The sequence below is a fragment of the Methylacidiphilum infernorum V4 genome, assembly GCF_000019665.1.
GTDB lineage: Bacteria > Verrucomicrobiota > Verrucomicrobiia > Methylacidiphilales > Methylacidiphilaceae > Methylacidiphilum > Methylacidiphilum infernorum.
Genome location: NC_010794.1, coordinates 1,146,643 through 1,203,979 on the forward strand (window position 1 = coordinate 1,146,643; position 57,337 = coordinate 1,203,979).

At 43.0% G+C, this 57,337-nt stretch carries 58 protein-coding genes and 1 riboswitch (2 of these 59 running past the window's edge); of the genes, 22 read left to right on the forward strand and 36 right to left on the reverse strand.

Translation table 11 applies throughout. The features are described from left to right. Positions 1-1,892, forward strand: the 3' portion of a protein-coding gene (locus MINF_RS05455; protein WP_012463561.1) for an MMPL family transporter. 913 nt of this gene lie to the left of the window's left edge; 1,892 of the gene's 2,805 nt are visible here — the last part of the coding sequence; the start codon falls outside the window, past its left edge; the stop codon is at positions 1,890-1,892. A gap of 172 nt (positions 1,893-2,064) precedes the next feature. Here MINF_RS05455 and MINF_RS05460 read toward each other — a convergent pair whose 3' ends face one another. The 7 genes from MINF_RS05460 to MINF_RS05500 all read right to left on the reverse strand — a co-directional run bounded on the left by MINF_RS05460 (position 2,065) and on the right by MINF_RS05500 (position 10,475). Next, entirely contained in the window at positions 2,065-2,715 is a 651-nt protein-coding gene (locus tag MINF_RS05460; protein ID WP_048810182.1) for a L,D-transpeptidase, read from the reverse strand. 607 nt (positions 2,716-3,322) lie between these two features. Further along, a complete protein-coding gene (locus MINF_RS05475; RefSeq protein ID WP_012463563.1) occupies positions 3,323-3,904 on the reverse strand; it encodes a DNA-3-methyladenine glycosylase in 582 nt (193 codons plus the stop codon). Between the two features lie 70 nt (positions 3,905-3,974). Beyond that, positions 3,975-4,172: a formate dehydrogenase subunit delta gene (locus tag MINF_RS05480; protein ID WP_148205154.1), complete on the reverse strand. Its 198-nt coding sequence runs from the start codon at positions 4,170-4,172 to the stop codon at positions 3,975-3,977. A 74-nt stretch (positions 4,173-4,246) separates the two neighbouring features. Beyond that, positions 4,247-7,150 carry a formate dehydrogenase subunit alpha gene (gene fdhF, locus MINF_RS05485; RefSeq protein ID WP_012463565.1) on the reverse strand — a complete coding sequence of 968 codons (2,904 nt, stop codon included), beginning with the start codon at positions 7,148-7,150 and terminating at the stop codon, positions 4,247-4,249. A gap of 59 nt (positions 7,151-7,209) precedes the next feature. Further along, complete coding sequence (locus tag MINF_RS05490) at positions 7,210-8,778, reverse strand: formate dehydrogenase beta subunit (RefSeq protein ID WP_012463566.1); 1,569 nt, start codon at positions 8,776-8,778, stop codon at positions 7,210-7,212. Positions 8,779-8,782: 4 nt separating this feature from the next. Beyond that, entirely contained in the window at positions 8,783-9,244 is a 462-nt protein-coding gene (locus tag MINF_RS05495) for an NAD(P)H-dependent oxidoreductase subunit E (RefSeq protein ID WP_048810187.1), read from the reverse strand. A gap of 175 nt (positions 9,245-9,419) precedes the next feature. Then, positions 9,420-10,475 (reverse strand): beta-propeller fold lactonase family protein, encoded by a 1,056-nt coding sequence (locus MINF_RS05500; protein ID WP_012463568.1) that lies wholly within the window; start codon positions 10,473-10,475, stop codon positions 9,420-9,422. A gap of 134 nt (positions 10,476-10,609) precedes the next feature. Here MINF_RS05500 and pqqA point away from each other — a divergent pair, with 134 nt between their 5' ends. The 5 genes from pqqA (at position 10,610) to pqqE (ending at position 13,853) form a co-directional block, all read left to right on the forward strand. After that, entirely contained in the window at positions 10,610-10,690 is an 81-nt protein-coding gene (gene pqqA, locus MINF_RS11970; protein ID WP_012463569.1) for a pyrroloquinoline quinone precursor peptide PqqA, read from the forward strand. 70 nt (positions 10,691-10,760) lie between these two features. Beyond that, positions 10,761-11,657 (forward strand): pyrroloquinoline quinone biosynthesis protein PqqB, encoded by an 897-nt coding sequence (gene pqqB / locus MINF_RS05505; protein WP_012463570.1) that lies wholly within the window; start codon positions 10,761-10,763, stop codon positions 11,655-11,657. 10 nt (positions 11,658-11,667) lie between these two features. Further along, positions 11,668-12,459: a pyrroloquinoline-quinone synthase PqqC gene (pqqC, locus tag MINF_RS05510; protein ID WP_012463571.1), complete on the forward strand. Its 792-nt coding sequence runs from the start codon at positions 11,668-11,670 to the stop codon at positions 12,457-12,459. Then, positions 12,449-12,721, forward strand: a complete 273-nt coding sequence (gene pqqD / locus MINF_RS05515) for a pyrroloquinoline quinone biosynthesis peptide chaperone PqqD (protein ID WP_048810188.1) — start codon at positions 12,449-12,451, stop codon at positions 12,719-12,721. The genes pqqC and pqqD overlap by 11 nt, the downstream gene beginning before the upstream one ends. Before the next feature lie 10 nt (positions 12,722-12,731). Beyond that, on the forward strand, positions 12,732-13,853 hold the full coding sequence (gene pqqE / locus MINF_RS05520; RefSeq protein ID WP_048810189.1) for a pyrroloquinoline quinone biosynthesis protein PqqE: 1,122 nt from the start codon (positions 12,732-12,734) through the stop codon (positions 13,851-13,853). A gap of 59 nt (positions 13,854-13,912) precedes the next feature. On the opposite strand, the gene MINF_RS05525 is transcribed toward pqqE, so the two are convergent. Continuing rightward, positions 13,913-14,119 (reverse strand): hypothetical protein, encoded by a 207-nt coding sequence (locus MINF_RS05525; RefSeq protein WP_012463574.1) that lies wholly within the window; start codon positions 14,117-14,119, stop codon positions 13,913-13,915. A 253-nt stretch (positions 14,120-14,372) separates the two neighbouring features. Here MINF_RS05525 and MINF_RS05530 point away from each other — a divergent pair, with 253 nt between their 5' ends. Further along, positions 14,373-17,942: a DUF6537 domain-containing protein gene (locus MINF_RS05530; protein ID WP_048810477.1), complete on the forward strand. Its 3,570-nt coding sequence runs from the start codon at positions 14,373-14,375 to the stop codon at positions 17,940-17,942. A gap of 80 nt (positions 17,943-18,022) precedes the next feature. Here the strand turns inward: MINF_RS05530 and MINF_RS05535 are convergent, their stop codons facing one another. Beyond that, positions 18,023-19,396 carry a glycine--tRNA ligase gene (locus MINF_RS05535; RefSeq protein ID WP_012463576.1) on the reverse strand — a complete coding sequence of 458 codons (1,374 nt, stop codon included), beginning with the start codon at positions 19,394-19,396 and terminating at the stop codon, positions 18,023-18,025. Between the two features lie 35 nt (positions 19,397-19,431). Between MINF_RS05535 and MINF_RS05540 the strand changes: the two genes are divergently transcribed. The 3 genes from MINF_RS05540 to MINF_RS05550 are packed head-to-tail and all read left to right on the forward strand — an operon-like array spanning position 19,432 to position 23,169. Beyond that, positions 19,432-21,864 (forward strand): AsmA-like C-terminal region-containing protein, encoded by a 2,433-nt coding sequence (locus MINF_RS05540; protein WP_238523437.1) that lies wholly within the window; start codon positions 19,432-19,434, stop codon positions 21,862-21,864. A gap of 1 nt (position 21,865) precedes the next feature. After that, the gene (locus MINF_RS05545) at positions 21,866-22,780 is read left to right on the forward strand and encodes a deoxyribonuclease IV (RefSeq protein WP_238523438.1); all 915 of its coding nucleotides are present in this window, start codon (positions 21,866-21,868) and stop codon (positions 22,778-22,780) included. Between the two features lie 44 nt (positions 22,781-22,824). Beyond that, the gene (locus MINF_RS05550) at positions 22,825-23,169 is read left to right on the forward strand and encodes a glutaredoxin family protein (RefSeq protein WP_048810190.1); all 345 of its coding nucleotides are present in this window, start codon (positions 22,825-22,827) and stop codon (positions 23,167-23,169) included. Here MINF_RS05550 and MINF_RS05555 read toward each other — a convergent pair. Both MINF_RS05555 and MINF_RS05560 read right to left on the reverse strand, forming a co-directional pair. Next, entirely contained in the window at positions 23,166-23,876 is a 711-nt protein-coding gene (locus MINF_RS05555) for a uracil-DNA glycosylase (protein WP_012463580.1), read from the reverse strand. The genes MINF_RS05550 and MINF_RS05555 overlap by 4 nt on opposite strands. 14 nt (positions 23,877-23,890) lie before the next feature. Further along, on the reverse strand, positions 23,891-24,331 hold the full coding sequence (locus tag MINF_RS05560; protein ID WP_012463581.1) for a nucleoside deaminase: 441 nt from the start codon (positions 24,329-24,331) through the stop codon (positions 23,891-23,893). A 237-nt stretch (positions 24,332-24,568) separates the two neighbouring features. Next, positions 24,569-24,683: riboswitch (SAM riboswitch) on the forward strand. An 80-nt stretch (positions 24,684-24,763) separates the two neighbouring features. On the opposite strand from MINF_RS05560, the gene thrC reads away from it, so the two are divergent. From thrC to MINF_RS05580, 3 genes are read left to right on the forward strand one after another with little or no spacing between them, the layout of a single operon-like run. Beyond that, positions 24,764-25,996 (forward strand): threonine synthase, encoded by a 1,233-nt coding sequence (thrC, locus tag MINF_RS05570; RefSeq protein WP_048810192.1) that lies wholly within the window; start codon positions 24,764-24,766, stop codon positions 25,994-25,996. Between the two features lie 32 nt (positions 25,997-26,028). Further along, positions 26,029-26,319, forward strand: coding sequence for a MoaD/ThiS family protein (locus MINF_RS05575; protein ID WP_012463585.1), 291 nt, complete (start codon positions 26,029-26,031; stop codon positions 26,317-26,319). Position 26,320: 1 nt separating this feature from the next. Further along, positions 26,321-26,563, forward strand: a complete 243-nt coding sequence (locus MINF_RS05580; protein WP_012463586.1) for an NIL domain-containing protein — start codon at positions 26,321-26,323, stop codon at positions 26,561-26,563. Positions 26,564-26,621: 58 nt separating this feature from the next. Here MINF_RS05580 and MINF_RS05585 read toward each other — a convergent pair whose 3' ends face one another. From MINF_RS05585 to MINF_RS05595, 3 genes are all read right to left on the reverse strand, one after another. After that, complete coding sequence (locus MINF_RS05585; protein WP_012463587.1) at positions 26,622-26,930, reverse strand: FmdB family zinc ribbon protein; 309 nt, start codon at positions 26,928-26,930, stop codon at positions 26,622-26,624. A gap of 43 nt (positions 26,931-26,973) precedes the next feature. Then, entirely contained in the window at positions 26,974-28,818 is a 1,845-nt protein-coding gene (locus MINF_RS05590; protein ID WP_012463588.1) for a GreA/GreB family elongation factor, read from the reverse strand. 96 nt (positions 28,819-28,914) lie between these two features. After that, the gene (locus MINF_RS05595; protein WP_012463589.1) at positions 28,915-29,565 is read right to left on the reverse strand and encodes a helix-turn-helix transcriptional regulator; all 651 of its coding nucleotides are present in this window, start codon (positions 29,563-29,565) and stop codon (positions 28,915-28,917) included. 203 nt (positions 29,566-29,768) lie between these two features. Between MINF_RS05595 and serA the strand changes: the two genes are divergently transcribed. From serA to MINF_RS05610, 3 genes are read left to right on the forward strand one after another with little or no spacing between them, the layout of a single operon-like run. Further along, positions 29,769-31,364, forward strand: coding sequence for a phosphoglycerate dehydrogenase (gene serA / locus MINF_RS05600; protein WP_012463591.1), 1,596 nt, complete (start codon positions 29,769-29,771; stop codon positions 31,362-31,364). Positions 31,365-31,405: 41 nt separating this feature from the next. After that, positions 31,406-31,792, forward strand: coding sequence for a hypothetical protein (locus MINF_RS05605; protein WP_012463592.1), 387 nt, complete (start codon positions 31,406-31,408; stop codon positions 31,790-31,792). Next, entirely contained in the window at positions 31,786-32,154 is a 369-nt protein-coding gene (locus MINF_RS05610; RefSeq protein WP_012463593.1) for a DUF488 domain-containing protein, read from the forward strand. Before MINF_RS05605 ends, MINF_RS05610 begins: the two co-directional genes overlap by 7 nt. Here the strand turns inward: MINF_RS05610 and MINF_RS05615 are convergent. From MINF_RS05615 to MINF_RS05650, 8 genes are all read right to left on the reverse strand, one after another. Beyond that, complete coding sequence (locus MINF_RS05615) at positions 32,151-32,858, reverse strand: HAD hydrolase-like protein (protein WP_048810193.1); 708 nt, start codon at positions 32,856-32,858, stop codon at positions 32,151-32,153. The two genes, MINF_RS05610 and MINF_RS05615, sit on opposite strands and share 4 nt — an antisense overlap. 62 nt (positions 32,859-32,920) lie before the next feature. Further along, positions 32,921-33,526 carry a histidine phosphatase family protein gene (locus MINF_RS05620; RefSeq protein WP_048810478.1) on the reverse strand — a complete coding sequence of 202 codons (606 nt, stop codon included), beginning with the start codon at positions 33,524-33,526 and terminating at the stop codon, positions 32,921-32,923. Between the two features lie 29 nt (positions 33,527-33,555). Beyond that, entirely contained in the window at positions 33,556-35,604 is a 2,049-nt protein-coding gene (gene tkt / locus MINF_RS05625) for a transketolase (RefSeq protein WP_012463596.1), read from the reverse strand. Then, positions 35,597-36,619: a phosphoribulokinase gene (locus MINF_RS05630; protein ID WP_012463597.1), complete on the reverse strand. Its 1,023-nt coding sequence runs from the start codon at positions 36,617-36,619 to the stop codon at positions 35,597-35,599. Before MINF_RS05630 ends, tkt begins: the two co-directional genes overlap by 8 nt. Positions 36,620-36,637: 18 nt before the next feature. After that, positions 36,638-37,579, reverse strand: a complete 942-nt coding sequence (cbbX, locus tag MINF_RS05635; protein ID WP_012463598.1) for a CbbX protein — start codon at positions 37,577-37,579, stop codon at positions 36,638-36,640. Between the two features lie 37 nt (positions 37,580-37,616). Then, on the reverse strand, positions 37,617-38,039 hold the full coding sequence (locus tag MINF_RS05640) for a ribulose bisphosphate carboxylase small subunit (RefSeq protein WP_012463599.1): 423 nt from the start codon (positions 38,037-38,039) through the stop codon (positions 37,617-37,619). A 40-nt stretch (positions 38,040-38,079) separates the two neighbouring features. Beyond that, positions 38,080-39,540 carry a form I ribulose bisphosphate carboxylase large subunit gene (locus MINF_RS05645; protein WP_012463600.1) on the reverse strand — a complete coding sequence of 487 codons (1,461 nt, stop codon included), beginning with the start codon at positions 39,538-39,540 and terminating at the stop codon, positions 38,080-38,082. 72 nt (positions 39,541-39,612) lie between these two features. Next, positions 39,613-40,953, reverse strand: a complete 1,341-nt coding sequence (locus MINF_RS05650; protein ID WP_238523439.1) for a transaldolase family protein — start codon at positions 40,951-40,953, stop codon at positions 39,613-39,615. A 217-nt stretch (positions 40,954-41,170) separates the two neighbouring features. Here MINF_RS05650 and rplU point away from each other — a divergent pair, with 217 nt between their 5' ends. Genes rplU through MINF_RS05670 form a run of 4 tightly spaced genes read left to right on the forward strand, consistent with a single transcriptional unit; the run spans position 41,171 to position 43,314 of the window. Continuing rightward, positions 41,171-41,497: a 50S ribosomal protein L21 gene (gene rplU / locus MINF_RS05655; protein ID WP_148205157.1), complete on the forward strand. Its 327-nt coding sequence runs from the start codon at positions 41,171-41,173 to the stop codon at positions 41,495-41,497. Between the two features lie 45 nt (positions 41,498-41,542). Beyond that, positions 41,543-41,797 carry a 50S ribosomal protein L27 gene (rpmA, locus tag MINF_RS05660; RefSeq protein WP_012463603.1) on the forward strand — a complete coding sequence of 85 codons (255 nt, stop codon included), beginning with the start codon at positions 41,543-41,545 and terminating at the stop codon, positions 41,795-41,797. 57 nt (positions 41,798-41,854) lie between these two features. Next, complete coding sequence (gene obgE / locus MINF_RS05665) at positions 41,855-42,952, forward strand: GTPase ObgE (RefSeq protein WP_048810194.1); 1,098 nt, start codon at positions 41,855-41,857, stop codon at positions 42,950-42,952. A gap of 17 nt (positions 42,953-42,969) precedes the next feature. Continuing rightward, a complete protein-coding gene (locus MINF_RS05670) occupies positions 42,970-43,314 on the forward strand; it encodes a TMEM14 family protein (protein WP_012463605.1) in 345 nt (114 codons plus the stop codon). Positions 43,315-43,823: 509 nt separating this feature from the next. Here the strand turns inward: MINF_RS05670 and MINF_RS05675 are convergent. From MINF_RS05675 to pyrF, 14 genes are all read right to left on the reverse strand, one after another. Next, the gene (locus MINF_RS05675; RefSeq protein WP_048810195.1) at positions 43,824-44,255 is read right to left on the reverse strand and encodes a YraN family protein; all 432 of its coding nucleotides are present in this window, start codon (positions 44,253-44,255) and stop codon (positions 43,824-43,826) included. Then, on the reverse strand, positions 44,206-44,886 hold the full coding sequence (locus tag MINF_RS05680; RefSeq protein ID WP_012463608.1) for a ribonuclease HII: 681 nt from the start codon (positions 44,884-44,886) through the stop codon (positions 44,206-44,208). Before MINF_RS05680 ends, MINF_RS05675 begins: the two co-directional genes overlap by 50 nt. Before the next feature lie 52 nt (positions 44,887-44,938). Further along, positions 44,939-45,280 (reverse strand): 50S ribosomal protein L19, encoded by a 342-nt coding sequence (rplS, locus tag MINF_RS05685; RefSeq protein ID WP_048810196.1) that lies wholly within the window; start codon positions 45,278-45,280, stop codon positions 44,939-44,941. Next, positions 45,280-45,978, reverse strand: coding sequence for a tRNA (guanosine(37)-N1)-methyltransferase TrmD (trmD, locus tag MINF_RS05690; RefSeq protein WP_012463610.1), 699 nt, complete (start codon positions 45,976-45,978; stop codon positions 45,280-45,282). The genes rplS and trmD overlap by 1 nt, the downstream gene beginning before the upstream one ends. A gap of 59 nt (positions 45,979-46,037) precedes the next feature. Then, complete coding sequence (locus MINF_RS11175; protein WP_148205158.1) at positions 46,038-46,223, reverse strand: hypothetical protein; 186 nt, start codon at positions 46,221-46,223, stop codon at positions 46,038-46,040. Positions 46,224-46,304: 81 nt separating this feature from the next. Then, the gene (rpsP, locus tag MINF_RS05695; RefSeq protein ID WP_012463612.1) at positions 46,305-46,565 is read right to left on the reverse strand and encodes a 30S ribosomal protein S16; all 261 of its coding nucleotides are present in this window, start codon (positions 46,563-46,565) and stop codon (positions 46,305-46,307) included. Between the two features lie 118 nt (positions 46,566-46,683). After that, positions 46,684-47,994 carry a signal recognition particle protein gene (gene ffh / locus MINF_RS05700; protein WP_048810197.1) on the reverse strand — a complete coding sequence of 437 codons (1,311 nt, stop codon included), beginning with the start codon at positions 47,992-47,994 and terminating at the stop codon, positions 46,684-46,686. 5 nt (positions 47,995-47,999) lie between these two features. Next, positions 48,000-49,391 carry a proteasome accessory factor PafA2 family protein gene (locus MINF_RS05705; protein ID WP_048810480.1) on the reverse strand — a complete coding sequence of 464 codons (1,392 nt, stop codon included), beginning with the start codon at positions 49,389-49,391 and terminating at the stop codon, positions 48,000-48,002. A 55-nt stretch (positions 49,392-49,446) separates the two neighbouring features. Further along, positions 49,447-50,211, reverse strand: a complete 765-nt coding sequence (locus MINF_RS05710) for a 20S proteasome subunit alpha (RefSeq protein WP_012463615.1) — start codon at positions 50,209-50,211, stop codon at positions 49,447-49,449. Between the two features lie 299 nt (positions 50,212-50,510). Further along, a complete protein-coding gene (locus MINF_RS05715; protein ID WP_012463617.1) occupies positions 50,511-51,344 on the reverse strand; it encodes a 20S proteasome subunit alpha in 834 nt (277 codons plus the stop codon). Continuing rightward, the gene (locus MINF_RS05720; RefSeq protein ID WP_048810198.1) at positions 51,341-51,526 is read right to left on the reverse strand and encodes a ubiquitin-like protein UBact; all 186 of its coding nucleotides are present in this window, start codon (positions 51,524-51,526) and stop codon (positions 51,341-51,343) included. The genes MINF_RS05715 and MINF_RS05720 overlap by 4 nt, the downstream gene beginning before the upstream one ends. Before the next feature lie 31 nt (positions 51,527-51,557). After that, the gene (locus MINF_RS05725; protein WP_012463619.1) at positions 51,558-53,105 is read right to left on the reverse strand and encodes a proteasome accessory factor PafA2 family protein; all 1,548 of its coding nucleotides are present in this window, start codon (positions 53,103-53,105) and stop codon (positions 51,558-51,560) included. 31 nt (positions 53,106-53,136) lie between these two features. Next, on the reverse strand, positions 53,137-54,783 hold the full coding sequence (locus tag MINF_RS05730; RefSeq protein ID WP_238523440.1) for an AAA family ATPase: 1,647 nt from the start codon (positions 54,781-54,783) through the stop codon (positions 53,137-53,139). Between the two features lie 111 nt (positions 54,784-54,894). Then, positions 54,895-55,587 carry an orotidine-5'-phosphate decarboxylase gene (pyrF, locus tag MINF_RS05735; RefSeq protein WP_012463621.1) on the reverse strand — a complete coding sequence of 231 codons (693 nt, stop codon included), beginning with the start codon at positions 55,585-55,587 and terminating at the stop codon, positions 54,895-54,897. Here pyrF and ispE point away from each other — a divergent pair. Beyond that, a complete protein-coding gene (gene ispE, locus MINF_RS05740) occupies positions 55,586-56,449 on the forward strand; it encodes a 4-(cytidine 5'-diphospho)-2-C-methyl-D-erythritol kinase (RefSeq protein WP_012463622.1) in 864 nt (287 codons plus the stop codon). The genes pyrF and ispE overlap by 2 nt on opposite strands. 60 nt (positions 56,450-56,509) lie before the next feature. Continuing rightward, positions 56,510-57,337: the 5' portion of an NAD(P)/FAD-dependent oxidoreductase gene (locus MINF_RS05745; RefSeq protein ID WP_012463623.1), read on the forward strand. The gene runs 354 nt beyond the window's last position; 828 of the gene's 1,182 nt are visible here — the first part of the coding sequence; the start codon lies at positions 56,510-56,512; its stop codon lies beyond the right edge, outside the window.

Here is a 57,337-nt window from a genome sequence, read left to right on the forward strand (position 1 = left end):
TAAATTCGGCTCTGCTTGCTTTTAGCCTTGTCAGTATTCTTTTTTTTATCAGCTATCGTGAAATCCTTCGCCCTGCCATTGGATTGCTTGTGTTAGCGATGTCTTTATGTTGGGCATTGGCTTTTCCCATGGTTACTATCGGACATCTCAATATTATCTCTGAAGCTTTCGTAGCCATGGTCATTGGGATGGGAATCGATTTTGGCATCCAGTTCATGAGTAGATATGAAGAGGAAATTTCTAGCGGAAAAATCATTCTCGAATCCCTGCAAACTACGGCCAGCCATACGGGAGCTGCAATTTTTACCGGAGGATGTACAACAGCGATCGCTTTCTTTACGATGTGTTTTAATGATTTTATCGGATTGCAGGAATTTGGTGTCGTGGCGGGATTCGGTATTCTTTTCTGTCTTATAAGCAGCTTAACTCTGCTTCCCGCCATGTATTTTTGGGTTGATTCAAAAATTGGATTGGACAGGATCAAACAATCCACGATCAAAACAACTTGGACGACTCCCCAGTGGTTTAACACCGTTTTATTTTTCTCTCCCCGGGGAATGCTGACCTTGGCAACATTGGCTACCGTTTTCTTTGCTTTTATGATTCCCAAGGTGAAATTTGATTACAATCTTTTGAACTTGCAAAATCAAAATCTCGATTGTGTTCAATGGGAGCTTGAGCTCCTCAATTCACCTTCTCGAGGAATGATCGCTGCGCTCTCTGTTGCCGATAATGCCGAAGAGGCAAAAAAGAGGGCAAAAGCTTTTGAAGCCCTTCCCACGGTGGCTGAAGTCAGAACAATCACGACTATTTTACCTGAACATCAAGAAGAAAAACTGCAGGTTGTCAGGCAAATCGTAGATAAGCTTAAAGAAGTTCCTCTAGACTCTTCAAAAAAGGAAGTTAATGCTGAAAGACTGAAAACTGATATTGACAGCCTTCTTCAGAAGTCTGAAGAGGGATACAAGACCGCGCAAAAATTTGTAGCTATTTCTCCCCAAGCTAAAGAAGCCGTGGATATTTTTTCAAAGCTTATTCCTGCTTTATCCCGTATCCAAAAGCAGATGAACAAACTGCCGAAGCCCGAATTGAATAAAAGGTTAAGCAGGGCACAGTTCGAAATTTTTGGCACGATGGAAAGTGGACTACTCTGGTTGAGATCCCAGGATACCTCCAGGGGAGTTGCCCTGGAAGACTTGCCTAAAGAGGTTTTAGAAAGGTTCCTTTCTCCTCATGGAAAAATCCTTTTAGAGATCGTTCCCAAAGAGAACGTTTGGGAAAGGAAAGCTGATGTGCAATTTGTTCAGGATATCCGCAAAATTGATCCAAAGGTGACCGGCACCCCGGTGCAAAACTACGAGTATATCGAGCTTTTAAGAAAAAGTTATACAGAGGCTGCCCAATGGGCTTTTCTAGCTATCGTTATTCTAATCGTTTTGAGATTTCAGAACCTGCTTCATTCTCTACTCGCTCTATTTCCCCTTCTTCTTGCAGCCGTATGGACTTTAGGATGGATGGGGTACTTCAACATCCCTTTTAATCCAGCCAATATTATCACCTTGCCACTGGCGATTGGAGCGGGGGTAGCCTATGGGATTTACACTGTGGATCGATTCAGTGAAGATGGAAACGCCCAGCTCTTTTCTACGAGCACGGGAAAAGCGATTCTCGTTTCAGGGCTGACAGCTGTGATCGGTTTCGGTTCTTTATTAATAAGCTCCTATCAAGGATTATATAGCCTGGGATTGGTCATGACCATCGCCATTAGTTTTTGTTTAACAACAAGCCTGATCATCTTACCTCAAATATTTTACCTCTTAAATACGAGAAAAAAAAAGACTAAGGGATTATCCGTTACCATTCCTGTTGAAGAAACATTGGCCAACAAATAGATTTTTTCTGTTTGAAAAGGCTCTTTTTAGCCGTTCACTTCTAGAACGTGATGGTGGGCTACTCCTTCCAGGCAGCCTTTAGCCTTTTAAAATGCCTTCAAGAACTTGGACGGACCACAGGTCCTTTCCCCTTTATACTATGAAATCTTCTTCTTGGAGTTTTGGGAAAAGTTCAATAAGGGTTAAAGGCTCTTTCGGAAGCCAATAGAGAGGGAGAAGGATCAGGCTCTTTATAACTCTTGGGTTGCTTAAGTCTTCTCCCAATCTTATTGTCTTCGGGTTGGGTTTGTTGAATCGAGACGGGAGTGCCGATTGCGACCAATTTATAAAATTTTTCTGCTTCTTTCCACTCAAGTCGAATGCAACCATGGCTTCTTGGAATCGGCCAAACATAGCCTTGATGAATATAATAACCGGGAAGAAACTCGACCGCATAGGGCATAGGATAGCCTACGTATTTCCAACCTTCACCTGGACATCCCGAAATATCAGAAGAAACATAGCGATCGGCTTTGACCCAGAATCCATAGCTTGCAGACCTTTTTTTCATTTGTTTGTCTAATACCTTAAAATGCCCCGTTGGGGTCGAATTCCTTTTTCCCGTACAGACATGTGTGGCCAGAACAACTTTCTTTCCTTCTAAAACATAAAGAGCCTGGTTGTTCAACGAAACCTTAACCGAAATTGGTCCTTTATTATGATTTTTATCCGGATTGTTTTTACCAAAAAGATCAAGAAAATCATCCAATGAAATAGCCTTCAGGGAATGACTGGAACACAACGTAACACTAAAAAAGAGAAATACTTGAAACCATTTTGTCATGTCCAAAGGACAGAATAATCGCCCTTTTAATGGAAAATACCATAAGGGTAATCTTCAATCTTTATAAAATTAATCAGCGCTAAAAATACAATAAAAAAACCAACCTTCTTTAAGTATCTAATTTTGTGACACTCCTCATCCGCTGAAGCGGATGGACTCCTAGTTGAGTGTCGCGGTTCATGGACTGTTCCCGGAGAGAACTCGCGGTAGAGTTGGGAAAAATGCTGCTTTCCCGATTTCAACTAAGCCTATAAGGCTAGGGATTAAACAAGGCTTCAGCTACAAACCTAAACTCCGACTTGTGATTCATCCTCAAGCCATCTGTGGCAACCTCAAGGAACTATTTTTAGCTTTGGAACCGTTAGAGACTGAACTCACTAGGAAGAAGCAACTCCTCTCATTCCTATTCCTTAAGAGATGAAGCAAATATTTGATCTGAAAAAACGCGTCGCAACCCTCTTTCTTCTGGAAGAGGGTAAGGTGCGTCATTCAATTACGGAATGGATGGATCTGCTCCCCTCGTTCCCATTAGCCAGGAGCTTAAGTAACCTCTTTGGTATGAATACTGATCTTGAATCCTATCTTTTCTTCTGCAAAAGCGAGCTTGTTATTTCTTTTCCCATACGAAACGTAAAGGCTTTTTAGCCCATTCTCCGGCATAGTCGACACCAATTCGAGCCGTATTCTTTATTTCAGTCTCAGGGATGACAATCCCCGAATATTCCACCCAGATGCGATCACCGATAAGAGATACTCCATTATCCGAGTCATTAATGCCAAAGGACCGGGTGACTTTTCCCGGCCCGTCTGCCCAATGTTTTTCGGGTATGCCTTTTCTTCTCTCCCTTACCCTTTCCTTTCCTTCGGTAATCCATACTCCACGAATGAGAACCGCCATGGGAATACCTTCGGGCCCCAAGACAAAATTCAATAGATAGTGCATTCCATAGCAGAAATAAACGTAAGCAATCCCTCCACGCTGAAATATGGTCTTATTTCTCGGGGTAACCCGGTTACCGTAACCATGGCAAGCCCTATCTTCTGCACCTCCGTAGGCTTCAGTCTCGAAGATAATCCCTGAAACTACTCCTTTATCATCCTTAACCGATAGTTTCTTTCCAAGAAAGAAAAGAGCGCCTTCTATGGGGTTATTCGTTAAATAGGCATCCAGACTAATCTTTTCTCCCATTTTGGCAGGTTGTTAAAAGGAGCAGCTTTAAAGGCATAGAGATCGGAAAGAAAGCCTGGGCAGGTCTTCGTTAGCTGCAGCGTTTAAGCTTTACGATCGCTTCTCTTACAAGGGGAGAAAGATCGCTTCCGCCGTTTTCTTCTACATAGCTGATGATTCTTTGGCGCATAACCGGAGACCAAAATTTCTGAAGATGGTTTGTAATCCCCTCTATAGCTTCCTCTTTTGTGGGGTAATTTTTATAAAAATCCCCAATCTGGTTAGCCATAAATACAAGATCCTTATACATTGTTTTCATACCCTTTAAGCCCATTCAACGGAGGTGCAATAGCCAAAAGGTTCTTAACATTGCTGAAACGAACAGGCAACCACTTTACGAGCAATTTCTCTAGCAAGAGCGCTCACTTGCACTGCGGTTACCTTGTATTCAGGACAATTTGTCGCCCAGTCGGATATTTCCGTTGTTACTATGTTTGCTCGACTTTCGGGGAAATGAAAAGTCGCATATACCGTTCCGGGCTGCACCCTGTCAGTGATTTTACATCTGAAAATACCGCTTCCTTTTCTACTTGTTACTTCTACGAGATCTCCTTCCTTTATTCCTCTTTCTTCAGCGTCTGAAGGATGGATTTCCAGTATATCCTCTTTTGACCATAGGATATTCTGCGTCCTTCGCGTTTGTGTCCCCACGTTGTAATGATGCAAGATTCTCCCTGTTGTCAAGATAAGGGGGAATTGTCTCGTAGGTCTTTCGGGTGTAGGAACATAACCGGTAATATGAAATTCTCCTAGTCCTTTGAAGAATTTTTCCCGGTGCATGATGGGTGTTCCTTCGGCCGCTTCTTCTTCGTTACATGGCCATTGGATACTGCCCAACCTGTCTAGTTTTTCATAACTTACGCCACGGAAAGTGGGAGTAAGCCTTGCGATTTCATCCATAATTTCAGAAGGATGATTATAATGCATGGGATAACCCATGGCTTGAGCAATTTCTTGGATTACTTCCCATTCCTGTTTGCCGCACAAAGGAGGCATCACCTGTCTCACCCTTTGAATTCTCCTTTCAGCATTTGTAAAAGTGCCATCTTTCTCTAGGAAAGAACAACCGGGCAAAAAAACATGACAGTACTGAGACATCTCATTAAGGAAAATATCGTGGAGGACGACAAGTTCCATCGACTTTAAAGCTTCGACAACATGATGACTATCGGGATCAGATTGAGTGAGGTCTTCTCCATGGACATATATTCCCTTAAAATTCCCATACACAGCTTCGGTCAACATGTTAGTGATCCTAAAACCGGGTTCTGGATCTAGGGGAACATTCCAGGCCTCTTCAAAAAGGTTTCTTGTTTGATAATCCGAAACATGCCGATAGCCTGAAAATTCATGAGGAAATGATCCCATATCACAGGATCCTTGAACGTTGTTTTGCCCTCGAAGGGGATTGACCCCGGCCCCATCCTTACCCACATTCCCCGTGAGCATAGCCAGGTTAGCAATAGCCAGTACCGCGGTTGTCCCTTGGGAATGTTCTGTTACTCCTAATCCATAATAGATTGCCGCATTGCCTCCAGTGGCATAAAGCCTTGCTGCTCCCCTGATAAGCTCCGCGGGAACTCCCGTTATTTCTTGAGCTCTTTCCGGGGAATTCTCCTCTTTTCGGATAAACTGCAACCATTTTTTGAATGATTCTTGATTACATCTTTGCTCTATAAAAGCTCGATTTTCCAATCCCTCCTCAAGTATTGTGTAGGCAATAGCATTAAGCAGGGCTACATTTGTCCCCGGCCTAAGTTGTAAATGGTAATCCGCTTTAATGTGAGGAGACCGGACAAGATCGATTTTTCTTGGATCGGCAACAATGAGCCGTGCCCCTTCCCTTAGCCTGCGTTTCAACTGTGAGCCAAAAACAGGATGTCCATCCGTGGGATTAGCGCCAATGACGAAAATGACATCAGAAAACCGGACAGAGTCAAAAGGATTTGTGCCCGCTGAAGTTCCATAGGCTGCCTTAAGTCCATAACCGGTTGGAGAATGACAGACCCGAGCACAAGTATCGATGTTATTATTACGAAAAACAGCTCTAACCAGTTTTTGGACAACAAAATCTTCTTCATTTGTGCAACGGGATGAACTGACTGCACCTATAGAATACCTACCGTATTTGTCCGCTATGCGTTTGAATTCAGAAGCTACATAAGCTATCGCTTCTTCCCAGCTTACTTCCTTCCAAGGATCTTCAATACTTTTACGCATCATGGGCTTTGTCACTCTTTCTGGACTTAATGCATAAGTCCAAGCAAACCTTCCCTTTACACAGGAATGCCCATGATTGGCATGGCCATTGTTGTAGGGAACAAGTCTTACGATTTCATATCCCTGGGTTTGAACTTCAAAAGAACAACCCACTCCACAATAGGCACAAGTGGTAATCGTTGATTTTAGGGGAAGCCCCTTTTCGATTACCGTATTCTCGATCAGGGCAGCTGTTGGACAAGCTTTCACGCAAGCTCCACAAGATACACACTCGGAGGAAAAAAATTCATGCGTCGGTCCTGGTGTTATGACCGAATCAAAACCTCTACGCCGAGCAGTCAAGGCTAATGTTCCTTGGATTTCATCGCAAGCTCTTACACATCGAAAACAGACGATACATTTTGCAGGATCAAAGCTAAAATAGGGATTCGTTCTATCTTTTTCACTTTTGAGATGATTTTTCCCCGAAAATCCATAGCGAACATCTCTCAAACCTACGGCTCCAGCCATATCCTGAAGTTCACAATCGCCGTCAACAGGACACATCAGGCAATCCAGGGGATGATCCGATATATAGAGCTCCATGACATTGCGGCGAAGCTTGGCCAACTTTTGAGAAAAGGTCTTCACTTTCATCCCCTGCTCAACCAATGTGGTACAGGAGGCCGGATAGCCTCTCTTCCCTTCTATTTCCACAAGGCAAAGCCTACAGGACCCAAAAGGCTCAAGACTTTCCGTTGCGCAGAGCTTTGGAATCATGATCCCGTTCAAAGCGGCAGCCCTCAATAAAGATGTGCCTTCAGGCACAGTGACTTCAATTCCGTCAATAGTTAAGGTGACGGTTTTGGACTTTAAAGCAGGGTTGAAATCAACTCGACTATATTCAGTCTGCGTCCGACATCCATTATTTTTGCCATTTTTGTAATACCGAGCCCATTCTCCTGGGCTTGCTGGAGTTCCTAGATCGATGCGTTTATCGGTCAGCATAACCTTTTCTCCTTTCTTTATATTAGAAGCTTCTATTTCTTGGTTTTTCCTTCTTGCTTTTAGCCGGCTGTGGCAAAGGCCAAAACCTCCGCTTTGCTATAGCCAAAATCTTCTGGAAAATATCGTAAAGCACTTAACACGGGAAAGGGAGTCATCCCTCCTAGACCGCACAACGAAGCGTTCAGCATCGTGTCGCACAGGTCGAAAAGAAGCTCCAACTCCCTCCGCGAACCTTTGCCCATGATTATTTTTTCTATAAGCTCCATCCCCCTTGTTGAACCGATTCGGCAAGGAGTACACTTCCCGCAGGATTCTTCTGCACAAAATTCCATGGCGTAATGAGCCATATGGGCTAAGTTGGCTGAATCATCAAAGGCAACGATTCCTCCATGCCCTACAATACCCTTGATCTTGCTTAATTCTTCATAATCCAAAGGAATATCCAAAAGGGAATCCGGCAAATAAGGACCTAGAGGACCTCCAATTTGAATGGCTTTTAAAGGCCTACCCGACCGGGTTCCCCCTCCAAAGCCGTAAATGAGCTCCTTAAGGCTAATGCCAAAGGGAATTTCTACAAGCCCTGGATATTGGAGATTTCCAGAGAGTTGAACAGGCAAGGTTCCTTTCGACCGATTCACACCTAGACTTGCATAAGCCTCGGCTCCATGGGATAAAATCCAAGGCACGGAGGAAAGCGTGATCACGTTGTTGATCACGGTGGGCTTTCCCCACAGTCCCTTTACGGCAGGTAAAGGAGGTCTTGGCCTAACCATGCCTCTCTTTCCTTCAAGGCTATCTAAAAGGGCCGTTTCCTCTCCGCATACATAGGCACCCGCTCCAAGAAAAACTTCAAGATCAAAAGAAAAAGAAGAACCAAAAATTCTCTTACCCAAGAGCCCTGCCGATTTACAAATAAAAATGGCCTCGTTCAATATTTCATAGGCGAGTGGATACTCAGACCTAAGATAGATATACCCTTTATCGGCTCCAACGGCAAATCCGGCGATCATCATTCCTTCGATCAGAAGAAAAGGATCGCCTTCCATAACCATCCGATCGGAAAAAGTTCCAGAATCCCCTTCATCAGCATTGCAAACGATAAACTTCTGTGAAGAAGTTGCCTGCCAAGTCGTTTTCCATTTTATCCCCGTAGGGAAAGCCGCTCCTCCCCTCCCTCTTAGCCCCGATTTATAAACTTCATCGATAACTTTACTCTGTCCCCATTCTATGGCTTTTCTAAGACCGATAAAGCCTCCGCACTCGACATAAGAATCTAAAGAAAGAGGATCATTACGACCTATTCGTTCAAAAATAAGTCTTTTTTGGTTTTTCAAATAAGGATGCTCTTGAATATTTCCCAAGTATAAAGGATGGTCCAACCCTTCAAGGAAGCCGGAATCAAACAAAGACTGTACCTGCTCCACCTCCACGGGTCCATAAGCAACTCTTTTATTGCCCCCTAGCTCTACTTCAACGACAGGCTCAAGCCAATACAGCCCATAGGAACCTGTGCGTACAATCTTTAAAGGAATATTTCTGGAAGAAGCCTCCTTTTCAACGGCTTTAGCTACGTCATTCGACCCAACGGCCAATGAAGAATAATCTCTTGAAATATAAACAGTATGCATCGCCCTATAAAATTGAAGCTAAAAGTTTTTCCATTTTTTGGGTATTGACCCGGCCATAAAGCCTTCCGTTGAGAGAAACCGACGGACCATTAGCACAATTGCCAAAGCAATAAGTCGGCAGTAGGGTCAGCTTCCCATCGGCCGTAGTTTGTCCAAAGTCGATATCCAAGACCTCTTTTGCTTTTGTTATGATCTTATGGCAACCGTTAGCTTGGCAGGCTTCCGCCCTGCAAATCTTAAGTATATTCTTACCGGTAGGCTCTGTTCTAAAATCGGCATAAAAAGTAAGAACTCCATAAGCTTCGGCTTGAGAAAGATTAAAAGAAGAAGCTATCTGGGGTATGAATTCTTTAGGGATATATCCCAGCTCTTCTTGTAACTTATGATAGAAGGGGATTAGCCCATTTGGCTTTGTAGAAAAGAAAGCCAACATATCCAATAGTTTTTGATCCATCTGTTTTGTCATTCTTTTATAAAATCCCAAATCTATTAAAAAATTTTGATAGAACTCTTTGCTTTATTTCTTGATTATAAATACCCTCATTAAATTACTTATTTAAGTAGCCGATTTTCCCTGAGTAATCAATATGCAAAAATAAAAATTATTAAAATAATTTTATTGTATAATATATTAAAATATTTTATGGATTATCTAAACTCCCCTCGCTTGGGGGAAAGGTTACAATTCCCCAAGGGTTTTTTATGCCTTCGATGATTGCCCGCTTAGTATAATTATCCGCATCTAGAACAATAATTTTATCGGATCGCCCGCTGGCCACGAGTATTTTTTTCCCATCCGGGCTAAAAGTAAAATGCCAACAACGATCCCCCGCTATTGAAGCCTCGGCGATGAGCTTGAGAGTCGGCACTTCAAAGACTTGCAATTTACGATCCCGGAAAGCCAGGACAAACAATTTTTTGGATGAGGGATCAAAGCTGACTCCATAGGGACCAGAAGCCGTGGAAGTTTCTTTGAGAAGTACAAAATCTTTGTCAAAGAGGGCTACTTTGTTGCTGTTTTCAAAAGTCACGGCATAAATTTCCCCTGTAGGAGCTCTTTTTAAGCCTCGGGGCCTTAAGCCTATTTGCTGAACGTCTACTTTCTTTATTTCCTTCCCCGAAGAGATATCATAAATTCCGATGGAACTATCCCCTTCATTAGCCACAAGGAGTTTTGTGCCATCTTGGGAAAATTCTAAAGCTTCGGTTTCCATCCCGGCAGAAAACTCTTTTTCAACTTTTTCTCCGGCGATATCGATTTCAGCAATTTTGGCCGTTCCATCTCCAGTAGCTTCTTTAACACTTTGCGGTTCATATGATACAAAAAGCATTTTTCTTTGGGGATGGATTCTAAGAAATTCAGGGTTCTGGCCTACCGGAATCGATTTTTCTATAGCAGCCTTGTCGACATCGATAACGAAAACAGAGCCGGTTATTTTATCAACAGAAAAAAGGGTTTTCCCATCTCTACTCATACCGAGGCCGCGAAGGAAGCTGCCAGGCAAAGCTATTTCTTTAAGCTTTTGATCGCTATCTATATCAATGACGGTTATACCGCCTTCATGGCTTACGAAAGCTAAGTCATGTTCTTTGCCAAAGAGATTGTTTATGATAATAAAGAAAGATAACAAAGAGATCCGAAGAAAACGAACAAGAGAAGGAATGCCAGGGTTGTTGATATCTAAAATGGTTTGCAAAATAAGCGACTTTTCAACCTAAATATGAAATATTCAATCAAAAAAAAATAAAAAATTGAAATTGCAATTTAAAAAAAATAGGATTTGAATTGCATCAAAAAAAATCATAAGTTTTTAACTAAATAGGAGGATACATGAATTGGGAAAAACCGGTATTCGAAGAGCTGAATCTCTGCATGGAAGTTACAGCTTACGCATTTATTGCCGAGAATTAATCTTCGGATGTCTTCAAAAGCTTGCAACAAAGGGCAAAGGGAAAAAAACCTTTGCCCTTGTTGCTAAATTATGGAAGTTTTAGTTCTTGGTTCGGGAGCAGGAGGAGGGATTCCCCAGTGGAATTGTCTTTGCCCAAACTGTGTCCGAGCTCGGTTAGAAATCAAAGAAAGGAAAGAAAGCTTTATCTTTAGAAGAACTCAATCTTCTATCGCCGTTAGGGAAACAGGCGAAAAATGGGTTCTTTTGAACGCTTCGATCGATCTGCCGGCGCAAATTTCTCGAGAATCTGAACTTTCTCCTCCTGGAGTAGAAATTCGTTCTTCACCCTTTTCGGCGGTCATTTTAACGGACGCTCAGATCGATCACGCCTCCGGTCTTCTTTCTTTGAGAGAAGGTAAAGAAATTGAACTTGTTTGTACCCAGCAAACATGGGATGTTCTTTCCGACTCCTATCCTTTGATCCGGGTTCTGTCTTCTTTTCTCAAAATTAAAAAAAACTTATTTCCCATCAAAATCGGCTCTCTTTTCTTTAATGCCATAAACTTGAGAAGTTCAGCTCCCCCCTATGTCCAAAGGGAACCCCGCCCAGGCGATGTTATCGCCCTGAGTATTGAAGATGAATCGGGAAAAAAAATCGTTTATTGTCCCGCTTTGCCGGAAATAAATCCTGATCTGGAGGACTTTGTCCAGGACTCTTTGTGTTTCTTCGTTGACGGAACATTCTGGTCTGAAAACGAATTATCTCTTTGGAACATCAAAGACAAAAAAGCCTCACAAATGGGACATGTGGCCGTAGGGGGAGAAAATGGATCTTTAAGGTGGCTTTCTACCCTTAAAATTCCTAGAAAAATTTACATTCATATCAACAATACTAATCCTATGATTGATCCTGATTCGGCACAGGCAAAAGCGGTGTTATCTTCAGGAGTAGAAATTGCTTACGATGGAATGAAGCTTTTGCTATAATCCAACAGCGATGAATTCACCCTTTTTCCCTCTCCAGTCCCTTTATCCTTCTTTTGTCCCTAAGGAAGAATTTATTTTGAAATTGCCTCTTCTGCCTTCTCAATTTGAAGAGGTTTTGAGGCAGATAGGCACTACAAGTTATCATGACAAGCATCCCTTCCATTTGCTTATGAATGAAGGGAAGCTCTCTAAAGAAGCTCTTCAAGGATGGGTAGCGAATCGGTTCTATTATCAAGAGCAAATTCCTATTAAAGATGCGGCTATTCTTTCCAATTGTCCGGATAGAGAGCTAAGACGTGCCTGGATTTCTAGGATTCACGATCACGACGGTTTTGGAGAAGACCCTGGAGGAATTGAAAGATGGCTTAACTTAGGACAGGCTGTTGGATTAAGTAGAGAAGATCTACTTTCTCACCGTTACCTTCTTCCTGGAGTCCGTTATGCCGTTGATGCCTACATCCATTTTTGCAGGCAACAACCCTGGCTTATAGCCATGGCTTCTTCACTTACCGAACTTTTTGCTCCCTCTATTCACAAGATCCGCATTTCGGCATTCCCCAAGTATTATCCATGGATCGATCCCAAGGGTTTAAAATATTTTGAAAAAAGAGTCGAACAAGCCCCTCGAGATGTCCAGTTTACCCTTGCTCTTGTTCTTGAAAAATGCACGACTCGAGAACTCCAGCTATCCGTTATCGAAGCTTTACAATTCAAATGCGATCTGCTTTGGTCTATGCTCGATGCCCTCTACATCCATTACCAGCTGGGTATACGTGTACCAAGACCTCATTATGCACTCTGAAAAAATTCCCGAACTTTCCGCTAAAGCCAAGCTTAAATTCGATGAAGCAAGGGGAAAACCCGTTTTGCTTTTTCCTGAAGGCCTTCTATTCCTAAACCAGACAGCCTACAGAATACTCCTTTTATGCGATGGCCGAAGAACCCTTTCCGAAATTATCACCGAGCTGGCTAAAGATTTTTCTGCGGATAGGGTTGCAATGGGAAAAGATGTATGGGAATTTTTATTAGCCCTTCATGAAAAGGGGCTTGTCCAATTCCATTAGAAAGGCCTGTATGTCCGATAAAAGGTTGTTGCCTTTTTCCTTGCTTTGTGAACTGACATTTCATTGCCCTTTGCAGTGTCCTTATTGTAGCAATTCCACAAGCTACTTACACTGGTTAAAAAAAGAACTCAGCACCGAAGAATGGATAAGGGTGCTAAAAGAAGCCCAAAAACTGGGCATTTTGCAAGTCTACTTTTCAGGGGGTGAACCCTTGGTGCGGAAAGATCTTATTACCTTGATTCGGACAGCACATGACCTCGGTTTTTACTCAAACATGAGCACCGGGGGCACTCTTATCCATAAGGAGCTTCTGAAAAAGATAAAGGAAGCCGGCTTAGACAGTATTCAGCTGAGCATCCAGGACAGCAGGCCAGAATCGGCGGATTTGATTTCTGGGGGAAAACAGAGCTTTGAAAAAAAAATTAAAGCTGCTCGACTCATCGTTGAACTCGAAATTCCACTGGGAATTAATGTCGTCATTCACAGACATAATATAGAGCGGATTTCTGAAATCATCGATTTCGCCGCAAATCTAGGGGCTCAAAGGCTGGAGCTAGCCAATACCCAGTATTATGGTTGGGCTTTACTGAACAGAAAAATGCTCCTCCCCAGCAAGAATCAAGTAGAAAAAGCGGCAAAAGAAGCTTCCAGGGCAAAAGAAAAATACAAAGGAAAAATGGAAATCCTTTTTGTGATTCCCGATTACTACAGTCCCTTTCCTAAACCTTGCATGCAAGGATGGGGAAAAATTTATATGACCGTTTCAGCCGATGGGACCGTTTTACCCTGTCAAAGTGCTCGAGACATCCGAAGCTTAAATTTTCCCAACATTCGATCGGATAACCTTGAAAATATCTGGTGGAATTCCGAGGCTTTCAATAAATTTCGCGGCACGGATTTCCTTCCTGAACCCTGTAAAAGCTGCCCTAGAAAAGAAATAGATTTTGGGGGTTGTCGTTGCCAAGCATACTTACTTACTGCTGATGCTGCTGCCACAGACCCTGCTTGCGTCTATTCTCCTTTTCACTCCATTATAGAACGCATTATCCAAGAAAATGATTCAAAGGGGCAACCTTCTTCGGATACCCGCTTCATATATAGAAATCTTAAAAACTCAAAGGCTTTAAGTTGAAATAAAAAAAGCCAAAGGATAATCCCTTGGCTTTTTTTAGCGAAAAAGAAATTAAAAGTTTACTCGGTGGTTTTCTTTTGTTTTTTTTCTTTCTTGCAGGAAGGACACTCTCCTGACTTTCCCAAGTAATTATTCCCCTGCTTGCCCACAATCACCATGTCTCCTCTTGTCGTCTGAATCATTCTTCCATGTCCCTGGGTAGCAAAGAACGAACCGCAAACAACAAGAGAAAAGAAAACGGTAAATGCCTTAAACCATTTCTTCATATTCTAAAGCCTCCTTTTAGATTTTTTTATATATTACTGTGTTAGGCTAAGCTTTAAAAATCAACTCTTGGTCATTTTTACAAAGCCTTTGCCTAGAATACCAGCTCCTTTCCCTGGTCTGGCTCTGAGTCTACTCACAATATTAACCTAATGATATCTATCGGCAAGTCCTTTTTCTTTATCATTCTTTCGAATCTAACCTTTTTATAATGTTTTACTTTTTAAAATAATTATAGTAGTAATGAAAGAAGGCATGGCTACCAAAAGCGTCATAGCAAGAGCTGATCCGAGATTTCTCAAGGAGGAGGGCCTTGAAGTTTTTACCGGCAATGAAGCGATTGTTAAAGGCCTTCTTGAAACCCAGGGAGGTATCCATCTTATAACCGGTTATCCAGGCTCTCCTATTTCGGGAATTTTTGATGCGATCGAAGCCATATCCGGTCTTCTTAAAGAGCATGGCATTCAAGCGGTTCTTGCAAACAATGAAGCACTTGCCGCAGCTATGCTCAATGGCTCCCAGATGGCAGGGTTAAGAGCCGTTGCAGCCATGAAAAGCGTCGGTTTGCATGTGGCTGCAGATGGACTTGCCTTGGGCAACTTGTCTGGAAGTCATCCCGAAGGAGGAGCAATCGTCATTATTGGAGATGATCCGTGGAATGATTCGACTCAGACTCCGGCTGATTCCCGTTTTCTTTGCAAGCATTTACACATGCCTTTCTTGGAGCCTTCTACTGTTCAAGAAGCCAAAGATTGGATCAATGCGGGCTTTATCCTTTCTCGAAATTCCAACCTTTTTATAGGCTACTTAGTCACGACTAACCTAGCGGATGGAGGGGGCACGGTCAGCGTCAAACAAAACCACTTCCCTCTACAAAATTCTCTTAATCCTTTTTCTCTCGATAGTTCAGCCATAGACTTAGAAAAGAGGGTTATTCTTCCTCCCAGGACTTCTCAAAGAGAAAAGGATTTTCTATTTCGCTACCAGCTTCTTTGGTCAAAGTCTAGAGAACTGGGAATTGATAAAATTTATTTTGGCGGCCAAAATTCCAAGATAGGTTTTATCAGCTCAGGGCTAGCCTTTGGTTACTTGGCCCAAGCACTTGATTTTCTGGGTCTTTATGGCAAAATACCCATTTTAAAAGTGGGTCTCCCCTACCCTTTAAATCCCGAGGTTATAGTCGAGTTTGCAGAAGCTGTCGATGAACTTTATGTTGTAGAAGAAAGAAGGGCCTTCATAGAAGAATCCCTGGTTCTTCTTCTGAACCAATTAGGATTGTCTAAAAAGATTTATGGCAAACGATTCCCTTTAGGGTTACAGGGTATTCCTTCTACGGGTGGACTCGATCCCTCTCTTCTCGTTCAGATCTTAAATGCTCTTTTTTCCAAGATGCCCATGCCGAGAAAAAAAACCTGGAGCTTGAACGACCTCCAGGAAAGGAGTCAAGCCGCTTTTCCTTTCCAATTGCCCTTGAGAACCCCCACTTTTTGTCCTGGATGTCCTCATAGGGATTCAGCAGCCCTACTTCTTGAAATCCAAAAAGCCTTTAAAGATCCTCAATACATGAAAAACCGATACAAAACCGACCCAATAGAGCTGGTTTTTCATGGAGACACCGGTTGTTACACCATGCTGATGTTCGAACCCTACCAAAGCTTAATGCATAACTACAGCGGCATGGGCCTGGGTGGGGGAACGGGAATGGGGATCGACCCTTTTATCAAAAATAAACAAGTGGTGTTCATGGGTGATTCTACCTTTTTTCATTCGGGAATGATCGCCATATCCAATTCCGTAAAAAACGGGCAGGACATAACTTATATCATCCTAGACAATCGGACCACGGCCATGACAGGGCACCAAACTACTCCTGGAGTGGACAAAGATCTTCTTGGGGAAAAGACCACTTCTCAAAATATCGAGGAAATTATCGCTGCGGTAACAGAAAAAACAGGGGTTTGCGTATATAGGATTAATCCGTCACAGAGAGAACATTACAAAATGCTCCTGGAACAAACGATACTTAAAGAAGGAGTCAAGATCATCATCGCCGAAAAAGAATGCGCCATTATTTCTCAAAGACGACAGTTGAAGAAAGAAAGAGAGGAGATAAGACATAAGGGATTCCTATCCCAGAAGAAACATGTTTTCATTAATCCCGACGTTTGCGAATTTTGCCTTGAATGTACATTATCTACGGGATGTCCCGGTTTGACTTTTATCGATACCGATTTCGGTAAAAAAATGGCTACGGATTTATCCTGGTGCATTGCCGATGGAGCTTGTGCAAGGGTTGGAGCCTGCCCGGCTTTTGCCGAGGTTACCGTTTTCCGATCGTCTCCCCGTTCACCGTTTAGAAAAGAAAATATAAAACTCGATCTTCCCCGAAAAGAAAGGTTAGAGAGGCCGTTTAGGGTTTTTATAGCCGGGGTTGGAGGAATGGGGGTTGCCAGCCTAACGGCCGTTGTTGTTAGAGCGGCTCACAGAGAGGGATACTGGGTACAGTTCTGTGATCGAAACGGGTTGGCTATTCGCAATGGTTCAGTTGTATCCCAAATAGTCTTTTATCCGAAACCTATTCAAGGAGAAGATCCGCCTATAACCCCGATCGGTAACTATGGGGAAGGGGACTTAATTTTAGGATTGGATCCTTTAGAAACAGCGCGGATCATAGATCCCGGAGGTCGATACAGGGTGGGTTCTCCTCAAAAAACCGCTCTCATCCTGAATGAAACGCTCACTCAAACGGTTCGTTCCTTGCTCGGCAAAGACAGCCTGGATTTTCCCGAAATAGAAAAGAAAATTCTTTCGAGGATCGATCCCAAGCGCTATATGAGATTTCCTTTTGCAGAACTTTCCGAAGAGTATTTCGACAATAAGCTTTACTCGAATCTCATGGTATTTGGAGCATCTTTCCAGGCTGGATTTCTCCCCTTTTCGTTAGAGAGCATAGAATGGGCGATCCAAGAAACATTAGGCAAGAGAAGCCCGGTAAACATAGAAGCATTTTCCCTGGGACGGGCTCTCGTGGCAAATTCCTCCCTCGCATTCGCTCCTCCGGATCAAGAGGAGAATCCCTCCCTTGTTCAACACTGGAATGGTTTCATAGACCAACTTCAGAAATCCAAGAAAAAGGAAGCACAAAAACTTTGGAAATGGAATTCGGAGATTTCTTCTTTCCCCCTGGATAAACCTACCCTAGAAGCTTTCAGCTTAAGGCTTAAAAACATTTACCTTTATGAAGATATTGATTATGCCCAGTTGTATTATGAGGCCGTAAAAATGATCCTTTTTAAGGATAGCCTGCAATTTGGCTTTGCTGCAACTAAAGCGGCAATAAAAAACATTTACAAGCTCATGGCCATTAAAGACGAAGTGGAAGTAGCCAGGCTTTTGACAGATAACCAGGCTATATCAGGGGATTTAAAACGGCTTCATGTTCAACCGGGCCGCGGGGATCGAGTAATTTATAGGCATTGGACGCGCCCGGAATTTGTGCTCGGAAACTTCAAGATTAGGTTCCGTTTAAAATCCTCTCCATGGATGCTTAAGATCATGAGCAAAGCAAAATTCCTAAGGAAGGTTTTGCCAGGATGGCACCGGCAAGAAAAAGAATTTAGGGATTGGTTTCTTTCTTCTTGCAGGGAATTTGAATATTCCACCGCTGAAGCTTACAAGCTTTGGGTAGAATTTTTTGAACTCCCTGAGGGAATAACAGGATACCGTGAAATACGATACCCAAAAATGGAAAAGGCCAAAGAGAGGGCCTTAAGAATCCTTTCTGAAATTAAAGCCAAGGATAAAGAAAGCAAGACTCTCTTTTAGATCAACATCGCTTTTATTATAGATGAGCTTTTAATCGATTCCCCATTAGCCCGTTATCGATCAATTGCTCGAAACCATGGCTAACCGATCTTTTCTCTGAAAAAGTCGACCAGGTCATCAACGGCTATCCGATCTTGCTTCATGCTGTCCCTATAACGAACCGTAACCGTGTCTTTCTTTCCTGCAAGTTTTCCTTCCCTTACCCCTTCAAGGGTTTCGAAATCCACCGTGACGCAAAAAGGGGTACCAATTTCATCCATGCGGCGGTAACGCCTTCCTATTGCTCCCGATTCATCATAAAAGGACTTGAAATGTATCTTCAATAAAGAAAATATCGCTTGAGCCTTTTGGACAAGTTCAATCTTATTTTTTAAAAGAGGGAAAACCCCAATTTTAATAGGGGCTATTTTTGGAGTAAACCCAAGAACAACTCTTTTTTCTTTTTTCCCCCCCTCATCAATGATCTCTTCTTCCCTGTAAGACTCACAGAGAAGGGCTAAAAGCGTTCTATCCACTCCTGCACTTGGTTCTACGACATGGGGAATGTATTTACACTTCCTTTCCTCATCATAATATTCCATGGATTTACCGCTGAAAATTGCATGTTGTTTCAAGTCAAAGTCCGTGCGGTATGCTATGCCTTCAAGCTCCTGCCTGCCAAAGGGAAAATCGTATTCTAAATCATAAGTTTTTCTAGAATAAAACGCCCTTTCACTCTCAGGGACATCTCTCAAATGAATGTGTTCCCTTGCTATTCCAATGGACTCATACCAGGCAATTCTTTCTTCTTTCCACTGTTCGATATACTCAAAACCTGTGTCCGGAGGAATAAAGTATTCGAGTTCCATCTGTTCGAACTCCCTGGACCGGAAGATAAAATTGCGCGGGTTGACTTCGTTGCGGAAAGCCTTTCCTATCTGGGCTATTCCAAAAGGAATCTTCATCCGGGAGCTTTCCAGAACATTTTTGAATTGTACGAAAATAGACTGAGCTGTCTCCGGTCGAAGATAAGTCAAGGCACCCTCTTCTTCTAAAGGACCGACATAGGTTTTAAAAAGGAGGTTAAACCGCCTGGGCTCGGTGAGTTCGCCTCCGCATTCCCCAGGGTGTTTAGAAGGCTTCAACGGACAACTACTTTCCTTTAAGTGATCCAACCTGAATCGAGCACGGCAGACTTTACAATCGACGAACCAATCGACAAATTGATCTTCATGGGTGCTCGCTTTCCAAACCTCCCTGTTCATCAGAATAGAGCCATCCAAACCTACCACATCTGTTCGCAACTGGGTCATGGTCTTCCACCAAGACTCTTTAATATTTCTCTTCAGTTCTACTCCAAGCGGTCCAAAATCCCAAACCCCATTAATTCCTCCATATATTTCGGATGAAGGAAAGATAATCCCCCTTCGCTTGCAAAGCGCAACAATCTTTTCTAAAAGCGTTAATTCTGTCATAACTTACAAAAAAGAATAGTATATCTTAATTGCACGTGCAGAAAAAGACATCAAAATCTCATTCCCTCATAAAAAAAGAAAGAAAGTCTTCTGCAATTATTCCTTATAGCTTTCCCAATGCTTTCTATTGTTGTCTTTGTTCATTTTTAAAAAAGCTCCTCTTCTCTTTTATTCTTTCGCTTTCAGGCATTATCTTGGGAATATTTCTCTATCTCCGGTTTTTTGGATTTCCTCCCCAAGTAAAGCAGCTTGTTCTCTCTGAGCTTGAGTCTCGGGGGATTATCATATCCCTAGATAAGCTTTCGATAGATCCCAGGGGAAAACTTGTGGCCAACAGGGTCGTCGTTTTCCGCTCAAAAGATAAACAATCCATTTGGCTGCAGGTTGATAAAGTTCATCTATCGGTTGGTTGGTATTCCTGGTTCAGGGGCGATCCTTTTATTCAGAGTGCCGTGGTTTCAAATGCCACGATTGCCATTCCCTTGACTCCCCATAACGAAATGGAAATTCACCAGGTTAATGCTTCGGTTAATTTAGTCGCCAACGAGATAGTGGTTAAAAAAGCTAAGGGAAGGGTGTTGAATGTAAATTTTGATTTAAAAGGAAAAATCGTTGTTGATGGGCTTCCCTTTTTCAAGCCCCAAACTGAGGAACAGATACAATTTATTGATTCTCTCTGGAACAAGGTTCTATCTACTCTTGACCTCCTTGAAACCCAGAAACCACTCCAACTTGAAGGGAACTTCAGCCTCAATACCAAAGATCCTGAAAATGCAACGGCATCCTTTCAAATTTATTCTAAAAAATTCTGGTTCAAGGATATCCCCATAGAAAACGCCTTTGCTCAACTCAAGCTTGCCGGGGGAGCGTTAAAATGCGAAGAACTTACTCTTGAACTCTCCCGGGGCCAGATCTCGGTATGGGGAGAAGTGGATTTTAAAGGATCGAGCTCCTTTATTGAATTTCTCAGCAGTGCCGATCTATCCTTGATGAAGTCGATTATACCGCAGAACTTTCAATTCTTGATCGACGGCCTAAAGTTCACAGACCTTCCGACTTTCAGCGGAAGATTTACGACAAAGTGGGGAATCCAAAAGATGACGAACCTGGTCGTTGACACGCACTGCCATAATTTTTCTTTTCAAGGTCATGCCCTCGAAGAACTCTCCTTGCCCGTGGCTTACGATGGAAAAAAACTGTTTGTTCCGGAGCTTAAGCTAAAGATGAATAACGGCCTACTTTCCGGAGAAATACTCTGGGATAAACAAAATGCCAATTTCTGGGCAAAAATCAACAGCCACCAGGTAAATCCGAAAATTTTCAAAAAAATATTTGGAGTAGAATTTGACCGTATCCTTGACGTCACTGACTTTAAAAAAGATCTTCCCATAGTGAACCTTGAAATCCGGGGCAACTCTCTCGATCCCCGACAGTGGACCTATTCGGGACACTATCTCCTTAAAGATTTTGTCCATCAAGGTGTTTTTATCCAATCCGCCGAATCTGATTTTAATTTTTCTAATTATGAACTTTTTTTACCCAATTTGCATGTGAGCCGTCCCGAGGGAACGGTCAGCGGAATGGTTCGCCATAACTTTCAAAAAAAACTGGTTTGGATTACAGGCTTGTGCTCTTCGGTAAACGTCATAGAATCTGCACCAGCTCTAGGTCATGAATTTTTTTCTTACGTCAAGCCTTACCGGTTTCATTCTCCTCCTTTTTTGAAAGTCAACGGGGTTGTGGACCTTGATAAATATTCAAAAGAACCAAGAACGGATCTCCATATCGAAGTGGATTCCGATTCTGTTATGGATCTGGATGTTTTTAAAGTTACCTTCCCTTTGACTAAACCCAAGGGAGAAATCTTTTTGAGAGGTAGGGAGTTGACGGTCAAAGTGCACAAAGGTTTCCTCTTTGATGGACAGATTCAGGGAGTCTATGAATCCAGCTTATGGAAGAAAAATATTCCCTTCAAAACGCATTTCCACATCAATAACGGAGATTTTCATAAAGCCATGCACACGATATTCAACAACAACAAGGATTCAGGAAGATTTGATTTCCAGACGACTTTTGGCGGCTACTTGGGTAATTTATACTCCCTGCAAGGCGATGGAAAAATAGAAATTCACGATGGCTACATTATGTCGATTCCTTTCCTGGGTGTCATTTCTACCGCTTTGAGTTCAAAGGATACCGATTTTGCCATGGCTAAGGCGGACGAAGCCTCCGCCCATTTTAACATTAAAGATGGTTTTATTTTCACCCGGGATTTGAAAATTTCGAGCTTTACCTTTTCGGTCCTGGGCTCCGGAAAATATAACTTTGTCAAAGATAATTTAGACATGGACATGAAAGTCAGGATGCGCGGACCCATGGGTTATCTTTTTTATCCGCTGAGCGAACTTTTCGAATACCATGGAACGGGCAAGCTGGCTTCCCCGGTATGGAAATCAAAAGTCTTTTGAAATGAGATCTCTTCACAGCAATCAAAACAACGAAGTGTGCACCCAACCTCTTTTACCGGGAGAACTTAAATCTACACTTCTTGGAGCGCATGTCTCGATCGCGGGAGGTTTTTCCTCGGCGGCTAGGCGAGCTTGTGCTTGCGGTTTTAAAGCCGCTCAAATCTTTTTAAAGAACTGCCGGAGATGGGAAGAACCCAAAATAGATGAAAAAGACATCGTAGCCTTTGTTTCATTAAAAGAAGAAAATAATATCTTTTTTTTCGGTCATTTTAGCTACCTGATTAACCTCTGTTCTCGATCAAAAGAAATAACTCAAAAATCCCTTAATGCATTGGTCCAGGAAATTATTATGGCTGAAAAACTCACCTTGCCTTTTGTTGTTCTTCATCCCGGAACAATAGCCTTAGGCAAGGCTGAAATTTCTCAGGCTATAGAAGTCCTTTGTGGCTACTTAAACCAAGCCGTGGAATTAACTAAAAATACAGCGGTGAAAATAGCCTTGGAAACGATGGCTGGACAAGGAGGGCAACTTGGATGGAAGCTTGAGCAACTCAGAGAAATTATTGAAAGAGTAGATAGCCCCGAGAGATTTTGTTTCTGCTTGGATACCGCCCATTTGTGGGAAGCGGGTTACGAGTTAAAAACCGCCGGGGGCTATCAAAAAACCATGGAAAAAATCGCCTTGGAACTTGGTTTATCCAGGATTGCGGCCATCCATCTTAACGATTCTTTTAGTCCATTCGGTTCCAAGGTGGATAGGCATGCCCATATTGGGGAAGGAACTCTAGGAGTAGAGCCTTTCCGCCGCCTGGTCAACGATAGCAGGTTTTTGGGCATACCCATGGTCCTGGAAACTCCAAAAGAAAAGGGTCTAGACGATGATTGTAGAAATTTAAGAAAAATTTTATCCGATTAAAAAAATTTCTAGTCAAAAATTCTAAGTTGAATATAGTGTATGTCATGAGTAACCTACGTATCGTTGCCTACTTAAAACCCTCTTGTGGATGGAGTAATGGGGTAAGAGCAATTTTAAAAAAATACAATCTTCCTTATGAAGATAAGGACATCATTAACTTTCCTGAGTACAGGGAAGAAATGATAATGAAAAGCGGTCAACCTTTTTCTCCGTGCGTGGAAGTTAATGGAGAGATGCTGGCGGATATCAGTGGCCAAGAACTAGAAGAGTGGCTCATCGCTAAAAATTACGTCCAAAGGATTGATCAACCCGTCGATGTTCCTATTGACCAGGCTTGTTCAGGAGAACATTACCATAGTTATCCCATACGGGTAAATTTCGAACTCTAGCCAATTGTAATCAGAGTATTGATTCGAGAAAACACGGAATCGAACATGCTTTGAGTCAGTTTTCCCGTAAAAGTATTTTGCTGGCTAGGATGAAAAGAACCGATAAGGACTTTCCCATCGGGAAGCTTCTGTTCGATTCCGTGTGAAAAAGAAGGTTTTTTACAAGCGAAGGACTTTCCTTGGCTTTGGAAGGTAAGCTTAACTGTCTGCCAGACATTGTCAAAGGCGATGCGTCCTAGGGCCAAAATCACCCGTATATTCTTTAGAATCCTCAACTCCTCTATCAAGTATGGCCTGCAATGAGCGATCTCTTCTGGGCTGGGTTTGTTATTTGGAGGGGCACAGCGTACGGTGGCCGTGATATACACTTTATTTAAAACCAGGGAGTCCTCTCTACTGATAGATCTTGGACTGGAAGAGTATCCAAAACGATGCAGTGTTTCAAAGAGAAAATCTCCACTTCTATCTCCTGTAAAAATGCGTCCTGTGCGATTTCCTCCATGAGCCGCAGGAGCTAAACCCACAATGAGGAGTTCGGCCAAAGGATCGCCAAATCCAGGAACAGGTCTAGACCAATAAGACTCGGCTGCAAATCGTTTCGGCTTTTTTTTTAAAATCTCCTCTCTCCAGGCTACTAATCGAGGACATAGCCGACAAGCAACGATTTTTTCATTTAAATAAGAAAGCTCTTTGGCTGGTGTTGGCATCTCAGCTTTTTCTTCTATATTTTTCCAATATCTTCATTCCACAATTCTGGGTTTGATGCTATAAACGAGGAAAGCAATCTTGTGCATTCCTCGTCATCGAGGTGAATAATTTCTACCCCGTTTTGAATGAGAATTTCTTCCGGTCCTTTAAAATTGCGATTTTCGCCTATGACCACCTTTTTTATACCGTAGAGTAAAATAGCTCCAGAACACATCCAACAGGGAGAGAGAGTGGTGTAAAGGATGGCCTCCCGATAAATTTTTGCCGTGTATCTTCTCGCATTTTCTAAACAATCAAGTTCCCCATGCTTGATTACACTGCCAAGCTGAACCCTGCGGTTTCTTCCTCTACCCAGAACCCTATCCTTATATGCCAAGCACGCTCCAATAGGGATGCCTCCCTCTTCAAAGCCAATTTTTGCTTCTTCAAAAGCGATGTGCCAAAATGGATCCAATTTATAGTTGAGGCTTTTCATTGTTTTTTTTCAAAAATCTTCGCTCCAATAAAAAGGGATTGCAAGGATAGTTTAAATCAATGTTTAACATCTAAAACACCTAAAGAAAAGGAAAACACTGGTTATGTCCTTTCCTGTTGAATTCGGGTTAAATTTTTATGCTGGCTGTAAAGTTTTTTATTTCCTCATTTTTCTTGACTTTGTTGGCTTTTATTCTATCTGTTATTTCTTAAAAAACTCTTATCGAGAGCGGTGGAGGGACTGGCCCTGTGAAACCGCGGCAACCGGAAAAGAGAGTCTTTTCGTCAAGGTGCCAATCCCAGCCCTTTGAAGCGTAAGGGAAGGATGAGAGGAAGTCATGATTTTCTTTCTCTTTTTTATCCTGTAGCTCTTCAACGTTTTTCTCGATAAGCTCCATAAAGGAAAAAAACTGTGAAAGAATTCTTTGATTGTCTGAAATGTAAGGAATGCGGTAGAACATACCCTAAAGAAGCCCAGCATGTTTGTGAATTTGATTTTGGGCCCCTTGAAGCTACCTATAACTACCACAAGCTCAAAAAATATGTTTCCAGGCAACTCTTAGAATCTGGGCCTCATTCGATGTGGCGCTACGAGGCTTTTCTTCCTTTAGAAGAAAGTCCAACGGTGGGATTGCACACGGGAATGACTCCCCTTATCCGCGCCCAAAGACTCGGCAAAATACTAGGTGTAAAAGAACTCTACATCAAGAACGACGCTATCAACTACCCTTCTCTTTCATTCAAAGACAGGGTTGTTTCTGTCGCTTTATCGCGAGCCCGAGAACTTAATTTTTCCATTGTATCCTGTGCATCGACGGGAAACCTTGCCAATAGCTTGGCTGCTAATGCGGCAAGCAGTGGATTTAAAAGCTATGTCCTTATTCCTGCTGATCTTGAACCGGCGAAAGTGATCGGGAGTCTCGTTTACAAAACAAAAGTGATCGGCATCCGGGGTTCATACGATAAAGTCAATCGCCTCTGTTCAGAAATAGCGGGTAAATACAGGTGGGCTTTTGTAAACGTCAATTTTAGGCCCTATTACGCTGAAGGATCTAAAACCATGGGATTTGAGATCCTCGAACAGATGGGATGGGAAATTCCTGATCACACCGTGATCTGTATGGCCAGTGGTTCTCTACTCACAAAGATCGATAAAGCTTATAGAGAGGCGATTATTTGTGGGCTGGTCGAAAACAAGCCCTATGCCATTCACGGCGCCCAAGCCCTGGGTTGTAATCCTATTACGGCTGCCTTTAAAAAAGGAACAGATTTAATAAGACCAGTCCCCAATCCCAGCACAATTGCCAAGTCTCTAGCTATAGGTACTCCGGCAGACGGCTTTTATGCCATACAAACGATTCGCAGAACAGGAGGCTTTTCTGAAGATGTCAATGACCTTGAAATTATTGAAGGGATAAAAATTTTAGCTGAAACCGAAGGCATTTTTGCTGAAACCGCTGGAGGAGTAACGGTCGGATGTGCGAAAAAACTGATTGAAAAAGGCCATATACCTCCATCAAGTAAAATTGTATTGTGCATTACGGGCAACGGCTTAAAGACTGCAGACGTTCTTAAAGATCATCTGCAACCCATACAGATTATCGATCCAACCATCCAGGATTTCGACAAAATTGTGGCTTTATAAATTAAACAAGAAAGGAAATAATAGAAAAGATTATGAATACAACTCTCAATAAAATTGCGGTGAGAATTCCCACTCCACTTCGTGGATTGACTCAAAACCAAGAAATCGTATATCTTTCAGCAAACTCGATAAGGGAACTGCTCGCAAGCCTTGAGGCTGAATTTCCAGGAATATTAAACCGGATTTGCGATGAAAAAGGCGAGATCAGGCGTTTTGTCAACATCTATCTTAACGGAGAGGATATCCGCTTTTTAAATGGACAGGATACTTTACTTCATTCCCAAGACGAAGTAAGTATTGTCCCCGCTATAGCTGGGGGATGACATGAGCAAACAACGCTACTGGTTAAGTCTAGATGGAAACCTCTGTAAAAGGCCATTAATTTGGGAATTAAGCCGAAATTTTGATCTTATTTTTAACATTAGAAATGCCAGTATAACAGGAGAGATCGGAATCATAGGCATTGAACTTGAAGGGGACGTCGAAGTTATCAAGGAAGCGGTGAGCTGGCTAGAAGCACAGGGGGTTCAGGTAGAACCCGTTGAAATAAGCACAATTGAAGGTTAAAACTTTCCTTGGGGACAACCCCGGAAAAAAATAATCAAGAAGGGTTTTGATGCCCTTCTTAGGTCTTTGATGATGAGGAATGATGAGTTGATGAACCCCCATCAGAAGCAGAAGCTTTTGATCCAGCTTCCTTTTCGGCTTTAGCGGCTTTTAAATAACCTGGACTACGATAATCCGTAATATAAAAACCCGAACCTTTAAAGAGAAGCCCCATGCCTCCGGAAATAATCCTTTTTACTTTACCTTTACCCCAAGGCTTTCGGGGACAACATTCCTCTGCACAATGGATTAAAGGTTGTTCGGTAATAGGTTGAAAGATTTCAAACCGATGAGCACATTGACTGCATTCGTATTGATAGGTAGGCATAAGTATTCCTTTCGTTAGAAACCGCCGTCTTTCGTTTAGAAGATCAGCTTCCTTGAGACTTGGTGTTCCACCGGCTTATCTTGTCTATTCTAATTTCGGTGGTTATTCCATCCTCTAAGGATACTTGGAGCACATCACCGGTTTTATGACCTAAGAGGGATTGACCGAAAGCAGCAAGATAGGAAATGATTCCTTTGGAGGGGTTACTGTCCCAAGCTCCAAGAATAGCTACAGAATTTGTTCTATTGGTTTTTAAATCCGTATAACTTACAACCGTTCCTATATTCACCGTAGTGGTATCCACGTTGGAAAAATCTGTAGCCCTGGCCCTACTGATCATCGACTCAAGCTCAGCTTTTCTTCTCATTAAAACAACCTGCATCTCTTTTGCTGCTTTATATTCATGATTTTCCCTGAGATCTCCATAAGATCGAGCATGAGCAATATCCTTACTATTTTCGGGTATTTTTTTCCTCACCAGCTCATCCAGCTCTTTTTTCTTTTGTTCCAAGCTTTCCCAGGAAACTATGAGCAAGCTTTCCCCCTCATTTCCCCGGTTGTTGCTGATAAGTTCTTGAACTTCAGGGGTAATCTTAACGATGGCTCCAAGCAAGGATCTTTTATCCAGTTCTTTAAAAACGGGACTCAGAAGAATGGTTCGAGTAATGTCTTTAACATCATCCAAGGAAGCATGAGAAAGCAGGCTGTAAATAAGCTCTGTACCAGAAGTAAGGAGATCGTATAATTTTTCCGCTTTTTTCCCCACAGCTCCTAGCTCTCTTTCCAGGACATAAAGGATACAATAAAACAGATGGATATTGAACAAGGGCTCGAATAGTTTATCCCTGTTTTTACATAACCAATATAACAATTCAACGGATAATGCTCTTTCTCTAATCAGCCGATTAAATCTTTCGACAAGGAGCTCTACTAATCCGGCCTGTACAAAAATCTTGACTATATTATCGGCCAGCCTGCCGTCCGCATCGTTCAGAAGATTGAAAAAGAGATCAACGGGCTTATTTTTTCTTTCCCAAATTAAAAGCAGAACTTTTTCTTGATTGGCTGAAGAGAGGGCAAGGAGAGAACCAAGCAGAATTTCAGGCTGTTCGGGAATATAGGGGTAAAGATCGGAATCGTTGGATTGGGAATGGGCAATTTTAGCTTTCTGGAGTATCTCCTCTTTCAAAAGAGCAAAATCCAAGCATGGAAAAGAATCCTTGTTGGACTTCGCCAACAAATCGTCAATGGCTTGAACCGCTTTCAAAGCCAGTTTTTGATCATCCCAGCTTTCCATTTCCTTCAGTATCTTGTTTAATGATTCCACCTTTTTTCGCGAAGGCAAGCTAGCCTCTAGAGTATGCATAAAGGAGGAAACAGGATCATGGGCTTTTTCTAAAATAAGAAAAGGTTCCGACTTCCTCGAAGGAACATGGATGTAAGCCGATTTTTTTAATACCTTTTTCGTATTTTCCCACCACTTTTTCCATAGCTCGGCCTGGATGACATCAGGACATAAAACGGTTTGCAGCTTTTCTAAAGTAGCTTTTTCTTTAAAAGAAAAGATAAAAATTTTTATAAGCTCTATGGGATTTTCCAGTGAAAGTTTTTGAACATAGGAAAGCTTTTCCTCCTTCAAAACAAGGAGATGATCAGTCGAAAGGAAAACCAAGGAACTAGAGGCAAACTCAAGATCCATCTGGTGAGCAGGTTTCTCTTTAAAATCGATGAGAATAAAGCCTGAATGCTCGTCAACCTGGCGGACCTTTCCTAGTCCCCAACTCTTGTGTAAACAAAAAGCCCCTTCTTTAAGATTATTTGTATTAATACATTGTTCATCCTCTAGATCTTCTTTATTAGAAATAATAGTAAATGTTTTGCTTGTCATAGGATAATCTATCTTAATAAGATAAGCTGTTTATTACAAGTATAAAATAATTTAATTAATCTTACAAACGTAAATCTCTTTTTTTATTGCCCTTTTTTATCCTGCTGAAGTCGGGTTGTTAAACGTAAATGTACAATAATAACTTCCATAAGATCTATCCTCTATACGTTTCACGGGAACCCCTAATACTTTTTCAAACATTTGCTTCTCAAAAATCCTTATTTTTGGATACTTGTCTAAAAGGGGCAAAATAGGGTTGTGAAATTCTATAATCTTGAATTCCTCTCCACTTTCTCTAACAAGCCTTCCCATGTATCCCCTTTCTTCTCTAAAACTCATGAGCTCTTTAGCCCTATCTTCCAAGGTTAAACTACTGACAGATTGGCTCAACTCTTCCCCATCCTTTCTAAAAACCCAGTATATCAGCCGATCCAAGGCCAAAGAACCGTATAAAGTTTCTATTCCACTCAAAAGCCTTTCAACGAAAGAGGAATAATCTTTCGGAAAAAAGATATCGGCCTTTTCCGTTAAGCAATAGACGATTTCGGGTCTTCCAATCGATTTTTGTCTTTTTTGCGTCTCAACGAAACCCTCCTTTTCCAATGCCAGGCAGTGTTGCTTTACACCCATGTACGATAAATTTATTTTTTTAGTTAATTCCCCTATGGAAAGTCCTGGATTTCTTTTCAATTCAAAAAGTATATTATAACGAGAATCTTTTATCAGGTTGGATAAAAGGTCGTTCATACTTTGTGGATGGAAAAAGGGTTCGTTGGATATCAAAAAAATGTTTTTACGCCGATATTAAAAAAATGGCACTCTCTTTTTTTATTGAAAAAATTTAAAAATTTGAGAATTCTTTTGCTTTTACCCTTTTTCAATGAAAAAAATAAAAGTCATGTTTCTTAGTTGTTTAATTTTTATCTGAAACTTCAAGAAAGTATAAGCCTATGTCTGTTTTCTATCACATTCTTATTGCGGATCCGATTTCCAAAAAAGGAATAGCTGAACTCCAAGCCTCGGCTCAACTCATAGTCGATGAAAAATACGGCTTAAAGGAAGACGAGCTTGCTCGGGTCATAGCCGACTACGATGGAGTTATTGTAAGGAGTCAGACTAAAATAACTCGAAAAGTTATCGAAGCGGGAAAAAAGCTCAAGGTCATCGGAAGGGCTGGCGTAGGGATCGATAATGTTGACGTTGATGCGGCTACGGAAAAGGGAATTGTAGTCATGAACACTCCGGGGGGAAATACCATAGCGACCGCAGAACACACCTTTTCTTTGCTTTTGGCTTTAGCAAGAAATGTAGCCCAAGCCCATGCTTCGATGCAGTTAGGAGAATGGAAAAGGAAAAACTTTGAAGGTATTGAACTCTACGGGAAGATTCTAGGCATCATAGGTCTTGGAAGGGTCGGTATGGAGGTAGCCAAGCGGGCCCTTGCTTTTGGGATGAAGGTCAAATGTTTCGATCCCTATCTGTCACCAACAAAAGTGAAGAACCTGCAAGTCGAACTTGTAAACAGCCTCGATGAGCTTTTCCAAGATATTGATTTCCTTTCCCTGCACGTTCCCCTGACCCAAGAAACCGAAGGGATCATCAACAAAGATAATTTAAAAAAGTGCAAACGAGGAATTCGAATAATCAACTGTGCCCGAGGAGGGTTAATTCGCATCGCCGATTTAGAAGAACTCCTAAAATCGGGATGGGTAGCAGGAGCCGCCCTCGACGTCTATGAACCAGAACCTCCGCCGGCTGATTTTCCTTTACGCGGCCTGCCCAATGTTGTTCTCACTCCCCATCTTGCCGCTTCCACCATTGAAGCGCAAGAAAATGTGGGAACCGAGATAGCGGCTATGGTCATCGATGTCCTTTGCCATAATATTATCCGCAATGCGGTTAACGTGCCCAGCGTGGATCCCAAAATCTTGTCAATCCTTAGACCTTACATGGCCTTGGGAGAAAAACTGGGAATTTTCATGAGCCAGTGGGTTGTGAATCGAATCGATAGCCTTACAATCTATTTTTCAGGAAAGGTAAACGAATACGATACAAGCCCTATCACCCGAGCGGTCTTAAAAGGATTTTTAAGAAAGGTCGCAGGCAAAGAAGTTAACGAGGTTAACGTTATATTCTTAATCAATACCCTGGGTATAGATGTCAAAGAAGTCAAGATGAGTAGTGCTGGAGAATTTGCTGAAATCATCGGCATAGAGGCCAAAACGGATGGACATACTTACCAAGCCGCTTCCACTTTCTATGGCAGGTCCCATAGGCTTGTTCAGCTTAATTTCAATCCTATTGAAGCTTCCATGGAAGGGATTTTGCTCCTCCTTGAAAACAAGGATAGGCCGGGCATAGTCGGAAAAGTTGGAACTATACTGGGAGAACACTCCATAAACATTGCGGCGATGTCCCTTGCCAGGGCAAAAGCGGGAGAAAAAGCCATCAGTATACTTAATCTTGATAATATCCCCTCCCCCGATATCCTCGTAAAGATACGAAACATTGAAGATATCTATAATGTCCAATTAATTTCGTTATGATTTTTCTTTATTCTTTAAAAGGTTTGTGACATATTCACATTGTGAAAAGAGGATTGGGAACTGTTTGTTTCATTCTCGTTGTTGCCGGTTCCTTATTAGCTTTATCCGCTGCCGAACCCCAGAAGAATGATCCAGAAGTAGCCCAAGCCAAAAAGATTGAAAAACATCCTAAAGCGGTTCCCTTAAAACCTGTTCCTGAAAAAGCTCGAAAGCCCCCCATGGCTCTTCCTCCAAGGGCAACAGGAATTATTCCTGAAGGGATCAGGCAAGGGCCTCAACTGATCAATCCTCTAGCTCCTAAGGAACTGGGATATGGACAGAAGTTTATGGCCAAAGATCCAAGACAGCCCCATCCCACATGGACAATCAACAGTACTGAGGTCATGACTCCTGGAGGTGGCCTTGAACTTTTTAGCTGGGAATGGTAAAACATATTTTTATCAAGCGGGTCTACGATGAGCCTGCTCCCCAGGATGGATACAGGGTTCTAGTCGATAGGTTATGGCCTAGAGGAATTTCCAAAGATAAATTAAAGATTGATACTTGGGCTAAAAATTGGGCGCCTTCTTCGGCATTAAGAAAATGGTTTTCTCATGATCCCCAAAAATGGGAAGATTTTAGAGAAAAATACCAAGAAGAACTTTTGTCCAAAGAAAAGGAAATCGGAGAGTTTCTTAAAAATTGCCCTTCAACGACAATTACCTTCCTCTACAGTGCCAAAGACAGCATCCATAACCAAGCGGTTGTTTTAAAATCTTTTATAGAAAATAGGATAAAAGATAAAACCTAATCCTCAAGCAGGCTTTCGAGGAGGGCAATATTAAGCTTGGATAAATCGGGGATAACTAAAGAGGCCCCTGTAAAATCCTGCTTGTTTGTATACTCATTAGGGGCGGCGATACACTTGATAGCTGCTTTGAGTGCGGCATGCAACCCCACCCTTGAATCTTCTATTGCAATAATCTCTTTATTCTTCAGGTTGAGAATCTTCAGGCAGTTGTTATAAAGGGGAGAATCAGGGGCGGTCTTTTTCCCCGCGTTTTTACCCAAAATAGGATGAATATAAGCCTTTGCTTCGGGAATATGCTTATCCAAAAAAGCCTCGATTTGTGCTTCAATGGAAGTCGACACTATAGCCACAGCTATATTTTGAGCAAGGGCTTGCTTGATCAACTCGGCTATCCCTTCTCTGAGACGGGCCTGGTGCACGTACTTTTTGATATAAAGCTCCTTTTTTATTTCTATCCATTTTCCAGACAGTTCTTTTATCGTTTTTTCCTCAACAAAAGGATAAAGTTTTTGATAAGCCCATTCCATTCTCGCTTGATTGCCGGGCAACTCCAAAAGGGAGACAAATTCTTCCCAAGACCACTCAATAGGGATGTGCATTTTTCGAAAAGCCTCATTACAGGCGGGCAAATGAGCTTCTTTTTCGGTATAGGCGATCGTTCCGTCAAAATCCAAAATGATCGCCTTTAGCAACCCTCTTGCCATCACTTTATTCTCCGGAGAACTGAGGGAATAATCCTTTTTGTCAACCGCTCATTAAATCTATCTTATTTCTTTGGAAAGACAAAAGCTTGGAAAAATTCTGGACTACTGACAGCTAGATCCTGGGGTAAGGTCGATTCGATGATTTCATTCTTAAAATGACTCAGTTCGAAATTTTGCAAGGCACAACGTAAGAGTGAGCAGATGTATTTATGGAGGATAATTAAAACATTAAAAAGCCTGGCTTCTTTAAAATAAATTTCCTTAACCGCCTCGACGATTCTTCTCTGTGCACTGTACACATCTTCTTTACTACCCGGGACCAGGGGAACGAGTCGAGGATCTTGAATCCATTTTAAATACAGTGAAGGGCTAAAAAGGGAAAGCTCTTGAGCTGTTTTCCCTTCCCACTCTCCCATGTCCATTTCTATAAGATCTTTTCGAATTTCCTGGGGAACACCCAAGTATTGGGCGTAAATTTCAGCCGTCTGTCTTCCCCGAGCAAGAGGACTGGAATAGATTTTAGTAATGTTCAGGTTTTTAATAATGGGCACATTGTTTTTGGCTTCCTTGATCCCCGCCTCACAAAGGGGAATATCCGTATGACCCTGAATCCGATGTTCCAGGTTCCAAGCGGTTTTGCAATGCCGGGCAAAGTAGAGAACTCCCATCTGTATTTGACAATAAAGCCGCCGATATATCAAGAGAGGCTTTTCTGGCGCTCCAGGGATCGGATGGCCGCTTCGACTACTTTTTCAGCCGTAATTCCAAATTTTTGATAGATCGTCTTGTAGGGAGCCGAAGCCCCGAAATGATCAAGCCCTACGACTTCACCTTCAAGTCCAACCCACTTAGCCCATGCCAATGTTGCTGCCGCTTCCACGGCGACCCTTGCTCGGATAGGTGAAGGAAGAACCTCCTCTTGGTACTCCGGGGATTGTTCAGCAAAGAGGTCCCAGGAAGGCATTGAAACCACCCGGGCAGGAATATTTCTCTGGGCTAGCAGTTCTTGGGCTTCAAGGGCTATATGGACTTCTGATCCGCTCCCGATTAAAATGACTTGAAAGCCAGGGGCATCAGAAATCACGTAAGCTCCCCGTAAAGCTCCAACGCTGGAAGCATACTTAGACCGGTCAAGCACGGGCAATGCCTGTCGGGTAAGAATTAAGCAAGTTGGTCTTTCTTTTTTGCTCAATGCTACTTTCCAGCCCTCAACCGTTTCCATTGCATCGCATGGCCTAAAAACCGTCATGTTCGGTATAGCCCGTAGAGCTGTGAGTTGTTCTACAGGTTGATGGGTGGGTCCATCCTCCCCTAAGCCGATGCTATCATGGGTAAAAATATAAATCACAGGCAACTTCATCATTGCGGCCAGCCTCATGGATGGTCTCATGTAATCCGAAAAGATGAGAAAAGTCCCTCCATAGGGTCTTATTCCTTTATGTAAAGACATGCCACTCATTATCGCCGCCATGGCATGTTCTCTAACTCCATAATGAATATACCTTCCCGAAAAATTTCCTTTGGATATATCTACAACTTCCTTCGGCCTCGTGTTATTCGAAGGCGTTAGATCTGCTGATCCGCCTACAAGAGAATCGATTTTTGAAAAAATAGAATTTATAACCGCTCCAGAAGCTGCCCGCGTAGCGATAGGCTTATCTAAAGGGAAGGTAGGCAACTGTTTATCCCAATCCTCAGGCAGTTCGTTTCTTAAGGCCTTATGCAAGCTCTCCGCTTCCCGGGGATAAATATGGGCATACTTCTTGTAAAGTTCCATCCACTGCTGTCGCTTATGTTTTCCTCTCTGGGCGAATGCATGAAAATATTGAACAACTTCTTCCGGAACATAAAAGAGAATGTCGGCAGGCAATCCCAGTTTTTCTTTGGCCAACCTTACTTCTTCAACCCCAAGAGGTTCCCCATGAGCTTTTTCTGTATCTTGTTTATGAGGACTGCCATAGCCGATATGGGTTTTAGCAATGATCATATGAGGCCTGTCTGTGCTCAATTTTGCTTTTGAAAAGGCCTCTTCAACCTGTTTGCGGTCGTTTCCGTAAATTTGTTGCACTTCCCATCCATACGAAAGGAATCTCTCTTTAACATTGTCACTGTAAGCTAAAGAAGTATGGCCATCGATCGTTATACCGTTGTCGTCATACAATACGATTAATTTTCCTAAGCCCAAGTGACCCGCCAGTGAGCAGCACTCGTGGGAAATCCCTTCCATCAGATCCCCGTCGCTGGCAAAAACATAAGTCCAATGGTCAAAAAGTTCAAAACCGGGCTTATTGTAGCGGCTAGCCAAAATTCTTTCAGCTAAAGCCATGCCCACCGCATTCGCGATTCCCTGTCCTAGCGGTCCGGTCGTTGTTTCTATTCCAGGAGCATGCCCATACTCGGGATGACCCGCTGTTTTAGACCCAAACTGTCTGAAATTTTTAAGATCTTCCAAAGAAATATCATACCCGCTCAAAAAAAGTAGGCTATAGAGCAGCATGGAGGCATGACCACAAGAAAGAACAAACCTATCCCGATCAGGCCAATCGGGATCCTCGGGGTCAAAATTCAAAAACCTCGTCCAGAGAACTACAGCCGCATCCGCAAGGCCCATAGGTGTACCCGGGTGTCCCGAATTGGCCTTCTGGACAGCGTCCATAGCTAGCCCTCGAATGACATTGACCGCCAGTTGTTCTAATTTCGAATCCTGAAGCAAATCTTTTTCTAAGCTTTCCCTATTCTTAGTCATTGCGCTTGATCTCCATGTTAATTTCCTTTAGGCTTAATTCTCTTTGCCTCCTGATTCGTGAAAGAGCATCGACAGGAGGAGCAAAAGGAATCGTCGCATTCTCGTCGTATGCTCTCAAAAGATGGTAGGCTAAAAGGAGTTGGGTCAAAGCCAAAGGATGACTGTGTTTAATTTCATTTCTATCCAGATACCTTCCCAGCCTATCCAGGTTTAAAGGAGGTACCCCACGAGGAAGGTGACTCCAGATCGTTTTTTCTAGTCTAAGAGCCTCTTCCTCGGGAACATTACCGTCGATTTCTAAAATATCTACCGGTTTACCCATATCCCTGCCTAGTTCTAGGCGTATGCCATGATTTTCTGCACGATTATCGATAAGATAAGAAAAATCGGGATGAGGGATGGTAGGCCGCAAAACAAGCCTCGTGTTTAAATGACCATCAATTTTTTCGGGATCTACTCCTTTGGGGGGATAAAAAGTAACAATAATGTCGGCAAATTCCCGCTGGGGCCGTATATAGGCTTCAGAGTCAGGTTCCCTTTTGATGAGTTCTTCTAAAACTTGCTCACGGGTATACCCCCTCTTAGTCGTGTCTCTCTTGATCTTCCAAACCCTTCTCAATTCTTCGGGAGGATTTAAATAAACCTTGACATCGTAAAATTGACGCATGACCCGGGTATAAAACCCAAGAAGGCCTTCAACGATGATAAATTCCTTGGGCATGATATATTCGGGACGAACAAGTGAACCGTTGGAATGATCGTAGACGGGCTTTAAAATCGGCAAGCCATAATGAAGCCGCTCAAGGTGCTGTTCCATGATATCCAGGTAATTGCACTCCGGATGGAGAGCGGTTATACCTATCTGCGCCCTTTCCTTGCGATCGTACTTATGATAATCATCGGTACAAATGTGGGTGACGCGATCAGCCCCTAATAAATTTACCAGTCCTCCTGTTAAAGTAGACTTACCCGCAGCACTATCTCCAACGATTCCAAGCATTATAGGACGCCGCATAGCTTCAAAACCTTCAACTTATTCTTCTTTTTCGGTTTTAAGTTGCGCTTCTTTAAAGACCCGACTCTGTCTAATATCGCTTTGATCAATCCTCATTAATTCAGTTGGAGGCATCCTTCCTCCTTGTTGAATAAGTCGAGCCGCCTGCCGCAGTTTAAATCGATCGATCGCATTTCTTACACTTCGGGCATTCGCAAAAAGGGGTTGCTGCATACGCAGTTTTAGGTATTCCTCAAAAGCCTTTCGAGATTCCTCGTCAAAAAAATACATCTGTTGTTTTAGCATAAGGTCAGCGATGGCTATAAGCTCTTCATAGGTATAGCTTGGAAACTGGATATGGTGAGTTATTCTTGATCTCAAGCCAGGATTCATCTGGAAAAACAATTCCATCCTGTCCTGGTAACCTGCAAATATCACAACAAGATCTTTCCTGTTGTTTTCCATGGCTTGCAAAAGAATTTCAATCGCTTCCTGGCCATAATCTCTTTCACTTTCGGGTCGGTATAAAGAATAAGCCTCGTCAATAAAAAGAACGCCACCCATTGCCCTTTTTATTACTTCTTTGGTTTTTGGCGCGGTATGCCCTACATACTGCCCAACGAGATCCTCCCTTGATGCGGTGATAAGATGGCCTTTCCTGACATAACCAAGCCTGTGCAAAATTTTTCCCATCTTCATCGCCACCGTCGTTTTTCCCGTGCCGGGTGGACCCGTAAAAGACATATGGAGAGATGGAGGTTCGGTCACTACTCCCGCTATTTCTCTTAGTCTTTGGACCATGAGAAATGAAGCGATCTCTTTGACTCTCTGTTTTACCGGTTTAAGACCGATCAATTCCCTTTCAAGGTCTTCCAATACTTCCTCGATTCGAAACTGGTTTAATTGCTCACCGATATCGATAAGCGAAATTCCTTCTTCTGACCCCTTGGATAAAACAATCTCTTTTTGCTGAACCTCCATCTCTTTTTCCGTTGGTTTAATTTATTGATAAAAGCAGTCAGCTTTTATAGCGCTGACCTTTAGGTTTATCAATGGCATAAGGCTTTAGCTGGTATTTCTGCTGCCTGTCTGCCCACTCCGTTCTAACCAGCTCAAAACCCGGTTCTTCCTTGGGACGGTTACAAATAAAACTGATCATCGTGGTCTGATATCCTTGCTGGCGATTGTAACCGCTAATGCGGATGTAATGGTTGGGGTAAGCCTTTCGGCATTCGTTTAACTCCTGCATGACCGCAGCCGGATCCTTTATATCAAAAAGGGGAAGCCCCCACATATCCCAATAGGTATGCCGCGGATGAGGATTGTCGGTATATTCGATCATTATCGACCAACCTTGATCAATGATATATTGAACTTGGGCCGCTATCTCTTCATCGGTCAAATCCGGAAGATAGGAAAAAGTACCCTGTGTTATTCTCATAATCGTTATCCTTAAGTTTTACCGGTTTTATATAATTCTTCTACGCAATCGTAGGCATCGCCACCGCATCGGGAACGTCGGTGGACTCGAATTCGAAGCTTATATCTTTCCATGTTTCGATCGCCTTAGCCAAAGCGGGACTCCACCTGCAGGCTTTCTCCAGGATTTCAGGCCCTTCCCTAAGAATGTCTTTCCCTTCATTCCTTGCCTGAACCATAACCTCTACAGCCACCCGGTTTGCCGTGGCCCCGGCAGCAATACCATCGGGATGACCTATAGTCCCCCCACCGAACTGCAGGATGGTATCTTCTCCCAGGTAACTTAAAAGTAAATGCATTTGCCCTGCATGGATTCCACCAGAGGCTACAGGCATGACTCCAGGCATCGAGGCCCAATCTTGTTCAAAATAAAGACCAAGGAGAGGATCCGCTTCGGTATACTGTGTCCTCAAAGTTTTGTAATAACCTTGAACAGAATGCAGATCTCCCTCCAGTTTCCCCACAACCGTGCCCGCATGAATATGGTCTACTCCGGCAAGCCGCATCCACTTGGCAATCACCCTGAAATTGACTCCATGAATCTTTTGTCGAGTATAGGTACTGTGCCCCGCGCGATGAAGATGAAGTAATACACCATTTTTTCTACACCACTTCGCCATCGATTGGATTGCCGTAAAACCGGCTGTCAAATCCACCATGATGATCACGCTGCCTAGCTCCTTGGCAAATTCCGCTCTCTCATACATCTCTTCCATGGTGGCGGCTGTCACATTAAGGTAATGGCCCTTAATTTCTCCCGTTTCCGCCATCGCCTTGTTGACAGCTTCCATGCAAAAAAGCCACCTATCCCTCCAACGCATAAAAGGCTGGCTGTTGATGTTTTCATCATCCTTGGTAAAATCGAGCCCTCCACGCAAAGCCTCGTAAACAACCCTACCGTAATTCTTTGCGGATAAGCCCAGCTTGGGCTTCACCGTCGCCCCCAAAAGCGGTCTTCCATACTTATTGAGGTATTCTCTCTCCATCATTATACCGTGGGCCGGTCCCTGAAAAGTTTTCACGTAATGGGGTGGAATCCTCAAATCCTCAAGCCTCAAAGACTTCAGAGCTTTAAAGCCAAATACATTTCCGATGATAGAGGAGGACATGTTGGCTATCGATCCTTCCTCAAAGAGATCGAGGTCGTAAGCAATAAAGGCTATATACTGGTTTGTCCCGGGAACCGGTTCAACGCGGAAGCATTTTCCTTGGTAATGTTCGTAGGCGGTGAGTCTATCCGTCCATACCACCGTCCAGGTTGCCGTTGAAGATTCTCCTGCAACAGCGGCCCCAGCTTCAATGGGTTCTACCCCTTCTTGCGGGACGAACCGAAACGCAGCAAGAATATCGGTATCCTTGGGAACGTAATCGGCATTATAATACCCCATTTCGGCATAAGGGGTAACACCTGCGGACCACCTGCTTTTTTTTGCACCTGCTTTTCCATCGCCTGCTATCACCATTGATTTACTCCTTTTTTACTTCTTTTTATACTTTAAGAATATTCAACCAAAAGAAAAAGCCAAAACAACATTTTACAAAGATTTTTCTATTTTTTTGATGACTTCTGCGTCCATCTTATGCTGGAAATTAGAAAAATCACCTATAGCCAAAAGGCTATAAAGCGTATCCAAGGCTATTTTTTTTGTCAACTCTGAATTTAAATCGGGCAATTTCCCTTTTTTCAATTCCGCCCATTCCTGCACGGTCGGTGCATAAAAGAAATCCCCAAATCCGGCTTTTTCAAAACTCTTTTGTAACCCTTCTCCATCCATTTCTTCAAATTCAGCAGAATTTCTCAAAGTAATTAGAAATTCGATAAATTCCGGTTCGACCACAAAAAGGGACCGGAGCCGGTTCTCCCCTATCTTGCTCACCACCTCTTCTTTTAAATGCAGTTGATCAACATAACTCTGTTCCAATTTTGAAGCGATTTCTCCAGCAGGAACTTCTTTCTGCATCAAAAAATCTTTTAGTACCGGGTAAGGAGAAGTATAAACGTCGCAACCTGCAGTCAATAAAAAAGTCTGCCACTTGCGCATGCTGGCCACGATATTGAGGGTTTTCAGGCCATACTTCATTCTCAATTTGCTGAGCTGCCTTTGGGCTTCCAACACCACCTGTTCGCCAAGTAATTCCGATTGCAAGCCTTGGCTTAATCGTCCAATAAAGACATTGCTGCGGTGCGGGTTGGCAAGAAGGGCTGCGGCAACAACTTGCCTGGCTGAAAATGTAGCGGTAAAGTTTACAGCTATCCCCGCTTTTTCCAGTTCCCTCGCTATGATGAAACAGTGGGGAAAATGAGGAGTAAAGGGAACTTTCACAAAGGCATTAGGATTAGTCTTAGAAAGGCACCATGCTGCTCTAAAAGAATTTTCAATACTTGGAGCAAGCTCCGTATGAAGTTCCAAGCTTATTTCCCATCTCCTCCCCATTCCGTATCTTTCGGTTGTTTCTATACCTATTCTCCCATTGATAATCGTATAAAGAACGACAACCAAATCCCCTAAACTCAATCCCGGATTTTTTTCTTTTAAACACTTAATCCAATCCCCTACTTTATCTTCGGTATCCTGCTCAAAATACCGGTTAAAAATTTTAGCTACCAGGGGTTGATTGGTAGTATTTCCATCTATTTCCTCGTTGTAAATAAGCTTATCCCTGTCTTCTGAGCGGATAATTAAATCGTCCAGCTCTTGGAAATCGGCACTATCGACATAAATATGGCTGGTCCCGGCCCTTTTGAGTGCCCCTAACATGGGATGGGATAAAAAGTAGGCTTCCTGTAAAGGCTTGCTTTTTCCCCTTACCCGTTCAATGGCATCCAGGATCGATTCTTCCAGGGATCCAATTAAATCATCAAGGTTGATTTTCATAAGCTTGTTTTTCATCATAGAAGATGGATAAGAAAAATACTTATAGCAACAACAATAAAAACCCCATTGAAAACATAAACCACTCAGCTCACAAAGGAAAACCGCATAAATTTTATTTTTGATAATCCTTTCCAATCCATGCTATTTTTATATTCCAGTTTTTTTATTTGATTTTACAACGAATCTCATTTTAATTAAAACCTTCTGGATTTTAAACATGAAAGCCATCATACAGACAGGAGGAAAACAATACTGGATAAGCGAAGGAGAGGAGTTAAACATTGAACTGCCTGCGCACCAACCGAATACGAAAGATACACTCCTTCAAATCAACGAGGTCCTTTACGTCGGGGAAGGACAAATGAAGCAGGTAGGGCAACCTTTTGTCGCTGGTGCTTCGGTCGAGCTGGAGTGTCTTTCTGAAATAAAAACTCCAAAGGTTATCGCCTTTAAGTTTAAACGCAGAAAGGGTTACCACAGGACTGTTGGGCATAGGCAAAAACTGCTGCGGGTAAAAGTTAAAAAAATTCATCTTCCTGTATAAACTAAAGCGAAGATATATCTAACCCATAGAGAGGAGGGTTCTTGTATGGCACATAAAAAAGGACAAGGCAGTACGAGAAACGGTAGGGATAGCCACAGCAAAAGATTGGGCATAAAGGAATTCAGTGGAGAAGTCGTAAAAGCGGGTCATATTCTCTTACGACAAAGGGGGACGAAATTTAAACCCGGTAAAAACGTAGGAATGGGAAGAGATTTTACTCTCTATTCTCTTGTCCATGGCCAAGTGGAATGGGACGGTTCAAGACGTCTTGTCCATGTCAAACCCTTCAATACCGCTTAATTCCAAAACGCTTCCCCTTGTTTCCCTTTGTTCTTTTCTTGGGTATATTTAACAAGAATGTTTACCGATTACGTCCGTATATTAGCCAAAGCAGGAAAAGGAGGCAATGGTTGTATTAGTTTTTGCCGGGAAGCCTTTCGTCCTCATGGTGGGCCCGATGGAGGAGATGGGGGTAAAGGGGGAGATGTGATCCTAGAAGTTAATCCTCAGCTTTCCGATCTTTCTCATTTTCTTTTTTCTCCCCATCAGTTTGCCGAGGATGGTCAACCGGGAAAGGGTCAAAAAAGAAAAGGACGTGATGGGAAAAACCTCAAATTGGAAGTTCCTCCCGGGGTAGTCGTCTATCAGCTTGATCCCAACCGAATTTTTCATTCATCTCGGGATCTTCTCCCTATCCCCAAGCCGGGTGAACCGCTGAAAAAGATAGGAGAACTGATTGAACCGGGTATGCGTTTTATTCTTTGCAAAGGCGGTAAAGGAGGAAGAGGTAATTTTCAATTCCGTAGCCCGATCAATCAATCTCCACGCTATTGTGAAGAAGGAGAAGAAGGACAATCTGGGCAGTTCCTTTTGGAATTAAAAACGATAGCTGACGTTGGGTTTGTTGGGCTACCTAACTCGGGTAAGTCAACGCTACTTAGGCAGGTGACAGATGCAAAACCCAAAACAGCCCCTTACCCATTCACAACCTTAAAACCCCATGTGGGCATCGTGAACTTTGACGACGGTTATAGAATGTCATGTGCCGATATTCCTGGACTTATCGAGGGAGCTCACCAAGGTAAAGGACTTGGTTTTTACTTCCTAAGACACATAGAGAGGTCCCATCTTCTCGTTTATGTTCTTGACCTTGCCGACCCCTTTCTTGATCCCGTCCAAGTATTCTATACCCTTCGTAATGAACTTGAAAAATACAATAAAGAACTCTTAAAAAAACCGTTTCTTATTGTAGGCAACAAAGTGGATCTGGTTGCAGCGGATAGCTTAAATCACAAGTCCTTGGATTTCAATAAAAGAACGGGTTTAAGTTTTTTGCCCATATCTGCCCTGAAAGCTCAAGGAATTGAGCTGTTTTTGAATTCTTGTCGAAAAAGCTTTGAATCCACCAAGAAATTAATTCCCTCTTCTCCAAAAGTCCTTTCCCCATTAACATAGCTTAAAAGCTCATTCTTATGGAAAAGTCCTCACTTTGTTTGATTTTCTACGGTATTGCCCTTATCTTGCTTGGGCTCGTGGGATATTTATCCAATCCCAAGAAAGCCAAGACTTCTCTCTTTAGTGGGAGCGGTATGGGTATAATAGCGATCATTCTTGGTTTTTTTTCGAAACTCGCATTAGCCCTAGTCCTTTCTCTGGTTCTTATTTCGCTTTTCAGTCTCATGCTTCTGTGGAGGGCGGTCGTCTCATGGAGGCTTGTTGCAGCGGGTAACAAGAGCAAATTATTTGTTGCTTCCCTGCTTTCTTTAATGCTCCTTTTGTCTTTGTTTGTCCTGGGTTACCTCTACTCGGTCCGTTAGCATGAGAAGGGATCTAGGGATAAGTGGCAACTGTCCAATCAAAAGAAAAGAACAAGCTCTTCATTTTGGGACGATTGTCTAAAAACTGCACTTCATCTGTCGATGCCAAAAAACCGATCTGCTCTTTGACCATGCAAGCCTTTATAGGGACGATCCCCGACCATCCTCCTTCCAGCTTCTTTTGGACCTACCAGGGAAATCTTATCCGTGGCCGCTTTTTACCGATCCACGGGCCAAACTGCTTCTTAGAATAGGTATTCAGAATCTTTACAAGCCCATTTCAACATGAAATTCAATAATGGGCATTCAGCCCTTGATCCTTTTCTGTTGGAAAATTACAACAAAGCCGCTAACTTAATAGGTAGTCTGCCCTGATACAAAACCGCGAGATTTTTCCTGGGCGTATATCCCCTTAATCGGAAGCTTTCCTCAAACCAAAAATGTTCCTGTCAGCATAAAGCTTGAATGATCTTCTGTTGCTTTATAAGCTTTTGATAATAAGCATCAAGTTAAAACCCGCTCCCCATGCCGAAGGCATTAGGATAATGGGTGATTTTGGGTCGAGTTCCCTTAAAAAATAAAACTTCAACAACGTCAAACCGATAAGCGACAACCGGATTTTTAAGAAGCTTCAGGTAAGCATGGGCGGCAGCAATCAGGTTTCTTTTCTTTTGAGCATCAACGGCCTCGTAAGGGAAACCGTATTGAATGGAGCTGCGAGTTTTAACTTCAACAAAAACAAGCACTTCTTTATCCCTACATACAAGATCGAGCTCGTAACCCTCGATTTTTACATTTTTGAGTAATATCTTATACCCTAAGTTGTGAAGGAAAAAAGCCGCCTCTTTTTCTCCCCTCTGTCCGACAAGACTGTTTACCTTGCGGGGATTCTTAAAAAAATTTTTTTTCTTTATCCAATTCCGAATAGAGATCCATTTCATAATTCAAGGACTTCGCAAGGTGCAACCTCTTAACCAAAAAGGATTTCCGGTGATAAGGACTAAGGCCTTTGGTTCTCAAGGATTCAAAATGATTGGCTGTGCCATATCCTTTATTTTTTTCCCAGCCATATTCCGGATAAAGGGAACTGAGTTTAACCATCCAGCCGTCCCTGCTGACTTTCGCCACCAAGGAAGCTGCAGCAATAGAAGCTACTTTAGCGTCTCCTCCCACTATCGTTAAGGAAGGGATAGATAGATGAGGGGGACTAAAAATTCCATCAACAAGGAGAATATCCGGTCTTTCTTCAAGACAAGATATAGCTCTTCTCATCGCTAAAAGACAAGAGCCGTGGATGTTTATTCTTTCAATCTCTTCAACAAATGAAAAACCTAGGCCAAAGCTTATCCTTCCCTCTTTGAGCAACCACTGTACAACTTGCTTCCTTTTTTTTTCCTCGACAGCCTTGGAGTCTTTTAAATACTTGTGAAAAGGTAAATCCTGAGGCAAGATTACGGCAGCGGCAACCACTGGTCCTGCTATGGCCCCCCTGCCCACCTCATCAATTCCCGCGATAACCCGATAACCCTTTGTAAGAAGTCTTTTCTCGTAGGAAAGATCAAGGGGATTCATTAATCATCCCGCCGTCAAAGATCGGGCCAAGCTTTTGATCCATTTTCCTTGTCTATTTTATACCGAGCATCGCCTCTTTGCCTTTTTGCTTGCGCAGATAATAAAGCTTGGCTCTTCTTATTTTCGGGGCTTTTCTTTCTACGATGATTTTTTCAATCGCCGGGGAATGAAGTTTAAAATTCCTTTCAATTCCTTCCCCATAACTTATTTTTCTTACAATGAAAGATTCATTAATTCCCCTGCCTTTCCTGCTGATCACTATTCCTGAAAACGATTGGACTCTTTCCTTTTCACCCTCGATAACTTTCGACATAACCGTCACGTAATCCCCCTGGGCAAAAAACGGAATATCCTTTTTGAGTTGCGTCGATTCAATTTTTTCAATAAGGTTCATCATATTCGTTCTCCTTTCTTTCTGGCTTCCCAAAGGTCTTTGCGCATTTTTTCTGTTTTCTCTTCAGAAAGCCGCTTCCTCCATAAGAGTATCCGCCTATGGTCTCCAGACAACAAGACAGCCGGAACTTCCCAATCCCTGAATTTTCTCGGTCGAGTATACTGGGGCCCTTCAAGTAAAAAATCCTCGAAGGATTCATCAAGGATTGAATCCTGATTGCCCAATACGCCCGGAATCAATCTTACCACGCTATCTATAATAACGAGTGCGGCGATCGTCCCGCTACTTAATATATAATCTCCAATGCAAATTTCCAGGTCAACAAGTTGATCAATAACACGCTGATCTATTCCCTCATATTGGCCACAAATAAAGATCAATCGATTTCTCTTGGACAAATCTTTAGCGAGCTGTTGGTCAAACTTTATTCCCGAAGGCGAAGGGCATACCACCGTATCTTTATCCTTACACCAGCCAATCGCTTCTACGGCTTCGAAAATCGGCTCACATTTTAAAACCATCCCAGGCCCTCCCCCATAAGGTCTATCATCCACCGTCTTATGTTTGTCCCGTGCATAATCCCTGAGCTGATGAACAAAAAGCTCCAATAGCCCCTTTTTTAAAGCTTGCTTAAGAATACCTTCTTCCGAAGCCGATTCGATAATTCGGGGATTGAGGGTTACAACATCGATTCTCACTTTAATTAAGAAAGGGGATCAGTAGGTGTCCTTTTTTTTGCGATCCATCCATTCTGCTATCAAAAACGTGCACAAATATTCGCCCCGTTTTCTTCCTGCCCAGAGGGGTCTTGCCGACCCCATTCGCATCCAAGAGGCCTGACTTTGCCGGCTAGGGCAGAGAACCTCTCCGTAGCAGTGAAGCCATTGCTGGATGGACTCGCCACGGGTAGGGCAGTTGTGGTTGCCAGCCGCTTTGTGCTCATCGCAATTTCCATAATCAGCATTATGCATTAATGCGAATGCAATCCTGGAGTCTAGCCCCTTGGAAGGACAAAGGCCCCTTGTCAGTTGTCTTTAGTTTCTAATTTTGAAACCTTTTTGATAATTTGATCCACTGTTTCGGTGGGCTTTGCTCCCTGCTTAAGCCAGTAACTCACTCTTTGAAGTTTTAAACGGTAGCCCTGCGGAGCCTCAACCATGGGATCATAAAACCCCACTTCTTCGATATACTTTCCGTTGGTAGGGCACCGTTTATCCGCCACAACGATCCTATATTGAGGTCTACCTTTCTTTCCCTCTCGTCTTAATCTTATTACAACAGCCATAGGCCTTCTTCCTTGTATACCAATAAAAAGTTAAAAAATTTTATTCTTTTACAATATTAAAATGGCTTTAAACCACGTAAAAGAAAGACTCTACAATCTAAAGGATAAAACTCAAGCGTTAGTTTTTAAAAAAAGGAAGTTTAAAACCCTCCTTGGAAGAAAACTTTTTGATCATTTTACGAACGGCGTCAAATCTTTTTAAGAATTCATTGATCTCGGTCACCGTTGTCCCGCTGCCCTTGGATATCCTCAGTTTTCTTTTGCCATTAATGATATCGGGGTTTTTTCTTTCCTCAGGAGTCATAGAAAGAACAATGGCTTCTATCCTCTTCAATTTTTTATCATCGATTGTGAGTTGCCCTTTGCCCGGAAAAGCAGGAAGATAGGAAAGGACCTGTTCTAAGGGACCAAGTTTTTTGAGCATACGCATCTGGACCAGAAAATCATCCAAACCAAACTGCTTAGAACGAATCTTTTTTTCGATTTCAGCAATCGATTCTTCTTTGACTTGAGCTTCTACCTTTTCAACAAGAGAAACGATATCTCCAAACCCAAAGAGCCTATCCACCAATCTGTCCGGTCGGAACACTTCCAAAGACTCTATCTTTTCTCCCGTTCCCATGAAAAGAATGGGAACACCGGTTACCTTTTTTACTGAAAAAGCAGCTCCTCCACGAGCATCACCGTCGAACTTGGAAAGAATCAAGCCCGTTAGGGGAATCTTTTGCCTAAAGGCCGCGACGACATCAACTCCTTTTTGTCCCGTAGCTGAATCGATAACAATCAAAACTTCCTGGGGAGAAACAAGCTCATAGATGTGATGCAATTCTTCAAGCAGCTCATCATCCAGGTCCAGTCTTCCCGCAGTATCATATATGACCACAGAAAGCCTATCTTGCACAGACTCCGTGGCAACCCTCAGTAGAAAATCATCGAGTTTTTCAGCTTCTTGAGGAGAATAAACGGGAGCTCCTACTTGCGAAGCAAGCTTCGAAAGTTGTGCGATAGCCGCCGGCCTGGTCAGGTCTGCAGCCACCAATCCAACCCTTTCACGATTTTTTTTACACCATAAGGCTAGCTTGGCTGCTGTAGTTGTTTTCCCCGATCCATTTAAACCGCACAGCAATATCCTCAAAGGACGATCAGTAGAGAGCCCATTTTTATCGGCCTCAAGATACTGGATAAGCTCGTCATGAAAAATCTTTATGAACTGATCTCCAGGTCGAATAGTCTCCAAGACTTTCTTTCCCAAAGACTTCTGCTTGACTTCTTCGCAAATTTCTTTGACAACCTGGACATGGACATCGGAAGCTAAAAGGGCAAGCCTAATTTCCCTGATCGCTCCCGAGATATTTTCTTCACTAAGCTTCCCATAGCCCCTAAGATTTTTAAATAGGGACTGCAATTTTTGTTGTAACAGCTCTAACATAACCCCTACCAATTTATTGTATCAAAACAAGGCCGTTTTGAAGTCTTGGGCAAAACCGATATAAAAGGATCATCCAAGGAATAAAACTTAGAATTCCCTATTTGAACATAATCCCAGTCTATAACATAGGAAACCTTCTCTTTAGCAAGCTGTTTCATAAGGAGGCTGCGTACGTAGGCGCGGGTGTTTCGAGGAGGATCCGCTATAAAATTGGTTTGAGGCCAACTGGGTAGGTTGAGATCTTCATAACGGGTATTGGGAAGAAGCCACACAAAATTCTTTTTCCTGTCGATCTGATGGTACTCTAAATCAAGGCTATCAAGCCAAGGATCATCCCATGCTATGTTTTCTTTCATACAAAAGGACTCCAAAAGATATTTTTTCGTGATCCAATCTACTTTACCTATCAGTTTTTCCTGATTGCCGGAAAGCCCTTCAAGGACTTCCTCCCAAGCTTCCAAGATCCAATAGGCATCTTCGTCTTTTTCTTCCAACTTCTGAGCTTGAAGATAATACTCGGATAAGACTTCCACCGGGGTCCATTTTCGTCCATCGGCAAGTTCGATCAGTAAGTCCGCTGACGCAACATGGGAAACTTGTCTCATGGTTTTTACTGGATCAGTAAAAGCGATCGGGGGCAGCTTTCGACATTCGAGTAGATCCAAGACAAGGGCTGTTGAACCCACTTTGAGAGCCTGTGAAAAAGGCAAAATGTTCGAATCTCCGAGAAGAAGATGCAGCCTACGGAATCGACAGGGATCGCTAAGGGGTTCATCCCTGGCATTAATCAAGGCCCGGTTAAATTGGACCCACTCATAAATCTCGGTCTGGATATAATCCGCGCGCTGCATGACCTGGAAATTTACCGTTTTGCCCTCTTTCTTGTTATATTTCCTTGAAGATAGCACGCTGCCCACGCGTCCGCTTCCTACCATCAACCCTCTTATGGCCAAGAAAGCAAGAAGAGAATCCACGTTTTCCTGGGTTAAAGGAGCATTGCGATGGATCAAGTAATTCTCATGGCATCCAAAAGTTGCTCCCGTATAGTGATCTATGTTGTTCTTTATAAATGAAACCTTGCTGCTCAGACCAAGTTCATCAAGAGCTGTTTGAAGCAATTTTTCCCCGGCATAATCGGAGGCGACAAGATCGGCCAAGTTCTTGCATTCTGAAGTACAGTACTCAACATGCCCCATGTCGATATAAAGCCTGCCCCCGTTAAATAAAAAACCTCCATTACCCGCCGGCTCGTCGTAATCCCTGTCATGGACATCGATAAGCCCCATTTTTTTTTCAAGGATGAGATAATCTTTAACTTGTTCAGGGACAGACAATAGATCTGTTCCCTGGTTAAAAAGACATCCATACTCCGTTTCTAATCCAACAATGCGTCTCATCGAAATGTCGATCCTCCAACCCAAAAATTCAACTTTGCCCTTCTCCGTCGGAACTTTACTTGTTCAGCCCCCACGTTCCACGATCAAGAGGCTTGAAACTTTGCTGTTCATAAAGAGCCCGGTCCATAAATACCACTTCGAAATCAGAATCGGCTGCCCATGATAAAACTTCTTCCGCCGGTTTTTTTATTACCTCTTCTAGAGTTATTTTCGAATCTAAGCTCTCAGATGCCCATAATATCAGTTTTATGGCATAACCCGCCATGGTCTCGACGGTTTTGAACTCTTGGAAACTTAAACCTTGCCTTTCTTTAAGAAATCCCTCCATAACTTCTTTTTTACCGCTAATGACCAGTCCCTTGGAGATCTCTCTGCCGAAAGTGGTGGCATAGCTCCCGTCATAATCAACTGTCCAACCTTCATCTTTTTCGATCTTCTCCCCCAATTCAACAAACAAGCATCTAAAAAGAAAAGGGGCTGAAAAAATTTGCTCGAACGCATTTTTGAGGGCAACAGCCAAGCTATAGGCAACGATTCTTCGAGCCGAAACATCTTGCCTAGATCGGGTAAAGCCTTCCAGGTGAGCAACCTCAATTGCAGATTGCCTGATCTTTTCCATGTCCGCAGGATGACCAAGGCAACCCATGGCCAGATGGTCGTAAATTTCGTAAATTTTAGGGGTTCCCGCCTTTTTTGTCGCTAGAATAATCCCCGGTTCTCCATTAACCATAACAACGGGGGCAGCCCCATCGAGCTGGTCTTCTATGTACTCTCTTCTATTCGCAATGGCTTCAAGCCAACGGTATGGCTCTTCGATCACCGTTCTTTCTCCTTTTCCTTGTTAATCTATCATCGGTTAATGAACAAAACAGTTTAAAATTGCCTATAAAAAATACAAAAGAGAACAGGAGAGTGCTATCAAATTCCTTGATCTTGATACCGAGAAAAAAAAGAAAAATTTTTCTCTTTTTCTATATAAGCCCGAAAAAAAAATTCAATGCAACCGCAACTACTCGCCCATCTAGAAAAAAAACCCCGGTCAATTCTTTTTTTGTCTTATCTCCTTATAAAAAAAAGATTTTTTAATGATTAAGAAAGTCAAAGGCGGCTCTTGTCTCTTTAGGCATTCTTAAATAACTCTTCTAACCTTTCTTCTGGAACGGAAACAACACCACTTTCCTTCAAAATTTTTACCTGGGGATATATTTTAGCCCTCCGATTAACTCCCCCGGTCGCCGTGTCGGACTCTGCAGCGATATCAAGAAGCTGAAGGGCCAAGCTAATAGACTCTTCCTCGCCTCTTTCATTCGTCGGTTTTCCGCTCCATCTATTGATATATTGTAAAATGCTCCGAACAGCCGCAGAACCCGATCCGGAAACGGCAAAATCTACCGTTTGAAATTGAGCTCCCAAGGCATCATAAAAATAAATTGCCGGTTTTTCCTTTCCAAAGGGATCCCCCAATGCAAGAAGGGGGACGACAATACCGATGCCCTGCAGGGACATAGGCATGTTGTCTTTCAAGAGCTTGCTTACCATTCTCACCTTTGCGGCAACGCTCAGAGGCTGAAGCTGGCTTCTTCTGTAAAATTCAAAGGAATGCTGAAGTACGCGGGCAATTTCAAAAGCCGTTGCCGGTGTTCCTGCCACGGCTAAAATGGTGTTTCGGTCTATAGAGATGACTTTTTCAGCTCTTTCATGAATAACCAAGTTTCCGGCCGTAGCCCTCCTATCTCCTGCAACAATGACTCCTTCTTTATAATAAAAAGCAAGGATCGTTGTCGATTCTATGCTGAAACCTGTTAAAAGGGATTGCTGTGAGTTATTCCCCACTACGGGAATAGAAGAGGCTAATCCCTTCTCCTTCAGCAGTGAGACAAAATCCCCCTTTAAACTTTCTATGCCTGCGGTTGAGACAACCGAATCAAAACCCGCTTGCAATGATCGATTCACTCTCCAGTCCTCTGCCTGTACCGACGTGCCTGGTCAGGGTCAACTTTACGCATGCGTTTCAGTATTTCCTCGGTATTGGGCTTTTCCACCTTTGGAGCCTGAGGGCCCGGTCCACTTCCTCCGCCGGGGCCTGGAGAAGGAATCATCTGCTTGTTTTTTTGTCCTTGTTCAGTTGTGGGCATATTTACCTCCATTTTAGGTTAAACAAAATAATCAATTCCCCATCGGCCTCAAATTCAAGTTCCTTACAACATCGCCTACATTTTTGGCATTATCTACCACCTCGCAATAAGTCTCAAGATCGACTCCAGGAAAAGCCGATGCAAGATCCAGTCTATAGGTCTGACCATTGAACCTAAAGGCGATGTAATCCCACTGGACATTAATGAGATCCTTCGAAAACCGCTGAATGAATTTTCCTCGAATAAAAGCACGTGAAGAGGAAGGAGGTTGTTGTATCGCTTGGCATATGTCTTCATCAGTGGTTATACGGATAATATCGCCCGCTAATTCAAGCGCATAGAAAAGTCCACGGTTCCTATCGACAAGGTGATATTCCAAGTCTAAACTTTGAAGCCAGGGATCTTCCCAGGAAAGATTTTGATCTTCTTTAAAGGTCTGAAGCAACCAGAACTTGGCCATCCAGTCCAACCTATCCTTCAATGCATAGGGATTTTTCAGCAGGGTGTCAAGCGTCTCTTTCCAGGACTTCCAAACCTTTTCCTTTTCGGGATGATCCAAGTCTACGTACCGAGCCACCCAATCCGCGTATTCATTCTGCAGTTCAATAGCGGTGGTTCTTCCTCCCTGGGCAAGTTCTATTTCCCAGCGAAATTTCGGATCACGCGATATACTCCGGTGGGCAAACAAGGGATCGGCTAAAAAGAATTTTTTGGGGATTCTTTCATATTGCAAGGCTTCTAACACCAGGGCTGTAGAACCCACTTTAAGCCATGTCGAAAACTCAGAAAGATTGGCATCTCCAAGAATAACGTGAAATCGCCTATATAGCTTGGGATTAGCATGGGGCTCGTCTCGAGTATTAATAATGGGCCTACGATTCATCGTATCGATCCCAACAAGTTCTGTAAAAAAATCAGCCCTTTGAGATATCTGGTAGCCACCCGGCATCCCATGATCTTCCCTTTCCCACCCCAGCTTTCCTGCTCCCGCATAAATCTGCCGAGTAATTAAAAACGGAAGCATTCCTTCAACAAGCCTATCCCATGGGATGAGCCTTGGAATCAAGTAGTTTTCATGACAGCCGTAACTATGGCCTGCAAAATCCGTGTTATTCTTATACGTACAAACAGTATGACGCCTTTTCTTGCTTGCCGCTTTGGCACATTCTTCCAATATCCTCTCCCCAGCCTTATCTTGAGCGACGAGTTCCAGCAGCGTTGAACATTCCGCAGTCGAATATTCCGGGTGAGTATGGTCGTTGTAGAGCCTGGCCCCGTTGCGAAGTACAAAATCGCTCTTGATCTCTTCAAAGCTATAAGGACGCTGCCTGTCCTGGGAGAAAAAATTGGCTTCATCCTCGTCTTGCCGCAGCTCCCTGGCCCTAAACCCTCTTGCATCCTGGTGAGGATCCTCCTTTGTATAATCCCAAAGGTTGGGACTTCCCAACTGGGATGCCGAACGCACAAGATGAATCGATTCTTCAACGACGTCAATATCGGCATTTTCGAGGACAGCTATCCCAAATTCCGTTTCCAACCCAAAATAGACTGACCAAGGTAAAAGCCTCTTTTTTTCCATAAAACTTAACTTCTTTTCAAAACACTCCTTACTATACTACTCCAGAAACCACTTTTTTGCGAGGCATAATCGGAGAAAGCTTGACGACATTCTGGGGATCGTAATCGACAAGCTTAAGCCAATCCTCGGTAATATCCGAAGGAGGAAAAATATCATTTTCGATGTATTCCTCTTCGAGGGCACAAAGCAGATCGTCAAGCTTTATACCTCCTTGGGAAGGATCGGCGATCGTTCTTTTGATCGCCATGCTCTTGGCTCTTTCCACGACAGAAGCGATAATGGCCCCACTATTGAGATCCCCTCTATAGAGATACTCTCTTCTCCCACTTTTTAAAGTGACTTCAAGAAATTGATTCTGCTCTGTACGCGCATACTGTTGTTCAACAACCGTCTCTACGAGAAAATCGATAAGCTTTTTAACATCCCCTTCAAACCTCTCCAGCAGGGTTGGTTCATAGGGCAGATCTTCGGTTAAATAGATGCGGAAAATTTCCTTGGCTTCTTCTTTACCCGGTCTATTCACTTTTATTTTTCTATCTATTCTTCCAGGCCTAAGAATAGCCGGATCGATCAAATCCGCCCTATTTGAAGCCAGGATAATGACCGCTTGCCTCATCGATTCGATCCCATCCATTTCCGCGCAAAACATGGGCACAAGGGTATTTAAAATACTGTTGAACCTGCCCGCTCTCCGGGTTCCCAAGATCGATTCGGCTTCATCGATAAATATAAAGGGAATGTAATCTTCCTTGGAGAGTTCCCTTGCCTGTTCAAAAATTTCTCGGACCTGTCTTTCGGATTCACCCACCCACATGTTGAGGATTTCAGGACCTTTTATATGCATGAAATACTCGCGCCTGTCTTCCCCGGTTTTTTCACGCAACTTCTTGGTCAAGTTGTAAGCCGTGGCTTTTCCGATAAGGGTTTTTCCGCAACCTGGAGGTCCGTAAAGCAAAAATCCCTTGGGCACGTTATGCTTGTACTTGGCAAAAATATCGGCATAAAGAAAGGGAAGCTCAACGGCATCCTTGATGGCTTCGATCGCTTGTTTCTGTCCTCCGACTTTTTCCCACGGCAGTTCAGGTACCCGTTCCAGAACTTTTGAAGAAGTCTTTGTCGATTTGACGACTTCTATCGCTACACGATGCGAGGGATCCAGCCGTATCTCCAGTCCGGGTTTCAATCGTTCTTTCATCAGGGGAGAAGAACGAATCACGATGAAGTTTCCAAAACTGCCCTCATGGCTTATCCTTAGCCTGTTGTCGGGTAAAACATCCAATATTTTTACGATGATTCCCGAAGCATCAAAACCAAGATCCCCAACGATAGCATAAGCTTCGTTCAACAAAACCCTAGTCCCAATGAGAAGCGTCTCTCCCTTGAGCCGGGGATCGATTAAGCAGTAGAATTCTGATCCCCCTTGGGCCACCAATCCGACGTCGCTCTTAGGTAAATCCAACAAAGTGCCTACACGATTAGCCGGAGAAGAGAGTTTATCCACCGCCTCATTCAGTTTTTCAATCGCATCTCTTGCTTTCTCGCAAGTCTCTTCAAGGTCCCCTACCCTTTTTCTCAAGTAAAAAAAGGCTTCCCTGCTGTAAGCATCGTTAACCAACGATTGCCCCAGAAGATCAACAATTTGTAATGTAGACAGTGAATCAAGTTTATCAAAGCTCATAGCCACATCCCTCGCTGCGTTGCCTTTTGCTTTTTTTGCCATGTTTCAAACAATACCCATGGTTTTGAGTCCATGCAAAAAAGTAATTTTTTTCCTCGTTAACTTTTCTCATCAATTTATCGCATTTAATTCACAAAGCAATTTCTGCACCAATCCCACTTTATCATGGGCTTCTAAAATAGGCCTACCGACGACGACATGGGTAGCTCCTCCTTTTTTTGCTTCGCCGGGTTCTATTATCCGTTTTTGATCATAAGCTGCTGCTCCCCTCCAACGGATACCGGGTACAACAAGGATCGACGCTCTTTTTTTTAGTTTACCCAAAAGAGGAAGTTCTTTGCCCGAACAGACTATCCCTCGCAGCCCAACTTCCAGGGCCATGCTCGCCAGCAATAAGACCTCTTCTTCCACTGCATGGGCAATTCCAATACTTTCCAATCCCCGGTCATCCATGCTCGTAAGAACTGTTACCCCGAGGATCTCCGTATCGCTTCCCGCTGAAGCTTCAAGGGCTTCTTTAAGCATCTCTCTTCCTCCAAGGATATGCACGGTTGTAAATTTTACTTTAAGCTTGACAACTTCAGTGACCGCTCTAAAAACTGTCCGAGGAATATCGTGAAATTTCAGATCAAGAAATACATCCGCCCCACAATCGATGATCCTTCTTATGATGTCCGTTCCTCCAGCAAGGAAAAGTTGACTGCCCACCTTGAAAAAATCGATATGCGGTCTTAAAAGATGAACGAGTTTAAGAGCTTCGGAGGGGTCGGGGAGATCCAGGGCTACTATCGGTTTTAAATCCATGAGTACTTCAAATTATATTAATAGCTTTGCCCCGGCAAAAATCAATCTTGGACTTCGTATTTTTGGGAAAAGAAAAGACGGCTATCACGAACTTCAAACTCTTATGGCCCCGATATCTATCGGGGATCGGATCGAAATCACCCTTTTATCTAGCGGTATCGAGTTTGAATCAACGGGAGACTTCGATGTCCCCAAGGATTCCTCTAACTTGGCGCTCAAAGCCGCGCTTTTGTTTTTATCTCATCATGGGCTCAAAACAGGCTTAAGGATAAAGCTCACAAAGATCGTTCCTCCAGGAGCAGGTCTTGGTGGAGGAAGCAGTGATGCAGCAGCGGTTCTTTTTTCTTTAAATAGAATGCTTGCAATAGATGAAACGATGGAAAATCTCATCCGGTTAGCCGCTCAGCTCGGAAGCGATGTCCCTTTCTTCCTTTTAAGAAAACCCGCCTTGTGCACGGGCCGTGGAGAAATTCTTCACCCTACCTCCTCCTTTCCCTATCCACGTAAAGGTCTCTTAATCTACCCGGGATTCCCTGTAAGCACTCCCTGGGCTTACAAAACTTATGACGAACTCTGTAAAAAGGGCTTGATTTTACCCTCTCCATCCCAAGAAAGCGATAAGCCTGTAAATGACCTGGAAGAAGCCGTTTTTTCTAAATACCTTTGGTTGCCCGCTGTTAAAAAGTGGATTCAAAGCCATTTCAATCCGGAAGTCTGTTTGATGAGCGGCAGCGGCAGTTCAGTTTTTGCCCTTTTCTCCAAGGAAGATCCCCGATTTTTTAATGACCTTATCCAACAGGCCCAAGCTTACCTCGGGCCTGGTTGCTGGATACGCCTTTTCGAAATTCTCGAACAATTCTGAAGTTGGCTTAGCTTAAGAATTGTTTTGATATTTTTTTTTCTTTTTCCACAATAGCTAGCAATGAGCCACTATCCCTATTTAATTATTGGCGGGGGGATGGCAGCGGATGCCGCCGTTCGTTCCATTCGGAGTGTAGACAGCGAAAAACCCATCGGTATAATCTGCCAAGAATCTTATCCCCCCTATCTTCGTCCTCCGCTTTCAAAGGGGCTGTGGAAAGGAAGGCCCGTGGATAGAATATGGTGTCGAACCGAAACCAAGAAGGCTGACCTGATTATAGGGGAAAAAGCGGTTTGGCTTGATAGTGCACAAAAAATGGTGCGGACGGATAAAGGCCGGAGCTTCAGCTTTGAAAAACTGCTCATCGCCACCGGGGGAAGACCTAGAACACTGCCTTTTAAAGATCAAGATATCATCTATTATCGTGACTTGGCCGATTACTACAAGCTCAAGGAAATCGTGGCTTCTGCAGAGAACTTTGGTATTATCGGAGGGGGATTTATTGGAACGGAGATCGCTTCATGTTTATCTGGACTAGGAAAGAAAGTCTCAATGATATTTTTAGAAGAGGGCATAGGTCGAAGAATCTTTCCTGCCGAACTTTCGCTGCGCCTCAATGATTATTTCGAACAAAAAGGGATCAACCTTTTCCCTCGTCAATCGGTTGAAGGTTATTCTAAGGTAAACAACAAGCAGATCATCTATACCTCAGCCGGCAAAGAACTTGCTTTTGATTGTGTCATTGCCGGTCTAGGTATCATACCCAATGTAGAACTTGCCAAAGAGTCGGGAATAAAAACCGAAAATGGCATTGTTGTCAATGAACAACTCCAAACCAACGTCGAAGGTATTTACGCGGCAGGCGATGTAGCCTTTTTTTACAATCCG

Bases quoted from the DNA above. Each gene is read 5' to 3' on its own strand.
- MINF_RS05460 (WP_048810182.1), bottom strand. From the start codon at position 2,715: ATGACAAAATGGTTTCAAGTATTTCTCTTTTTTAGTGTTACGTTGTGT.
- MINF_RS05475 (WP_012463563.1), bottom strand. From the start codon at position 3,904: ATGGGAGAAAAGATTAGTCTGGATGCCTATTTAACGAATAACCCCATA.
- MINF_RS05480 (WP_148205154.1), bottom strand. From the start codon at position 4,172: ATGGCTAACCAGATTGGGGATTTTTATAAAAATTACCCCACAAAAGAG.
- fdhF (WP_012463565.1), bottom strand. From the start codon at position 7,150: ATGCTGACCGATAAACGCATCGATCTAGGAACTCCAGCAAGCCCAGGA.
- MINF_RS05490 (WP_012463566.1), bottom strand. From the start codon at position 8,778: ATGCATACTGTTTATATTTCAAGAGATTATTCTTCATTGGCCGTTGGG.
- MINF_RS05495 (WP_048810187.1), bottom strand. From the start codon at position 9,244: ATGACAAAACAGATGGATCAAAAACTATTGGATATGTTGGCTTTCTTT.
- pqqA (WP_012463569.1), top strand. From the start codon at position 10,610: ATGAATTGGGAAAAACCGGTATTCGAAGAGCTGAATCTCTGCATGGAA.
- pqqB (WP_012463570.1), top strand. From the start codon at position 10,761: ATGGAAGTTTTAGTTCTTGGTTCGGGAGCAGGAGGAGGGATTCCCCAG.
- pqqC (WP_012463571.1), top strand. From the start codon at position 11,668: ATGAATTCACCCTTTTTCCCTCTCCAGTCCCTTTATCCTTCTTTTGTC.
- pqqD (WP_048810188.1), top strand. From the start codon at position 12,449: ATGCACTCTGAAAAAATTCCCGAACTTTCCGCTAAAGCCAAGCTTAAA.
- pqqE (WP_048810189.1), top strand. From the start codon at position 12,732: ATGTCCGATAAAAGGTTGTTGCCTTTTTCCTTGCTTTGTGAACTGACA.
- MINF_RS05525 (WP_012463574.1), bottom strand. From the start codon at position 14,119: ATGAAGAAATGGTTTAAGGCATTTACCGTTTTCTTTTCTCTTGTTGTT.
- MINF_RS05530 (WP_048810477.1), top strand. From the start codon at position 14,373: ATGGCTACCAAAAGCGTCATAGCAAGAGCTGATCCGAGATTTCTCAAG.
- MINF_RS05535 (WP_012463576.1), bottom strand. From the start codon at position 19,396: ATGACAGAATTAACGCTTTTAGAAAAGATTGTTGCGCTTTGCAAGCGA.
- MINF_RS05545 (WP_238523438.1), top strand. From the start codon at position 21,866: ATGAGATCTCTTCACAGCAATCAAAACAACGAAGTGTGCACCCAACCT.
- MINF_RS05550 (WP_048810190.1), top strand. From the start codon at position 22,825: ATGAGTAACCTACGTATCGTTGCCTACTTAAAACCCTCTTGTGGATGG.
- MINF_RS05555 (WP_012463580.1), bottom strand. From the start codon at position 23,876: ATGCCAACACCAGCCAAAGAGCTTTCTTATTTAAATGAAAAAATCGTT.
- MINF_RS05575 (WP_012463585.1), top strand. From the start codon at position 26,029: ATGAATACAACTCTCAATAAAATTGCGGTGAGAATTCCCACTCCACTT.
- MINF_RS05580 (WP_012463586.1), top strand. From the start codon at position 26,321: ATGAGCAAACAACGCTACTGGTTAAGTCTAGATGGAAACCTCTGTAAA.
- MINF_RS05585 (WP_012463587.1), bottom strand. From the start codon at position 26,930: ATGCCTACCTATCAATACGAATGCAGTCAATGTGCTCATCGGTTTGAA.
- MINF_RS05590 (WP_012463588.1), bottom strand. From the start codon at position 28,818: ATGACAAGCAAAACATTTACTATTATTTCTAATAAAGAAGATCTAGAG.
- MINF_RS05595 (WP_012463589.1), bottom strand. From the start codon at position 29,565: ATGAACGACCTTTTATCCAACCTGATAAAAGATTCTCGTTATAATATA.
- serA (WP_012463591.1), top strand. From the start codon at position 29,769: ATGTCTGTTTTCTATCACATTCTTATTGCGGATCCGATTTCCAAAAAA.
- MINF_RS05610 (WP_012463593.1), top strand. From the start codon at position 31,786: ATGGTAAAACATATTTTTATCAAGCGGGTCTACGATGAGCCTGCTCCC.
- MINF_RS05615 (WP_048810193.1), bottom strand. From the start codon at position 32,858: ATGGCAAGAGGGTTGCTAAAGGCGATCATTTTGGATTTTGACGGAACG.
- MINF_RS05620 (WP_048810478.1), bottom strand. From the start codon at position 33,526: ATGGGAGTTCTCTACTTTGCCCGGCATTGCAAAACCGCTTGGAACCTG.
- tkt (WP_012463596.1), bottom strand. From the start codon at position 35,604: ATGACTAAGAATAGGGAAAGCTTAGAAAAAGATTTGCTTCAGGATTCG.
- MINF_RS05630 (WP_012463597.1), bottom strand. From the start codon at position 36,619: ATGCGGCGTCCTATAATGCTTGGAATCGTTGGAGATAGTGCTGCGGGT.
- cbbX (WP_012463598.1), bottom strand. From the start codon at position 37,579: ATGGAGGTTCAGCAAAAAGAGATTGTTTTATCCAAGGGGTCAGAAGAA.
- MINF_RS05640 (WP_012463599.1), bottom strand. From the start codon at position 38,039: ATGAGAATAACACAGGGTACTTTTTCCTATCTTCCGGATTTGACCGAT.
- MINF_RS05645 (WP_012463600.1), bottom strand. From the start codon at position 39,540: ATGGTGATAGCAGGCGATGGAAAAGCAGGTGCAAAAAAAAGCAGGTGG.
- MINF_RS05650 (WP_238523439.1), bottom strand. From the start codon at position 40,953: ATGAAAATCAACCTTGATGATTTAATTGGATCCCTGGAAGAATCGATC.
- rplU (WP_148205157.1), top strand. From the start codon at position 41,171: ATGAAAGCCATCATACAGACAGGAGGAAAACAATACTGGATAAGCGAA.
- rpmA (WP_012463603.1), top strand. From the start codon at position 41,543: ATGGCACATAAAAAAGGACAAGGCAGTACGAGAAACGGTAGGGATAGC.
- obgE (WP_048810194.1), top strand. From the start codon at position 41,855: ATGTTTACCGATTACGTCCGTATATTAGCCAAAGCAGGAAAAGGAGGC.
- MINF_RS05670 (WP_012463605.1), top strand. From the start codon at position 42,970: ATGGAAAAGTCCTCACTTTGTTTGATTTTCTACGGTATTGCCCTTATC.
- MINF_RS05675 (WP_048810195.1), bottom strand. From the start codon at position 44,255: ATGAAATGGATCTCTATTCGGAATTGGATAAAGAAAAAAAATTTTTTT.
- MINF_RS05680 (WP_012463608.1), bottom strand. From the start codon at position 44,886: ATGAATCCCCTTGATCTTTCCTACGAGAAAAGACTTCTTACAAAGGGT.
- rplS (WP_048810196.1), bottom strand. From the start codon at position 45,280: ATGAACCTTATTGAAAAAATTGAATCGACGCAACTCAAAAAGGATATT.
- MINF_RS11175 (WP_148205158.1), bottom strand. From the start codon at position 46,223: ATGAGCACAAAGCGGCTGGCAACCACAACTGCCCTACCCGTGGCGAGT.
- rpsP (WP_012463612.1), bottom strand. From the start codon at position 46,565: ATGGCTGTTGTAATAAGATTAAGACGAGAGGGAAAGAAAGGTAGACCT.
- ffh (WP_048810197.1), bottom strand. From the start codon at position 47,994: ATGTTAGAGCTGTTACAACAAAAATTGCAGTCCCTATTTAAAAATCTT.
- MINF_RS05705 (WP_048810480.1), bottom strand. From the start codon at position 49,391: ATGAGACGCATTGTTGGATTAGAAACGGAGTATGGATGTCTTTTTAAC.
- MINF_RS05720 (WP_048810198.1), bottom strand. From the start codon at position 51,526: ATGCCCACAACTGAACAAGGACAAAAAAACAAGCAGATGATTCCTTCT.
- MINF_RS05725 (WP_012463619.1), bottom strand. From the start codon at position 53,105: ATGGAAAAAAAGAGGCTTTTACCTTGGTCAGTCTATTTTGGGTTGGAA.
- MINF_RS05730 (WP_238523440.1), bottom strand. From the start codon at position 54,783: ATGAGCTTTGATAAACTTGATTCACTGTCTACATTACAAATTGTTGAT.
- ispE (WP_012463622.1), top strand. From the start codon at position 55,586: ATGAGTACTTCAAATTATATTAATAGCTTTGCCCCGGCAAAAATCAAT.
- pyrF (WP_012463621.1), bottom strand. From the start codon at position 55,587: ATGGATTTAAAACCGATAGTAGCCCTGGATCTCCCCGACCCCTCCGAA.